The organism is Bacillus sp. SIMBA_074 (genome assembly GCF_046534555.1).
Taxonomy (GTDB): Bacteria; Bacillota; Bacilli; order Bacillales; family Bacillaceae_G; genus Bacillus_A; species Bacillus_A mycoides.
Genome location: NZ_JAWRYM010000039.1, coordinates 1 through 43,419 on the forward strand (window position 1 = coordinate 1; position 43,419 = coordinate 43,419).

A 43,419-nucleotide genomic window follows, 5' to 3' on the forward strand; every position below is an offset into this window, starting at 1 on the left:
CTGTTGGATACAGAAATCATCTCCTTGATGTTGCCTAACTTTTTTCAAAATGTCCTTTACAAAGGGTACAGATTAAAGGACGCCATGCTTTTTTCAGTTTATTAAAAATAAAGAACAATTTTTATTTAAAGGATGTTTTAAAGGATGAAGCATTAGGAATCATCTCAATCCGGAAAGCATATGACTTAATAGAATCTATTTCTATGTGCAAGGGGAATGCATATGTGGAAATTTCAAAAACCTTGAAAAAACGATTGCATAAGTATATTTAAATTTTATTTTCATACATAGTATAATTGAGCATTCAAGGAACAAGGAGTGATTGTAATGTCGACAGACCAATCTATTCCTGGACATTTTATTATGGACCCACAGTGAGCTATGCTGTTGCCACCGGAATTGAAAGCAGCTCCATCTGAATCATTAACAGAACAATTATTTATTGAACGATCTATAACTGAAAATAGATTTTGGTTACGTATTATGAAAGAGCATGCTTTGTTTCTTGGTGAGGGGTTTAATCGTAACGATAAAAATTTAATTCAGTAAGTAGAACAGTTTTATAATCAGTTTGATAGGCAGCGGCAAAAAGCATTTACTATTCCACAAACTGTTCAAGCGGTAAGGCAATTAAATGAAGAGAGTATTCAGTTAGTGTATGCTTTTCGTAATTATAAAAGAAACTTACTAATTTTAATCATCAGTTGTAAAGTGAAAGGGTTTAATTTTCCACTTTTAGTGGATCATGTTGCACGAGAAGCGGAATATTTTATGCGGACACTTCAAAAGTTTAATGAAGGTAAGATGGATCCTATTCAAGATGCGATTATTAGCGAGAATGTTTTCTGGTTACGAATTATGATGGAACACTCACGTTTTATTGCTTCATTACTGGATCAATCGGAGAGAAATCTTGTTCATACAGCGTTGAAATTTGGAGATGATTTTGAAATTCTTCTTAATCAAGCTAGAGATGTTGAATCGATGTTATATCAAAAAGAACCGACATATCCGATTATAGGAAAAATGAATAAAGATAGTGAAAATGCCACTGTTGAGTTAAGGAATTTCAAAAAAGCAGGATTAGAGTTAATTCAAACATGTCAAATCCGAAATGTCATAAATCAGTTGCTTGCTGATCATGTTACAAGAGAGGCAGAGCATTTCCTCTTTATGATTCATGTATTGGAGCAAAGGCTAAAGCAAAAGCAGGTGGAACAATCTCCGCAATAATAAATAAACAAGGAAAGCATGGCAAACTAATGTCATGCTTTTCTTGTTTATCCCGCTATTTGTCGGCAGTAAAACTCCCATCTCAAAATTTGGCTGGATCAAAGAAGTTATGAGGGAGAAAAACTGTCCGTAAACGCCCTATTGGTGAAGGCTAATAATCAGCGGGGGATGAACAAAACCCCCACTGATTAAAGTTTCACTTTATAAATTGTGATTTGATTGTTTCGGTTGTAATAAAAATAATGCTAATCCAATGAAAATAAGTAGAATTCCTAGTCCTTGCTGTAAAGAAATTGTTTCATCTAAAATGAAATAGGCTAAAATACAAGTTCCAATTGTCTCTCCTAAAATACTCATCGAGATAACAGTAGCGCTCATCCATTTTAATAACCAATTAAAAATTGTTTGTCCTAAAATCGTTGCAATGAATGCAAGACCTATAAAGGACCACCATGTTTGTGCAGTGTAATTGAAGAAAGATGACTGCTGTGTGTAAGCAAATATACCGAGAAAGAGTGAACTACTGCCATAACTAATTACCGAGTACGGTATTAGGGATAGGTCTTTACGAACATATTGACTAATGAAAAAGTAAGCTGTTATGACGCCAGCAGCAATAAAAGCTAAAATATCGCCGTATAAAGCCTCGCCACTAATTTGAAAATCTTGCCACCCAATCACGATACTTCCTGAAATTGCAATAAGGCAGCCTATAATCGCACCTTTCGTAAACCGTTCCTTAAATAAAAAATAACCACCGACCATTGAAAATAAAGGTTGCAACGTTACGATAACTGTAGAACTTGCTATGGAAGTATACTGTAATGATTCAAACCATAGTACATAATGAGCTGCTAGAAATAATCCAGATAAGAGTCCAAATCCCCATTGCTTTTTTGATAATGAGCGAAGTTCGCTTCGATTGTTTGTATTAAATATTAGAAACGGTAAAAGAATTACCGTAGCAAACAATAATCGATAAAAAGCAGTGATTGCTGCAGGGGCATCGGCTATTTTTACGAAGATAGCTGAAGTAGATAAGGCGAACACGCCGAAAAATAAGATGAAATATGAAAGAATAGGTGATTTCAAAGTTTGTCCCTCCGATTGGTTGTTTATTATAATGAACTGTATATAATATAATGTACAAAAGTTAGTATATAAGCCTAAGATGAAATAAGGAAGGATTAATTGCCACTGTTTAGTATGTCAGCACAAAAGGGACAAAAGATGTATTATGATGGACGAAAGGAAGTTGTAACAATGATTCATTATCGACTAGGTCAAACTGTTTTAAGTTATCGTAAGAAAAATAATATGACAATTCGTGAATTTGCTGATTATGCAGGAATCAGTACTTCACTTATTAGTCAAATTGAAAGAGGACATGCCAATCCTTCTTTAAATGTATTGGAATTAATAGCGAAAGCATTAAATGTACCGTTGTTTACTCTTTTTATTAATGATATCGATACAGACTCACTTATTTCTAAGAAGAAAGATAGGAAAAAAGTATATCGAGAAAATAATGATCATATTGTTTATGATGTGTTAACACCAGATTTTATGAAAGCTCGCATTGAAATGTTAATGATGGATTTAAACGGATATGCAAATACAACAGAAAGTCACTATTCCCACGAAGATAAGGAAGAAATTGCAGTTGTAATGAAAGGGGAAGTGTATGTGGAATTGGAAGGGAATGAATATTTTTTAGAAGAAGGAGATGTTGTGCGTATTCCACCGAACGTGAAACATAGATTTTTGAATAAGAGTGATGAAATGAATCACATCTTATTTGTATTAACACCTTCGTTAAGCTAAGGAAGTAGCTTAAGGATACATACTAAGTGGTAACATAATAGAAAGTATCAATTACATAAAGATTCGCGTGTATAATAAAACAACTATCTATAAATACATACACATTTGATTTTCACTTTGTATGTTTAAGAAGATGAGAGATTTGACAAAAAAATAAGATAGTTCCATGACTATCAAACCAAATAATTCAGATAAACAAAGAGTGGAAATTTTTAAGGCTTTGGCAGGAGTAAAACGAGAAATTGTTCGTTATTTATTTCATAATCAAAACAATCACAATTGTGGAAGATTGAGACTGCATTAGGGATGAATAAGTATCATCTCAAAATATTATTAGAAGCAAATTTAATTCTTGTTGAGCGACAGGGGCAATTTTAATTTATAACTGTAAAGGAGGAAACTTTTCAAGAGTTTTCACCTGGCTTTTTGCCGACTTTGTAGATGTTAAAAAACCATTTTTATTAGGGTTTAGAGGGGATAAGAGAGATGGAAAATATAAGTGTATTAAAAGATGGGCTTTCAATTATATCTCAATGTAAAAAAGAAACAAATGATATTTGGCATGCACATTTCGGAGCAGCTGCCATTGCTAGTTATTTTTTTACGAAAAACAATAACATTGATGAAAAAACTGCCTGTAACATTTATTCTCAAGCGAAAATGATGCTCCATAAGCAAAGGTTAGGCGAAACAATTGATAATAAACAAGGTGTCGATTATCAAAGTGCTGAAGAAACGATAATTAAATCTTTGGAACAAACGATTGATGAACTCCATTGGGTTGGTCATAATGTAATTTACGCTTCTTTAAGTTTACTAGCCATTAAGGAGTTAAGTCATTGGGGGAGTGAGCAAGATATTAATAATATAGCAAACCTTATATTATCGTTTCAAAAAACAATTCCCGGTAGATCTTGGATTGGTTTTACAACTAAAGTAGTAAAGCAACTAATTATAAATAATGAGGAGATTCAAAGCGAAATTAAAAACCCAAAGCAATTATCTGAATTTATTTTAAATGAATTATCTGAATTTAATGTTATATATAAGGCAGAATCACATCAAGATTTAATTGGTCATATGCTTACCTTCTCACATGCGATTAATATATTATATGACTTAGGGCATATAGAATTATTTCAACGAGGAATAAAACCACTATTAAAGCTAGTTTATGTACTTAGAAAAAGTCGTAATTTAATGCCGAATGCCCAAATAATATTGAATTCTCCTGTAGATCGTTTACCTCTTACAAAAGCAAAACAAGTTGATACACTTCCGCTAGATAATGCATTCTGGCTTAAAGACTACAGCGAATTTAATTGGGATTTTGGGCACATATTTAAATTTTCATATAGTTATTTTGATCACTTAACAAGGGTTCCAGAATATAAAGATAAAACATTTGAGAAATTCTGTTGTATTATTAATGAGTAAAAGTGTCTAACTTTAAATTAATAGTAAATGGTACACATTCATAAACTAACATATTTATAAAAAATGGTAGAAAATTATAATGACCTGTAATAATAGGCTTAGTTTAAGTCTCTTTTTTTGTTAGTAGTATATTGTTTTTTCAAATATGTAAGATTTTACATTAGCATGAGACTTTTACTTATTATGTAAGTAGGCTATACTAAAATACATATATTTTGAAATTGGAGCGAATAAAGACGACATGGAATTAGTGAAGTTAGAAAAAATAATTGAATTGAAAAAAGAAGAATTATTGAATCTAGTCTCAAATTATGGACTTCAACATGAAAAAGTAATAGCACACAGCCAAGAAATTGACAAATTAATAAACTGGTTTATGTTTTTAAAATAGAAAGAACTATGACGTGAGTTGAATATGTTATAGTTCTTTTTTATTCATATATATTGTCTAATTTCTTACAGAATGCGCAAGCTGCTAGTCGACTATGATAATTTTTGGTTATAATAATAAAGGAATTATTAATTGTATCGGTTAGGGGCGCAGCAAATATGAAAACAGTCGTTGTCATCGGTGGAGGTATTACTGGACTTTCTACTATGTTTTATTTAGAAAAATTAAAGAAGGATTATAATATAGATTTAAATTTAATCCTTATTGAGAAAGAAGAGTATTTAGGTGGTAAAATCCACAGTGTGGAAGAAAATGATTTTATTATGGAATCTGGAGCAGATTCTATTGTAGCTCGTAATGAACATGTTTTGCCGCTTGTAAAAGATTTAAATTTAGAAAATGAAATGGTATATAACGAAACAGGTATTTCTTACATATACTCTGATAACATATTACATCCAATTCCTGCTGACACTATATTTGGGATTCCTATGAGTATTGAATCATTATTTAGCAGTACGCTAGTCTCAAAAAAAGGGAAAATCGTTGCTTTAAAAGATTTTATTACGAAAAATAAGGAGTTTACAAAGGATACATCACTTGCTGTATTTTTAGAAAGCTTTTTAGGGAAAGAATTAGTGGAAAGACAAATTGCACCTGTGCTTTCAGGTGTATATTCTGGTAAATTGAAGGAGCTTACAATGGCATCTACGTTACCATATTTACTTGAGTATAAAAATAAATATGGAAGTATTATTAAAGGTTTTGAAGAGAATAAAAAACAATTTCAGTCAGCAGGAAATAAAAAGTTTGTATCATTTAAAAGTGGACTATCTACGATTATTAATCGCTTAGAAGAAGTGCTGACGGAGACTGTCATTAATAAAGGTGCTGTAACAACAGTGATAAGTAAAAAAGGGGATCGGTATGAGGTTTCTTTTGCAAATCATGAGACAATACAAGCTGATTATGTCGTTTTAGCAGCTCCACATGATATCGCACAAACGTTATTACAGTCTAATGAGTTAAATGAGCATTTTAATAAATTTAAAAATTCATCGCTTATAAGTATTTACTTAGGTTTTGACATACTAGATGAACAACTACCGGCTGACGGCACAGGTTTTATCGTAACGGAAAACAGTGATTTACATTGTGATGCTTGCACATGGACAAGCAGGAAGTGGAAACATACATCTGGTAAACAAAAGCTATTAGTAAGAATGTTTTATAAGAGCACTAATTCAGTATATGAAACGATCAAAAGTTATAGTGAAGAAGAATTAGTACGAGTTGCTTTATATGATATTGAAAAGAGCCTCGGAATTAAAGATGAACCGGAAGTAATTGAAGTTACAAATTGGAAAGATTTAATGCCGAAATATCATTTAGAACATAATCAAGCTGTTCAATCATTACAAGAAAAATTGGCCGTGCTTTATCCTAATGTATACTTAGCTGGTGCTTCATATTACGGTGTAGGAATTGGTGCTTGTATTGGAAACGGAAAGAATACTGCCAATGAAATAATTACGACATTGAATGAACAGTCAAAATAATAATATTGAATACATATGTAAATAAAATGTCCCTCCAACATAATGGAGGGATATTTTATTTGTAATTATTTAACATTAATTACAATATTTTTATGATTGGCTTTATTCTCTTTAATAGTTAATGTTATTTTTCCAGATTCTTCAAAGGAATACGGTGAGAGCCGATAAAGTTCTTTAATACTATGTTTTTCTTTTAATTTATTTGTAGGAATTAATGTTATATTAGGCTTCCATGTTTCCTGTTTGCCTGAAGGGTAGTCTACTATTATTTCTGGATTATTTAATTGTATTGTTTCCCAAGAGACAAAATACAGTTCAACTTCTGCATCTTTTTTTAGTAATTCTTCTGAGAAATAACCAAACTCACCAACATTACCAAAAACAGTGAAATTTTGATTTTGCAATTTAATATCTAAATATCTAGGTTGATATGTTGCTGCGTGATACATTCCGTATGAAAGAGAGAGTGTGGCAGCGATTAATATACCAACTGAAAATGTCTTAAAGCTATTTCCTTTAAAACTTGTCATCATAAATGAGTTTGGTGTGAATTTTTTTGCGAATAAAAAAATGAGTAAAATGAGCAAGAGGGATAAGCCAATGAAAATATACATAAAGTTTAAGCACCTCCGTAAGAAATATTTCCTGTTTTTTCTATATTTTAACATGAGAGGGTATAAATTAGGGGTAGTTTTTAGAGGGGAATTAATAAATACAACGAAGTTATATATTATTAATAGGATAAACATCGCTAGAAATATTTGATTTGTGGGACATTAAGGACTTTCCTAATTATAAATACTTTTTCTGCTATAATAAATGAGTAGAGAGAAAGGAGTGATCCTATGGTATTTCCTATGTTAGAAACAGAACGCTTGCGCTTAGTTGAAATAGAACAATCTTATTGTCAAAAAATATATGAAATATTCTCATTAGATGAGGTAACGTGTTATTACGGTATGAATTCTTTTACTGAGTTTGGACAAGCTTCACGTATGATTGAATCTTTTTCAAAAAATTACTTTGAGAAAAAGGCAATGCGTTGGGGGATTGTATTAAAAGACACAAATAATTTAGTAGGAACAATTGGATTAAATAATTTACAACTTTGGAGTAAACGCTCAGAGATTGGATATGATTTGCATCCTCGTTATTGGGGGAATGGTTATGCTTCTGAAGCAGCCAGGGAGATTATTACTTATGGATTTCGAGATTTAGGCTTATTTAGAATTGGAGCTATTACATATCCTGAAAATATAACTTCGTGTAATATGTTATCTAAATTAGGTTTTCAACAAGAAGGGCTGTTACGTGGATACATTCATCAAGGAAATAAACAACACGATGCATTAATGTATTCTATTGTACGAACAGATGTAGAGGATATTCATTATTAATAAAAAAGCCCCTCTTATTTAAAATAAGAGGGGCTTGTAAAAATCAACCTATTTTAGGTAATAAACGTTCTCCGCTTTTCATACTACTTTTACATAAAGGGCATTTAGGCTCTTCTTCAAATGAAAAGTTCTTTCTCATCCATCCTAAACAATCCTCTGATTCACATTCCCAAACAGGGGTTTGTTCTGGTGGTACTTCTGCTACATCGTTCTTTCGATTGCGATACATGTAACCACTCCTTTTATGTAAAAATTTTTAGTTATATATTAAAAAGGTTGTTAACCGAGCTGGTAACAACCTTTTTATTGATTGAATTATAGCTTTACAACGTTTTTAGCTTGAGGTCCACGGTTACCGTCTTCAACTTCGAAGCTAACTTCTTGACCTTCGTCAAGAGATTTGAAGCCGTCGCCAGTGATAGCTGAGAAGTGAACGAATACGTCGCTACCGTCTGCAACTTCGATGAAACCGAAACCTTTTTCGCTGTTAAACCATTTTACTTTACCTGTTAATGTCATGGTAATGCCTCCTAAAATTTAAAAAGATTACAATATGATCGGCCTTATTCGATTGAAAATAAAAGTTCACATATTATCAAAAATCCATAAGGAGTACAAAACATTCCTGATTGATACTTGATAATATGCAAAGAAAGTATAGTGCTAAATTGACCTTAATTACTATCTTACAACAAATGGTGGGAAATAGCAAGTGCTGGTAATACCAGTGAATGAATTGGGTGATACTGGTAAAAGGCACGAAGACATCTCTTTTATTTATATATTATTCCTAATCTGAATTTATTCCAAACAGAAATCATTTATTTTAAAAAATATGTTTAAGGGAAACGATATATATTTTAAGAATACAGATGATTACAATAATAAGGAGGATAGAATATTGCTAAATAAACAATTTAAAATAATTGAAGCAGCAAAAGAAGGAAGAAGAAAAGTTCATCCTATTTTCGCTGTTATACTTGCAATTGTATTTTTAACTTTAGGTGAATTTTTCATGTTGTTTATGCTGTTTTTACCGAAAGCAGATACATCATTTGTAAAGGCAATTTATAATAATATTGAGATGATATTAACGTTTGGTGGGGCTATATTTTTTATTTTTTTATGGATTAGGTTTGTAGAGAAAAGGTCATTTTCATCCATTGGTTTTTGGAAAGTGCAATGGATGAGAAAGTATTTGAGAGGTGCGTTAATAGGATTTGTCTTCATTTCAATACCAGTAATTGTACTTGTATTAACAGGTATTGTAAAACTACAAATGCAACAAATTACGGCAACCGCCATATTTGGTATTGTAGGATCTTTAATTGCTTTTTTAATACAAGGTGCAACGGAAGAAATTATTGTACGAGGCTGGTTGTTTCCAGTTATTTCTGTTAGAAGTCGTATATGGGTTGGGATTATAGTGACGTCCTTTTTATTTGGTTTTCTTCATTTACTTAATCCAGGTATTACAATTCTTTCAATATCGAATATAATATTAGTTGGTGTATTTGCAGCTTTTTACGTATTAAAGGACAGTAGTCTTTGGGGGATTTGTGCATGGCATTCCATTTGGAATTGGGCACAATATAATGTCTATGGTTTTGCAGTTAGTGGCATGACGATATATTCAACACCACTATTTAAACCTGTAACAAATGGGTCAGAAGTGCTTCATGGAGGCTCATTTGGTATTGAAGGTAGTATCATTACAACAATAATGCTTTCTATCGCTTCAATCGTTTTATGGAAACAGTTATGGGGGCGAAAAGTGAAACAACGAGATATTAGCTAATGAAAGAGGGAGAAAATATGGGGATTGTAGCGTTTGAGGGAGCGAGCGCTGTTGGGAAAAGTACAACATGTCGTGAATTAGAAAAAAATTACGGTGCATTTATTATACCTGAAGTTAATCTATTATTTGAAAGACCAGAAAATGAACATAGAACATGGTATTTTGAAAAACAAGTAGAGCGCTGGAATATAGCAGTGCAGAAGTCGCAGCAATATGAGTTAGTAATACTCGATGGTGATATTTATCAGCCACTTAGTTATAATTGGTGTTTCCATTTTGATATATTTAATCAGCCGTTATCTTTAATAGAAAACTTTTATAAAGAAAAGATGATAAATAGAGAAATTGGTTTTCCAGATCAATATTTTTATTTGTACACGAATGATGAAGAACTTAGAAAACGAAAAGAATTTGATGAGACGAGAAGCAGAAGAAATTTTGAAAAACATTTACATATATCAAAACCGTTGCAGCGTTATTATGAAAATTTAAATACCGTCACAGACGGGTACTGTAAATTGATTGAAGCAAAAAGTATAAAGTCGAATGAATTAGAAATTGTGAAAAGTTTAAACAGCTTAAACGTGTGTGAAGAAAGACGTTTTGATGTTTCGAGGCTAGATGCTATTACGAAGTGGTTAAAAGAGAATCGAGCATAAAAAAACACCGAGTGCCTTATAAGGTACTCGGTGTTTTTTTATACATATTGAATATGTGAGTTCGTATTCTAATTTGTTTGTTTTGTTCGATGGGGAAATAGAACCGTACAACTGCCATCCTTATTGGGAGATTGCTTACTATGATGATGAGGGTAATGTAGTTCATAGCTGTCAAAAGGGAAAGTATGCGATATAAGTAAAAAAGGACGAGCAGTCGTACCTGCCGTCCTTTTTAGGAGAAAAATTATTCTGGATTAGAACTACGAATAACCAGAAAATGCGCTTTTAACCAGTGTTGTCAAAGATGTAATAATCTATGCAACAAAAAAAGCTTAGTCGGAATTCAAAACACCCAAATGGCTTGCATTGGTAAACAGGCTCAAAAGTAGTATATGCAAAATAAAAAATCCCATACAAAAAGCAGACAACAATTTTGGTTGTCTGCCAGCAATTCGAATGAGTTAGTCAATTGTGATAAATTGCTGTCCCATTTTAAGAAGAGTGAAGCTGCTAGTTCAAACAGCTTGTAGGTAGTATTTTCGATATTTTAAAAAATATACAGAGAAAGCAGATAAGTGACGAACCTACCTGGTTACTACTGTAACAATAGAAAGAAGTACCAGCCGTGGATTAAGTGGCTTGGAAGTAGTATGTATTGATTTGGAAAAATTATTCAAGGGATGAAGAGAAGATTGGCATCGATAGTGAATAGTGTATGTGAAATAATTCGGTTAATGAGTGAAACGAAAGTAGAATGCATCCAAATCACATACGAAATTGGCGATATCATAGAGCAGAAATACAGACGTTGTTATTACAATCGTTCAGATAATGCTTGTTTTAGTATTAGTGTTTGTAAAAACTGCCCGACTGGTCAAGAATTACACCAACTGGGTAGATACCTTGATACACACCCGAAAGAGCGAGGTGGAAAACGAAAAAATATACCCAACGGTCTTACTCCGGAGCGTGTACGTGAAATGAATAAAAATAGGGAGCCTGTTTTTATTTTAAGTGAGTATATATAGTTTCTTAGTTATCCCATGTTTTTGCTGTTATTATATGGTTGAAATTTTTATAAAAGGGAGTTGTATAAATACTGCTAACTGGATATGAATGCTGTATATGAGGTGGTAGGAAGTAATCAGGGGTGGAGTACTTCGGAAAGTTTTGAATGTGTATAGGGTTTATATGGTAGATATATGAAATTGGAAAATGACCATAGACAGGGCGATAACTTAGATAAGGTGAATAGGTTCTGTTCGGTAACATATTTATCTTGGTCTCCTTTGATATTAAATTGGTAAGGAGAATATTTATTGACTAGTAAGTGCTTTTTGATATGAATTAAAAGCAACAATTATCGCAACTAATGATCCAATCAGAAAAAATACGGACTCAGTTAAAGTAATCAAACGACCAACTAAAGTGTTTCTTTCTTCGATTTATTTGAAAGAAACACTTTATAATGTATCAACAAATAATTAATTTAATTACATATGGATTTGGTTTTTATAGTATGAGAAACATATTAAAAGGTGTATTAAATTAATGTAAATAAAATAAATAATCATGGTGGTACTACGTCTTGCAGGATAAAGGTGTTGCTGGTTCTGTAGATGCAGGATTAATGTTTACAATTGATGCTAAAGTAAGCGTTAATGGATCGCCACAATATAAAATACACAACAACAAATGAAGCCGAAGTGATTTTTCACAAAAGAATAGTTTGGTGAACAAAAACACTATTTTAATTTCAAACAAAAGAGTAGCTAGCAAAAGCTATCTGCTCGGCTGGTTCTCCGTGGGGATCGGAGAAAGTTTAGGGACTTTAAATGAGTTTTGGCTAATGCCTATCTAAAGTATTGACGGAATGTTGAGTTTTATTCGGTTGAGCCTAAAAAAGAACTGTATATTAGTGCTCTTCAGACCTAGTCTCTTATAGTAACAGTTACTGGCGTTATGTGTAAGAACTACACGTTTATCTTGAAAATAATGATTATTTATTCACATGTAAATTCACAATTAGAGCACAATCGCATCAATACGCTCACAGTTAACTACAGTGATATCTCCGTTTTCATCTATAAACGTAGCCAGGCATGATCTATTATGGAAACCTACAAATATAGAAGCTTTTAATATTGTGCCGTTAACTAAAAGTTGTTTTATTTTTTTTCCTAAGTAAAATGTTTCTAAAAGATAGCAAATATCTTTAGAATGCTCTTTTTTGGTTGGGATAAAAGAAGATTGGTTATTCGGAAGAGACGTTAGATTAGGATTAAATACTTTGGGAGTAATAGCATAGTTTATGAAAACTGACATTTTTCCGGCTCCTCTATTTTATAATTTATATTGAAATATGCTTAGGGAATTACGAAATGGGGCTTTTTTCAAAGCCCCATCTTTACTCTACTCAGCTTCAATTCTCAGCGCTTGAATATCACGACAGTCCAAAACAATTATAGAGCCAGGTTCTGTTGTATTATCCACAAATGTTACACAAAAATTATCCGGATTAAAGTTAGTGAAAATAAGATCCTCTAGTGTTGTTCCTGTGAGGAAAACATCTACTTCTGTACCTAACTGTAATCTTTCTAATTGTTCGCAAACACATTTTGTATGCTCAGCCAAATAAAAACCTCCTTTTCTCGGTTTGCTATTAATATATGAATAAATTTAATAGAAGGATTGGATTAATAACTTAGTACACTAGTAAGTATTTTGCAAGTTTATATTTTTATAAAATAATCCTTTTATAAGTATGTAGAGTTGCTGGGTTGATTGGTGATATGAAATACATGCGTTACTTAGAAACGAATCTTGGTTACACTTATTCTGCCCGTATGATTGGCAGATTGAAACGGAAATACGATATAAAAAGAATGAAGAGAAAAAGAAGATTGTCCCAAATGTGAAGTTCCGTGATGAAGGAAATATACTTCATGCAGTTGAGGTAGATCGCTCGCAGAAAATGAAAGTGAATGAAGAGAAGTTAAAAAAGTATGAAGAGTTCACGCAAATTTATAAACGAAGCATAATGGGGAAATGCCAGTCATTCATTTTTTTACAGTAACCAAATATAGAGAAAAGAAATTAGAAGAGCTAGCAGTTAAGTATGATGTGTTTGTGAAGGTATATGTAATAGAAGAAATATAAAAAAGTGCTAACAAGTTTGCAAACCAGATTGCAAACAAAAATGCAAACTAAACGAATACTTCTTAGTAATGGTAAGAGGGAAATGGTCGCTGATATGTCCTCTAAAACCTTATATAATCAAAGTTTGAAAATGTTAAACCATCATACAATAAACTCATATTTATGCAGCTACTAAAAATATTAGGCTAGCACATATTTTTATAAATTTAAAACGAAATGCTTAGAGTGGGATTTGCATTTGAAAAAGATGGGGATTTTTGACGGAATAATCTTTCAATTTATAAAGAAAAGAAATACAATATAAGGAAATACATATATGATTCAGGAAATAGAAAATATGTAATAAATGAAAATGAGACTCAAAATTGAATTGAGACCAAAAGTAGGTAGAGATTAACTACCCGTAAAAGCTCATTTGATTCAACAAATAATCAATGTTTCGAGTTATTATTTGTGAAAGGAGAATAAATGTAAGTATGAAAAAGATTATTATTTCAGATCTTGATGGGACTTTATTAAGAAGTGATAAAACAATTTCAGAGAAATCTATTAATATTTTGAGGGAATGTAAAAATAATGGAGACGAATTGATTTTTGCTACGGCAAGGCCTCCAAGGGCTATAAAACAGTATATTCCCAACGTGTTAAAAAGTGAGATTATCATTTGTTATAACGGAGCTCTAGTTCTTAAAGGTAATGATATTTTATATGAAATGAAGATTTCTAAAAATGATATTTTAGAAATTATAGAAATAGCAAAAAAGTATAATCTTCATCAGATTTGTCTTGAAATAAATGATAAGCTGTACTCAAATTTTGATGTTACTGATTATTTTGGTGATGTGCCGTGTGAAGTCATGGATATAAGAAAATTAAACTTTGAAAAAGCTTCTAAATTAATTGTTTGTACTAATGGCTCAATAAATAAGGAGTTCACTAAGGAATTGCCTGATGAGTGTAAGGCAGTCATTACAGATAACGGAACATTATGTCAAATTATGCATACGGATGTTTCAAAATGGAATAGCATTCAGCATGTTCTACAGCACTTAAATCGAGATGTATCTGAAGTAATTGCATTTGGAGATGACTACAATGATATGGAAATGATAGAAAAGTGTGGGATTGGCGTAGCGATGAGCAATGCTGTTGAAGAATTAAAATCCGTCGCTAAATTTATTGCCAAAAGTAACGATGAGGATGGAGTTACTACATTTCTGGAAAGTAATAGTTATATTTATGTTAATTAATATGAAAAAATGAATTGCAGTAAGTTGCGAAAAAAGAGAAGCTACATCTGTTTTTGATAGATAGAAATTATGAAAAGGGCTATGTGGGAGGAAACAGGCGAGATGAAAACACTATTTAAAGTATTAGGAATTATCGCGGGGATGGTAGTAATTGGGGTAGGTTTAACATATGGGATATTGTATTATTTGAATCACAGTAAACCAGCTGCGAAAAAGGTATCACCAGCCGCTCCGGCAGTAGAAGTATTAGCTGATAGTAATTTAAAAGCCGAAGATGCGAAGATGTTAGAAAATGGAAATTATTCATTGCCGAATAGTGGCTTTAATAAAAATTTCAAATGGACAGATGAGAACATACAGACAGCATTACATGAAATGGCACATCAAAAAACAAAAGCTGATCAAAAGTGGGGCTATATTTTTATTACACAAGAACGTGTTGAAAGTTTACTTGAAATTATAAATAGTAATGATGTTGCACAAAAAAGTACATATGTGGATATTTTAGAACGATGGAAACAAGGAAAATATGAAAAGGTTGATGTGGACCACAACAAGATTTGGAAATTGCAAAGTGGAAATTTAGGAGAAGGGAAAGGAGTAATGTCAGAAAAGGAGCAAAAAGAATTAATTAATCAAGTTTTTATACAAAAAGGTACATATTCAGGTAGTAAATTAATTGCAGGTGAGGTACAAGCTAATAAATAATATACATATTGATTTTGAAACACCTTTACTGTTATGAACACAAATGTTTTAACAAAAATGAGTAATTGCTTTTTAGAGCAGTTACTCATTTTTGTTATTACTCGCTTACTTTTCTATTCTATTCTCTCTAATAATGTAAGAAACGATTGTAAAACGGGTGATATCCATCTAGATTTATGATAGATTACATGGCTTTGAATGGCTGCTGGAGTTTCGATGGGCTGAAAACAGAGTTGCTCTTTTTGACAACTTTCTTGTACAACGATGTAAGGGAGAATTGAAATTCCTAACTCACACATCACAGATTGTTTAATGACTTCAACATTGGAAGTTTCGAATGTTTTAGCGGGAATATTCCCACTTTGACGTAAAAAACGATCTACCATCGGTCTATAGCCGCAGCTTTGTTCAGTAAATATAAATTGAGTATTTTGTAATAAAAGGAGCGGATCAGTGTTTGAAGGGAAATGAGCAGGGAAAATCCATCCAAATGTTTCATTACATAAATTACACGTAATAAAATCATTATGTTCCATACTTTCTCCAATTATGAAAATAACATCTGTTTCTCCTTCACGCAGCTTATTCATTGCTTGTTCGTTTGTAGTTGTTTCCAGTACGATATTTACTTTCGGATTTTCCTGTTTGTAAGTACGTAATAATTGTGGTAAACGATACACTGCTAATGATTCGTTAGAGGTAATTGTTAATGTTCCCTCTAAATTATCACTATTTTGAGGGATTTCTTGCGCTTTTTCATAAATAGCAAGTAATTCTAGGGCATAAGGATGAAATTGACGACCTGCTTTTGTAAGAAGTACTTTTTTCCCTAATCGATCGAAAAGAGGGAGATGTAAATCGTTCTCTAATGCTTTCATATGCGCTGTCACAGTAGATTGAGCATAGCCTAACGCATGAGCAGCTTTAGAAAAACCACCATATTTAACAATCGCACAAAATGTTTTAACATGTCTCATTTCCATAAGCAATCCCTCTTTTATTATCATGATTTGTGAATGATCATATCATGTATTTCAATTTTCCAAATGATTAAATTCTTTATAAAATGAAATTGTAGCAATATTCATTTAAGTGATATTGGAGGAGAAAAGATGATCAAAAAAGGTTATCATGTAGCTGTTGTTGGAGCTACAGGTGCAGTTGGGCAGAAAATTATTGAACTGTTAGAGAAAGAAACTAAATTTAATATAGTTGAAGTTATATTGCTTTCATCAAAACGATCCGCTGGTAAGGTAGTGCAATTTAAAGGACGAGAGATAATTGTACAAGAGACAAAATCAACTAGTTTTGAAGGTGTAGACATTGCATTTTTTAGTGCTGGAGGAGAAGTTTCTAGACAATATGTAAATCATGCAGTTTCTAGTGGTGCAATTGTAATTGACAACACAAGTGAATACCGAATGGCACACGATGTACCACTCGTCGTTCCAGAAGTAAATGCACATACTTTAAGGAAACATAAAGGGATCATTGCAGTTCCGAATTGCTCAGCACTACAGATGGTAACAGCTCTTCAACCTATTCGGAAATCATTTGGTATAGAACGAATTATTGTTTCAACGTATCAAGCCGTATCAGGATCAGGAATTCATGCGATTCATGAATTAAAAGAACAGGCTAAGTCAATGCTTACAGGAGAAGAAGTGAAGAGTACTATATTACCAGCGAAAAAAGATAAAAAACATTATCCAATTGCATTTAATGTTTTGCCGCAAGTGGATATATTTACAGACAACGATTTCACATTCGAAGAAGTAAAGATGATTCAAGAGACGAAGAAAATTTTAGAAGATCCAAATCTGAAAATGGCAGCTACTTGCGTCAGAGTTCCAGTTGTATCGGGGCATTCTGAATCGGTTTATATTGAACTTGAAAAAGAAGCGACCGTTGCAGAAATTAAAGAAGTACTACTGAATGCACCAGGTGTTATTTTACAAGATAATCCTAGTGAACAAATTTATCCAACGCCATTATATGCAGAGGGTAAAAGAGATACATTTGTAGGTAGAATACGCAAAGATCCGGATACGCCAAAAGGATTCCATCTTTGGATTGTTTCTGATAATTTATTAAAAGGTGCGGCTTGGAACTCAGTTCAAATCGCAGAGACATTGGTGGAAAAGGGGATTATTTAGTATAAATTTATATAAACATTGAAAATAGGAGGATATATGGGAAACCGTTAATTATAATGGTTTCCCATTTTTTACTTAATGAGTATTCTCCTAACTTCAATTTGAATTTAATTTAAGTTAGTTTTTATAGTGTTTTTATAAATATCAATTTTATTTGCAGAGAATTTTAAAAATCTAGGCTCTCCATTAATTGTGAGATAAATATTAATTGAGATTGGCATCTCAACCTTTTTCACTACATCTTCTATAGCAAAATACTCATTTTCTTTTTCGTTATAAAAAACAATGGAACTAATTAATACCTCGTTATTTTCAATATCAATACTACACATCATAGGGGATTTCTCATCATTATGTATTATTAATTCGCCCAGTACTATTGAACCGTTTAATTCTTCTGTGAAATTTATAGTTTCCACTGGTTTTACCCACGTTTCATCGCACTCTTCATTTTCCTCTTCATCTATTGCCCATTCCCATATCGGGTTTTGTTTCAAGTCTTCAATAGTCAATTCATCAACTGGTTTGCTTTTATTCATATACAATTACTCCCTTTATCATAATAAATGGGTGATTAAAAAATTCTTTCTTTAACTGAACAATATGGCCATTTGCATCCCTTTGAAATACAAGTTTTCGCATTTTCATAATTAGTTGAACGCCAATAAACAGGTTCAATGTAGAGTTTATTCCAATTGATATTATTTTAACTGGTTTCGAAATACTGTGCTCATCCTAATAACCTCTCGAACACTTGCTCTTACGGTAATTTTAACAATGTTTTGAGTAGGTATCAAATAGTTATTAACTGACCTGATTGAAAAGAAAAAAGGATTGTTAATGTATGTGGAAAAGAGCGAAAAACATCAAGAATGAACAAGAAGAATTTGGTATAATATGGATATATTCAATGTGAGGGGGAATTTAATGTGTATCAAATAAAGGGGTATTTTTCGTCACTAAAAGGAAATCATTATGAAATTGGTAAGCAACAAGGAGAATTCGTAAAGAAACATCCGTATCTTATTCCACAATTTATACAGCAAGAAAATTTAATATGGGATAACCATTGGACAGAATCTAGAAATGTACTAAAACAATATTGTCCAGGAATTAATGAAGAAATTGAAGGCTTTTGCGAAGTATTGAAAATTCCTTCAAGGAATATGATGTATTATTATCAGACATTATTAAAAGCAGGTTGTAGTCATTGTGCAGTATTACCTAAAAAAACTGATTTAAAGCATACATATGTATTAAGAAATTTTGATTTATCACCCAAAATAGATGATATGCGTTTTTGTTCGACGCATGTTGAAGGTGCATATGCACATAGTGGCTTTTCTACTCAATATTTTGGCCGAACAGAAGGAGTTAATGAGCATGGGTTATCTATTACATTTTCAGCATGTGGTCAACCTGTAGGGAATATTGAAGGTTTAAGAAAACCGATGGTAAATGGTTTGCAATGTTTTGCGGTAATTCGAGTAATATTGGAGAAATGTAGAAATACGCATGAAGCTACATCTTTAATAAAAGAAATGCCTATAGCAAGTAATATTAATATAATTGTAGCGGATCCTTTAAACGCAGCACATATTGAAATATTTGACGGGCATAAATCAATAACAACAATTAATGAGGAAAGTCAAGCTTTTACCGTATCAACAAACCATGCAGTCAGTTCACCTATTCAGAAATTAAATAATAGGAAATTAGAACAATCTACAAAAAGATATCACATTTTACATGAGCATTTAAATCGAAATGAACAGGTGAGCATGGAATCTTTAAAAGGATTAGTAGAAGAAGAATATCCTATCGGGGTGACGGTGCATAATTATGAAGAGTGGTTTGGGACTTTGCATTCTGTATTAATTGATTTGCAGGATCGTACATTGAATATTTGCTTCGGATCGCCACTTTTAAACGAGTGGTACTCATTGAAAGTTGGAGAAAGCCTTCCGTTTTCCGAAGTGAATGTGAACTTTAAAAATAAAACTTATGCTGACTTTTGGAGAGAAGAGAAAAATGAAATGACTCCTAAAGATTAAAAAGGAATAAGATGGTGAAATGAAGGGGTGGGAATAGACAGGAGGGATTGCCATTGCTACAAGCTATGTTACCAATTGTTCTAATCCTTTTTCTAGTCGCTTTGATGTATATAACATATCAAAAAAGAAAAAAAGCGGGGATAAAAGGATTAAAAAGTTCATTAACTTCTATTTGTTGCTTTTTAATTGCAACCTTAAATTTGTTTGCATATTGGCTTCATTTTGGCGGTATTTTTACTTGGCTAGTCTCAATCGTATTGTTGCTAGTGGGGGCGTATTTTACAAAATATATTCCAATCTCAAAAAAGGTGCACTAAAATTACATGAGTTTATATGTAATGTTTTATTTCAATGTGTTATAGATGCCTTTAAATCAATGCTTTTGAGCATTTCGATATGTGTTTGCAAACATTTTGTAAACACATATCGAAATATACTCTTCGCGAATGTTTTCGCTGCATCTTCTTGCATATTGGGTAAGACATGAGAATATACCCTTAAAGTTAAAGAGATATCAAATGCCAATGACAGAATTCATGAAGTTTGTAAAGTGCGAGAACGAAGGTGTTTTTGACATCAAGCAGATGTACAGCGCTGAAAAAGCTTTCAAGAAAATGCAGAACCACCGAAATCTACATTTTGCTTACATGGGTATGCGAGTAAATGTAGCTGGCAAGTGGGGTACTATCGTTGGAAAATGAAAGGTGACGATAAGAATCATGAGATACGTTTTAAACAAATTGAACGGACATTGAAATATGCTCTTGATAATGATCAACGTCAGATAATTGAGTTGAAGTATTTTGGGAGTGAGAAAGTCAAAGATTCCTATGTTTATAATGAATTGATGATGAGGCGTGATAGTTTTTATGAGAATAAAAAAATAGCTATCCGTTTGATAGCTACTGCTTTAGGGATTATATGAACGTGCTTTTATTTTAGTGAAGATGAAATTATGATCTTTTGTGTTACTGATATAAATTGTTATATGATACGTGTAATCCATCTTACTCGCTCTGCCTTGTGGCAGGGCTTTTTTATATAATAATATAAATTAAGTAGTTAAAGAGGTGTGTTTAAATGAGCTGGGAAGAATCATATAGAAGAGAGCAACCATGTCCATGTGGTAAGGGGAAATATATTGAAATTATGAAGGTGTATGCAATAGAAGAAATATAAAAAAGTGCTAACACGTATGCGGAATAGACATAAAACATCGCTGATTTGCCATTCATAAAAATAGACTTTTCTTAGCAGAAAGCACTAATTATAAATACTTATAAAATTAGCTCTGATTTAGCAGTTATTGAAGCGAAGAAAAATAATGATGGGAGTGCATATTGGAAATACGAAGATGACCAAACAAAATTATGGAATATACGACTATAGAACTAGAAAATGATAACATAAATCTAAATGTTATTGTTTAAATTCATATTTTATAATTTCCATTTGTAAAAATGAGCCCATAGTAAAAACAACCTAAAAATAGGTATATGAACAAGGTACATCATCTAGTGATAGGTCATATTTTGTAGGTGTACGTATTGAACTTAGTTTAACCCGCTATTTGTGGGCAGTAAAACTCCCACCTCAAAATTCGACTGGAGCAAAGAAGTTAGATGGGAGTCGGGCTGCCCGTAAACGCCCCACTGATTAAAGTTTTACTTTATAGCGCTATTTCTACTTAGATTTAACGAGCAGAAATATAGGAAAGCATCGATGGGGTTGTAGTTTATAAACGGAGGTCATGAAAATGAATAAGTTTCAACAAGAACTACAAGCGTTAAGCCTTAATGATTATCAGTCTGGAAATATTGTGTATTGGGACCAGCAAAACCAATATCCATATTACTATATTACAGATGATGCTCGTCGCTGTGGCGGTTGTGGTCGTTGTGGTGGCGGTGGTCGTTGTGGTGGATTCCGTTGTTTTGGTTGCTTCGGTTGCTTTAGTTGTTTTGGTTGTGGTGGTTGCTCTAATTGTTCTAATTGCTCTAATTGTTTTGATGGTTTTAATGGTACTACTGTAACATTTGAATATTGATAAGAGACAAAAAGGAATCCATTTTGAAAAAAGATTGATCGAAACGGATTCCTACTTTGTGAAGCATTATATAATTTTTATAAAAATGTGCTAACAAGTTTGCAAACGGACTTGCTAACACCAATACGAAATAGACATAAAATATCGCCGATGTGTAGCTTAATAATACGATAATAATTTAGCACTTATAATGAATAATAGGTTATTAGAAAAGAAACCATAAAATGTAATGTTTTATATCATTATAAAAAGAGATTATTCTAATAGGGCGTTGTGTAACGGCTGCATAGGATAATCTCTTTTTATGTTTAATTTTGTAGAGAATGTACTGTTATTTTTAGTTGCTCAATAAATTCCCGGGTAGAAGCGCACATATATTTATCTTTTCTATAAATAAGTCCTATATCTATTGTTGGAGTGGGGTTTTCAATTTTAATAGCTTTTATGTGCTCACTTTGCAAAAAGTCTATATACGGTTTTGGTAACACTGTAATTCCCATTCCTTTTGAGACCATTTGAATTAAAGATTCCATTGTACTAATTTCTAAAATTGGTTTTGGTTTAAAGTTAAAGTTTTGACAATGGGATGTAATTAGTTCAGTTAAAAAGAAATTTTTAGGTAAAAGAATTAAAGGATAGTTCTGTAATTCTGCAATAGATACACGATCATGTTCAGTTAAAGTATGACCGGTTGGCACGACTAATGTAAGTTCACTTTTATATAGTGGGATAGAAACAATCTCTTTATCTTGCACTGGAAGAAATGTAATGCCAATATCTAATTCATTTTGTAATAATTTTTCACGAATTTCCCCTGTACGAAGACCTAATACAGAAAGTTCAATATTCGGATATAAATTATTGAAATTTAAAATGGCTGGTGGTAGTAAATAATTTACGACGGTTAACAATGAGCCGATTGTTAAGGATCCATGTTGTAATCCGTTTAAATCTTGAATGGCAGAGCGGGCTTGTTCGACTTCGTGAAAGATTGTTTTACTGTGCGATAATAAAACTTTTCCTGCTTCAGTTAAAGATATTTTTTTACCAATTCGATCAAAAAGTGGCATTCCTACTTCATGTTCTAATGCACGTATTTGTTGGCTTAGTGAAGGTTGTGAAATATTTAATTTCTCGGCTGCTCTTGTGAAATGTAATTCTTTCGAAACAGTTAAAAAGTATTCTAATTGTCGTAATTCGATTGAAATCACCTCAAGTTTAATCATAGGATATACCTATCATTATTATATAAATAATTGAATTGAACAATGGTTTTGTAGGATTTATAATTATTTTATCAGAAGTGGATTCTCAAGTTATCTATCAGTTTGAAAAGTTGTGCCGCAAGTAAGAGGAGGGATTTGAATGACTAAAGTATATGAAATCCTATCTTTAAATCTAGGATTGCCAAAAGAGGTTATGTATGGTGGGAAGTTAATTCAAACAGGGATAAATAAAAAGCAAGTAAAGGAACCTGTTTTTTTATCATTTTTAAAGTTTAATGGAGATGGACAGGCGGATTTAGTTCATCATGGAGGGGTAGATAAAGCGGTTTGTGTTTATACTGGTGACCACTATCCTTACTGGGAAAAAGAGTTGAATCAGGAACTTGTATATGGGGCTTTCGGTGAAAATATAACAGTAAGCGGAATGCGTGAAGAAGATGTTTGTATTGGTGACACGTTTCAACTCGGAGAAGCGATTGTACAAGTAACGCAGCCAAGACAACCTTGTTTTAAATTAGCGAAGAAATATAATATTCCAAAGTTGCCATTATATTTTCAAGATACAGGATACACAGGTTTTTATTTTCGAGTATTAAAAGAAGGGTGGATATTACCGGTAGATACTTTAAAATTGTTGAAGCCTGATCCAAAAGGTGTGTCAATTTTGTTTGCGAATCGCATAATGCATAAAGAAAAACAAAACTCTGAAGGATTAAAAAGGATTTTAGAAGTAAATGCACTGTCTACTAGTTGGAGAAAGACGTTTGAAAAGCGAGTGAAGGGAGAAGAAATTAGTACGAAGGAGCGACTTGAGGGAACCAAAGAATAGGTGAATTATATTTGCATAAAATGGTGTATTTCTATTATCGGAAAGATAAGTAGGAAGCACCATTTGTTATATAATAAACATGATATTATTCAAAAATCTTAATACTAGTTTATTCGACTTGTTTTTTAATAATCAAAACATAAAATAAATTAAACCATTTTTAAAAGTTTTATGATACTATATTGATTTGAAAGGCCTATTTTTTGAGAGTAGGTCATATAAGTATATCTAAATTAATGGAATCGACGTATGGAGGGACAACATGGGGAATGTTGAAAAAATGGCAAACTTTCTATTAGAAGAACCGAGAAGAGAACAGTTATTTCCTTTATTTGAAGAAGTGTTTGGGATTACGAGCCAAACATTGCAGGATTTTTCAGAGAAAGGGTATTGGGATTATACATATAAAGCATTATCATTTTTACAAGATGATAATGCGATTGCAAATGTTGCGGCATTTTCACTTCCGCTTTTAATTAATGGTGAAAAAATAAATGCAACGGGTATTCAATCAGTAATGACACATCCGAATTATCGTAGACGAGGATTAATGAAACAATTGTTTAGTAAGATGATAGAGGAAATTGATGAGCAATGCGAGTGTGCGGTCTTGTTTACTGAAAATCCGGAACTATATAAACCATTTGGTTTTCAAATTGTGCAAGAATATTTGATGACAGTATCATACGAAAATAAAGGTTACAAAGATTCTCAACTTAAAAAGTTAGATTTTTATAATGAAGAGGATAGACAATTAATACATGAGATTATTGAAAATGGCCAAAGGCTTTCTAATAAATTTTCAACGTTAAATTACCGCTCTTCGTTTTATTTAAATATGTATGATTCAACATGGAATGAAAACCTTTATTATTCAGAGAAATTAGATGCGCTGATTGTTTTTACAGTAGAAAATCAAAAACTAAAATTATTTGGAGTATTTGCGCCGGTAATTCCGATTTTAGATGAATTATGTGAGGAAATCTCTGGGGAATTTACGGAGATTGAATTTTATTTCTACCCAGATCAATTAGGAATTGATGATGTACAATATACAGAATTACAGACTAGTAAGTATTTAATGGTTCGAAGTAATAAAGAATTAGATTTTAAAGGTTATAAATTCCCGGTATTAACTGAGTTTTAAATATTAATTTAAATGCTTTTTTATGGAGGAATTATGAAAACATCATATATACCAAATCATATTGAGCAACTTACTGTAATGAACGCACCTAAATTTTACAAACTTGAAGACAATGATACATTCATTGTCCATTCGAAAGAAGAAACAGATTTTTGGCTGAAAACCCATTATGGTTTTGAAGTAATGAATGGCCATGTATTTTATGATGAGATAATGACAGATTTTCAGGCTGAGGTTCAATTGCGCATGAATCCAAATGCGACATACGATCAAGCGGGTTTATTTGTTATGATTTCTGAGAAGTGTTGGTTAAAAACATCTTTAGAATATATTCCTGAGGGCCCATCACATTTAGGTGCTGTCGTAACGAATAATGGCTATTCTGATTGGTCAACGCAAGACTATCCAAATGAGTTTGCTAAGCAACAATTACGTTTTCGAATTATTCGAAAACTTGGCGATTATACAATATATGTGAAAACGAGTCAGCGATGGGAACAAATAAGAATCGCTCATTTGATGGAGGACATAGGTAATGAGCCTGTTAAAATTGGTTTTTATACGTGTAGTCCTTCTGAAAATAATGGATTCGAGACCGAGGTTTTCGATTTTAAAATTGAACAAATATAGATGGGAAAACCGCATTCTTACTAAATGAGAATGCGGTTTTTATTAAGTTAAAGAGTATTCACATCAACTGGCAGTGAAAATGCCTGGTAGATTAAAGTTCCATTTTATTGACTAAAAATGATTTAAAACTTATCATTTAATAATGTTAAATATTAATTTACATAATATAATAGGACTAATGAAGAAATTACAGACTATATCGCTTAAATAAGGAGGAATATGAATTATTCAATGGTAATTTCATGAAAAAAGGAGATTATGTATGAAATCATTTCGCAAGTTGTTACAGTATTTAAAACCATACATGTTCTTCGCTATTATTGGACCGCTATTTATGGTACTTGAGGTTGCGATGGACTTAATTCAACCGACAATTATGCAACATATTATTGATGTTGGAATTGCAAACCGGGATTTGAATTATGTAATAAAAATGGGGCTTCTAATGATAGGAGCGGCGGCGCTTGGATTAATTGGTGGACTTGGCTGTATGATGTACTCTACAAAAGCAGCTATTAATTTCGCTACAGACATACGAAAAGATGTGTTTGCGAAAATAGAAACATTTTCTAGCAAAAATCGTGATTCATTTGGAACAGGTAAATTATTAACAATCGTGACAAATGATATTACATCTATTCAATCGGCAATGACGATGACGTTACGTGTACTTGTCCGTGGACCGTTATTATTTATTGGAAGTATCATTATAGTCTTTGTAACAGCGAGAGACCTATTTCCAATTTTACTTGTTGTGGTACCCGTATTATTAGTTGCAATTGTATTGATTGCAGGTCAATCGAGCGGTTCATTTAAGCGAGTACAAGAAGCATTAGATAAAGTAAACACAAAGCTAAAAGAAAATTTATCCGGTGTACGTGTTATAAAAGCATATGTAAGACAAAAATATGAAATCGCACAGTTTGAGAAAGTTAATACAAGTTTAACTGAAATAAATATTCGTGCAATACAAATTATTTCATTGATGATGCCAATTATTATGCTAGTTGTAAATAGCGGAATTGTAGCAACTTTATGGATTGGTGGCGAAAAAGTTTTTAACGGTACACTCCAAGTAGGGGCCATTTTAGCTTTTATTAACTATTTAAATATCATTTTAATGTCACTTATGTCTATTAGTATGGTATTTATTCAAATTGCCCGTGCTTTTCCATCAGCTGATCGTGTACAACAAGTCTTACATACTGAAGTTGATATTACAACTGAAGGCGACGTATATGAACCAAAACAAGTGGGTGGTAATGTAGAGTTTAAAAATGTTAGCTATAGTTATACGAAAAATAATGAATATGTTTTAAAAGATATTTCATTTACTGTACGTAAAGGTGAAAAAATAGGGATTATTGGATCGACCGGAAGTGGTAAATCTACATTGGCGAAACTATTGCCACGACTTTACGATGTTGATCAAGGTGAAATATGTATAGATGATGTTAATGTGAAAGCATACGATTTGCAAAAACTTCGTGCTTCCATTGGCTTCGTTCCACAAAAGGCACTTCTTTTTTCAGGCAGTATAGAAGAGAATTTACGTTATGGCAAAGAAGATGCAACTTATGATGAATTGGAATTAGCATCTTCATCTGCTTGTGCGACTGAGTTTATCAATAAGCTGGAAGACTCTTATGAATATAACTTAACACAAGGTGCAACCAATCTATCTGGTGGTCAAAAACAACGTATATCTATTGCAAGAGCCCTAGTGAGAAAGCCATCTATTCTTGTATTAGACGATTCTACATCGGCAGTTGATGCGAAGTCAGAAGCTGTAATACAGGAAGCGTTAAGGACAAGATATAGTGGCACAACGACATTTTTAATTGCATCAAAAATATCTTCTATTATAGATGCTGATAAAATCCTCGTTTTGAATAACGGTGAATTAGTTGGAAATGGTACGCATGAGGATTTATTGGCAACTTGTGAAGTGTATCAGGAAATTTATCTTTCCCAAGGTGGTAGCCTGCAGCAAGAAGGAGGGGAAGAGCGTGCGTAATTTTCAAGGACAATTTGGAAATAAAGGTGGACGTAACAATCCGAATTCGGGAAAAACTAAGAATACTAAAGGAACTATAATGCGAGTATGGAACTATATGGGGTATCAAAAAGCATCTCTTATGTTCGTTATTATTCTTGTATTTATCACGACATTACTAGGTTTACTTGGGCCATATTATATGGGGGTCATCATTGATGAATACATTGTACCGAAGGATTTAAGCGGGACAGCCAGAATGTGCATGCTACTCATTGCAATATATGGGATAACCGTATTATTAACATGGTTACAAACATTTGTAATGATTAATGTTGCATTAAAGACTATACAAAAAATACGACAAGATATTTTTGAAAAAATCCAAACACTTTCTCTACGATTCTTTGATGTACGTTCTCAAGGTGATTTAATGAGCCGTGTGACAAATGATATTGATAACTTAAATCAAGCTTTGACACAAAGTGTTGTGCAAATCATTTCATCAGCGTTAACGTTTATAGGTGTAACAATTGCGATGTTTTCATTAGATTGGATTTTAGCGATTGTAACTTTAATTACAGTACCTATTATGTTTTTCGTTACGAAAAAACTAGTTGCTTATAGTGGGAAAAACTTTGCGAAGCGTCAAAAGGATTTAGGAGAATTAAATGGATTTATTGAGGAAGCTATTACAGGCGCAGACGTAACTACGTTATACGGAAAAGAAAAAGAAACCGTACATAACTTTAATGAAATTAACGAACAGCTAAGAATTTCAGCAACGAAGGCTGAAACGTTTTCAGCATTTATTTTTCCAAGTATGAACTTTATTAATAACTTAGGAATGGGGCTTGTAATTGGAACTGGATCGGTAATGGTATTAAACGGAATGACAACAGTAGGTGTCATTGCAGCTTTTATTAATTATTCTCGACAATTTTCAAGACCACTTAGTCAATTTGCAACTTTAATGAATACGATTCAAGCGGCAGTTGCTGGAGGAGAACGTGTCTTTGAAATTATGGATGAAGTACCAGAAATTCAAAATAAAAAAGATGCAGTACTTGTACAAAATTTACAAGGACATGTTAGGCTTGAGAAAGTTTCATTTGGATACGCACAGGACAACATGATTTTAAAAGATGTGAGTCTCGAGGCGAATCCTGGGGAGACAATCGCTTTAGTCGGTCCAACTGGATCAGGAAAAACAACAATTATTAATTTGTTAACTCGCTTTTATGACATTCAAAAAGGGCAAATTAGCATTGATGAAAAAGATATAAAGGATTATGATATTAATTCTTTGCGGAGTAAAATAGGGGTTGTTTTACAGGATACGTATTTATTCGCAGGAACGATTATGGAAAATATTCGATATGGACGTTTAGATGCAAGTGATGAAGAAGTAGTTGCAGCAGCAAAAGCAGCATCAGCACATTCTTTTATAAAACATCTATCGAATCAATATGAAACGGAAATTGCTTCAGAAGGTTCGAATTTAAGTCAAGGACAAAAACAACTCCTTGCGATTGCACGAGCGATTTTAGCAGATGCAGATATATTAATTCTCGACGAAGCAACATCTAATATTGATACGAGAACAGAATTACAAATTCAATCTGGATTAAATAATTTAATGAGAGGGCGAACAAGTTTTGTAATCGCTCATCGACTCAAAACAATTGAAAAAGCAGATCAAATACTTGTAATTAAAGATGGTAGTATTTTTGAAAGAGGAAATCATGAATCTCTTATGGAAAAGAAAGGATTCTACTTTGATTTGTATACAAGTCAGTTTAAAATTTAACAAAATTATTGATGTAATGCGGTTTCTCGTGAAAAGAGAAACCGCATTTTTTGTATTTGCAAACATTTTGCAAACATTGCTATCCGAATAGTCTCTCACTAAATGTTTTAACAGCATCCTCTTGCATTCCGGTAAAACATGTGAATAGCGATTTAAAGTTATGAAAATGTCCTTATGGCCCAATCGTTCACTTACAATCTTTGGATGTACTCCTTGTATTAAAAGAAGCGTTGCATGGGTGTTTCGTAAATCATGAAATCTAATGTTTTTTAATCCGGATTTTTTCAAATAGGCTTTAAATGTATCATGAAAGCCATCGCGATAAACCAGTTTACCCATTTTGTTACATACAACTAAATCATAATCTAAATATGCTTGACCCAATCTTAATTTATCAGCATTTATTTTTATTTTATGTTTTTGTAATGCTTCAATAGTCTTTTCAACAATAGAGATTGATCGTCAAGAACTTGAAGTTTTTGTATCTAGTATCAATACGGAAGAATGTATTTAAGTAAAGAAGGCGCAAGTGAGTTACTGAGCCTCATCGAAAAGAGTTCGATGGTAAATGCCTAAACAATTAAATATTTTCGATGTAGAGCCAGCAATTTGTCAATTCGATGTAATGAAAGTTAATGTAAAGAAAGGAACTGGACGCGTTACATATGCTGATGTACGTGTCCAAGTTCCAAAGAGTGCAAAGGGTACGGATGAATTACCATGCACAACCAAACAAGATGATCGTTATGATATCTTTGAACAATATGTAATAGCGAGCAAGTTGCAATTTGGGTTAACGGTAAAGTTGATCGCGTGCATACTAACTTTACTGAAAAGATAAAATAATGATTTTTAGAAGGTAGGTTCGCTTATGAGCGTAGTAAGAAATCATGAAGCGATGAAGGAATCACGTTTGAAAATATACATCGCTTTAGAAGAAGCTAACTTCATTTGGGATGAAAGGGACATTATACGATTTCGTGAAATGTGGAAACAAGATATGAGTTTACCAGAAATGGCAAAAGCATTAAGGAGACACCAATCAGAGGTGGCACTTCTTATTATAGATCAAGCTGATAAATATATGATTGAAAACCGTCCAATGGGATTAGGAGTTTGTTAAAGAGAGGGGAAAACAAAATGAAAGCAATGGAAAACGGTGTATATGCAGCAACTAAATTAGTTAGTGAATCAAAGGGAGGACAAGCTGTAATGAATATCAATCAAATTTGTGAATTAGATCAATATCAAGAAGCAACATTACGTACATGGAATGCAAATAACGACTTCGGTGGACGCATATTAAATGCAGCATTAGGACTTACGGGAGAAGCTGGTGAGGTTGCGGATATTGTAAAAAAAGCTATTTTTCATGGTCATGGATTCGATCCAGCTCATTGTCCAGGAGAAGAAGAAGGGAATACTTATAAATTGGCTTTAGAGTTAGGAGATATCTTGTATTACATTTCCATCATGTCTCACGAAATGGGATATACCTTAGAAGATATTGCGCAAATGAACATTTCTAAGCTAGCAAAAAGGTATCCAGACGGGTTTAGCAGGGAAGCTAGTCAAAAACGTTTTGACATATAGTGATACTAAATTTGAATTTTATTAAAAAAGAGCACACTAATAAGTATGCTCTTAGAAAGGTAGATTTCTATGCGTGGAGAATCTCCATACAATAACATATGCTTGTCCGGTTTAAATATGAAAAAAATTAAACAAAATAGTTATTCTAATTAAAAAGAGGGAGCAAGAAGATAAAAATAAGACCGTTCCTTGTATAGGAACGGTTGTAAAATTATCATGTGCTAGAGGTCGATCCAAATGGCATAAGATGTCTTCTCTAAACAGTATGGACAAGAAATTTTACGAGTATACGTAAAAATGGCAGGCAACAAATTAAGTTGTCTGCCTGTTCTTAACCGACACGGAGGAGGGAGCTCCGTTTAGAAAGAGTACAGCCGGTGGGAAGTCGGCTCAAATGTATTATGTGTAATACAAAAAAGATTATTCGAAAAGAGATTGAAGCAGGATTCTTTAGAAAAATATATTGTAAAAAAATCGTGGAATGAAGAATGAAACAACAAAGCAGCTAGCTCAATTAGCTAACTGCTCTATTGCGATTTGTTAAGAAAGAAGCCCATACATACAAGCAAAGATATGTAAATTGAAGTTACAGTTATAGTATAAACGGAATTAGAGATTTTATACGGTAGCGAAAGTAATAAAAAGGCCCTCTTTCAATGTGAGGGCATATGAGTGAAGATACCTTATATCCATAGTGTATGTTTGACTCATCAAATGGTGACAGGCTAATGAAAATGAAAGAGCAGTTAACAAAAGCTAACTGCAATGAGAAAATTACATCCATGAATTTAAGGAGTACAAAATTACATGGTTAAGTAAAGTATGGGCAGAAATCTCAAGGTTATGTAATAAATTTTAAAAAAGAGCAGTAAGTTGTATCAACTGCCCTTTTGGATACAACCTGGTTAAGAAGCAGATTGTAATGTGATTAGTATTAGCAAAATATCGAATGTTATTAATTAAAAGTCTTATTTAATTAATAAGAGCGCTTTTTAAGGCGCTTTATGACCAAGGCATATATAGAAAAAAGATTCACATGATAGTGTATGCATGTATTTTTATGGTTGTGCAACTTTTAAACAAAATCGTTATTTCATTGTAAGTAAAAAGAGCACACATATAAGCATGATCTTCGATAAGAAAGGCGGATCTCTATGAATGGAGAGTCTCCATACAATAGTATATGCTTGTCCAGCTTAAGTGTGAAAAGTTTTTAACAAAACGCTATTTGGTTTAATCTCCGAAAATTAGAAGCACTTTTGCATTGTGCTCCTAATCAAAAAGGTGTTATGTGTAAATATGTACTAGATTTTAGGTGAATTGCTTTTTTTACGGTGATCTTTTTCTTCAATATCAGTTTCAGGCATTCCGTATAACCCGTTCATAGCCTGTTCATCTAAATCAAGACCAAGCACAGTATTATTTGTCACATCATTTTTTTCTTTTTTAGAGTTATTCATATATATCACCTCCTATTTTTAGGATGTCTAATAGTGTTATAAACATTCAAGGTTTGTTTCATGATAAAAACTTCATTTTGCACAACAAAGCAGCCAGCATAATTAGCTAACTACTTGCTGTACAAAAGAAAATTAGGCCCTACAAGTAAATGATATGTAACTTTAGGTTACAGCTATAGTATAAGCAGAATTAAACATGTTATGCGGTAGAGAAAAAGAGCTTAATAAAAATTTCATTTTAATATAAAGCAGAATAATCAAATTGATTAGACAGACAATTTATTAAATAAACTGTCTGCCTAGTGAATGAACAATTGATTGAGCTATATAAGCCCAAGTTTAGTATGGATAGGGTTTTAAAAATTATTTTATAGAAAACCTGCACACACAAAAGAGCAGCTAGCAAAAGCTAACTGCTCATCTCCAGGGAAATTGGAGACTGGTGTATCTATAGTATTGACAGGAAATTGAGATCTATTCAAGGGAATTGTTTTTTGAATGTAATTTAGGGTTGTTTCCAAAAAAGTGACATGTCAACAAAATATAAAATTATTAAAAGGAAAATTGCTATGAAAATAACTAAAAAAGTCTTTTCCATCAGTAGACCTCCTTTGTTAAGAATATTAACACTTTTCTAGAATCTGAACAAAATAATTCTTTTAAAGCGAGGTTGGGAGAATGAAAGGTTTAAAGAAAAGAAAAACTAGGAAAGCTATTGCTCGTCGTAAAAAAGCAGTGGAGAAACATCAAGTCAATAACGCTTGGAAAAACATTTTTGTACAAGCTGGTATTTTAAAGTAAACGAATAATAAATATCGTCCGGCTAGAAAACTAGAGGACACCAATTCATTAAAGCAGCAATGAGAGCTGTTTTAGGAATAGGTGTCCTTTTTATTTTGAAAAGGGAGATGGGGAAATGAAGGAACTAAAAGATCAATTACGTGAATGGAATAGACAATCAAAACAAGCAAAGAAGAAAAACAAGCAAAAACAAAAAGAGAATTTAAGCACTCGTGACATTGAAGATTTAATGGGAATCCGTGGGCCACGCTATGAACGTAGACGTGGAGCCAAACTATATGAATTGGACTTAGGAGTTGCTAAAAGACGCATTTGTGCAGATGATTATTTTGAATTTACTGATAAAACTCCTCCACAAGAACCACCAACTAATGAAAATACAATACAAAAAGAGCAGCAATAGCTGGTCTTTTTTATTTTTAGAAAAGGAGAGGAAAAGATGGATCGTATTGATGTATTACTGAAAGCATTTATAGCTACATTTGGTGGCTTCTGTGGGTATTTCTTGGGAGGATGGAATGCAACATTAAAAATCTTAGTGACGATGGCAGTTATTGATTATTTAACTGGCATGATTGCAGCAGGTTATAACGGAGAAATAAAAAGTAAAGTTGGTTTCAAAGGCATCGCCAAAAAGGTGTTGCTTTTTCTTTTGGTTGGGGTTGCAGCTCAATTAGATGCAGCGTTTGGAAGTAACAGTGCTATTCGTGAAGCGACTATTTTCTTCTTCATGGGTAATGAGTTACTTTCACTTTTTGGAAAATGCTGGTCGTATGGGGATTCCACTCCCACAAACTTTAACAAATGCAGTTGAGATTTTGGATGGTAAGAGCAATAAGACAAGCTCTGAATATACTAATAAAAAAGGAGATGTTGAGTAATGGCACGTTATAGTTTACATGGAGGACACAACGGTATTGTACAAGGGGCTAATTATGGAAATCGAAAAGAGCATATTATGGATCGTCAGGTGAAAGATGCGGTTGCAGCTAAGTTAAGAGCTTTAGGACACACAGTCTATGATGATACAGACGAAGTAGGAAGCACTCAAGCGCAAAATTTAAATAATATCGTTCGTAATAGTAATTCTCATAATGTGGATTTGGTTATTTCTTTTCATCTTAATGCAAGTGACGGAAATGGACAAGGTGTGGAAGTTCTGTATTATGATCAGAAAGATCTGGCGGCTAAAATTTCGTCTCAATTAGCAAAAGATATTGGATGGCGTGATCGTGGTGCAAAGCAACGTACAGATCTAGCGGTACTGAACGGAACTAAAGCACCAGCTATTCTTATCGAATTAGGATTCATTGATAACGAATCCGACATGGCTAAATGGAATGTTGATAACATCGCTAACTCAATTGTGTATGCTCTTACAGGACAAACTGGAGGCGGGGCAGTTCAATTGCTCAAAGTACAAACTGGAGGCGTAGGATTCAGTAATTTACAAGCCTTATCCCAAGCAATGGTTGACGCGGGTATTGACGGACAAATTGTTATTCAGAAAGACGGTATTGGATATGCTGTAACAAATGGATACGCATCCGGAAATATCGATAAGTTCACGGCTTGGTTGGACGAGCGGAAGTGGTATTATTCTTATGTGAAATAAAACAAAAGAATAGTTTGGTAAAAAACAAAGGGGGTCCTTAATTGGGGGGCCTTTTTTGTCAATGGATCACCACAGTACAAAGTACACAACAGTAAGTGAAAAACATACTATATAACAGAAAAAGAAGCCTATGTGTATGTGAATTAACAAAAAGAAGTAGAAGTAAAAATAGAAAATTAAGTTACTTGTCCAAACAATTCTTTTTAAAAAAACATAAAATGCTAGTAGTTAGCCAATATTTTCATATTGCTACTTTTTTAGATTAAAAGGGGTGATTTTATGTGTGAATGTGAAGTTTGTAGAAGAAAGAAAAACCGGGATCCATTAAACCGGGATTCTGAACCAAAAAAACGGGATTCTGAACCGAAAAATCAGGATTCTGAACCAAAAAACCGGGATTCTGAACCGAAAAATCAGGATTTTGAACCAAAAAAACGGGATTCTGAACCGAAAAATCAGGATTCTGAACCAAAAAAACGGGATTCTGAACCGAAAAATCAGGATTTTGAACCAAAAAAACGGGATTCTGAACCGGAAAATCAGGATTTTGAACCAAAAAATCAGGATTCTGAAACATTAAACTCTTATTCATTTATTAAAAATGCTAATTTTTTAGAAGAAGCTATACAAAAAGATGAAATTGATCAAGTTTCTGAGGAGTATATTGAAATAATTGATTCAGCAGATGTACAAGTTACTACTACAGATACAAAAGCTGCGCTATCTATCCAAGCAGCATTACAAGCAGCTATTGTGGTTGTAGTAAGTATTTCTATAGCAGATAGTGAAAAAGCAGATAAAATAACACAAGAATTATTTCAAAAATCATCTATTAAACAAATTAATAGACAAAAATTGCTTATTAAAAATTCCAGAAACGTATCCGTAACAACTACTGATACAGATATTGCAGTGAATATTCAAATTCTTCTTCAAGTTTTATTAGCTTTACTAGTTAAATTAAACATTTTATAAAGTGTTTATCCCGTTTATATTTAGCTATAAGGGTTCACTCTAGGTAAATATTACGTTGTTGTAGTAAGTGGTACAAGCTTGGACTCCTTATAATGACTGGATTAATATTCAAGATTAATGCGAAAGTAAGTGTAGATAACTACACAATAGCAAAGGGAAAACATATTATTTAACAGTAAATGAAACTTATGTATATGTGAAGTATAGGAAAGCTGCCTTCTTATTAGAAGCCAGCTTTTTAATTTTATTGGTAAAAAGAAGTGAAAATAGAAGATTAAGTTACTTGTCCAAGCAATTCTTATTAAAATACATATAATGCTGGTAGTTATTCGAAATTTTTATAGTAAATTTGATTGGAGTGAATATTGTAAATGGATAATTTAAACAAATTTTCTTCCTTTAAATTTGATAAGGACCAAAAGAATATAATCATAGACCTTTTACTCTCAGATGTTTTTAATAGGCATGGGATAAATGAAGAAAAGTTAAAAAATTTATCGCCAGAAAAAAAGCAGCAAATTAAAAGTATTGTTTCTGAAATACAATCACAGGTTAATAATTATTTGGATTGAAAGGGGGTGAACTTATGGACAAAGCATGCCATTCAGATGAAAATAAAAAGTGGAGTGCATTAGATTCTTCAAATCCGCATCCGTCTTTTAAAAATGCTAACGTTTCAGAAGTGGCTACACAAGAAAGTAAAACTTACCAAATCTCTGAAGAATCTATTACAATTGTTGATTCAGCAGATGTAGAAGTTACTACTACAGATACAAAAGCTGCGTTATCTATCCAAGCAGCATTACAAGCAGCTATTGTGGTTGTAATAAGTATTTCTATAGCAGACAGTGAAAAAGCTGACCGTGTAGCACAAGAATTATTTCAAAAATCATCTGTTAAACAAGTTAATAAGCAAGAAACTGTTATTCGAAATTCTAGAAATGTAACCGTAACAACAACTGATACAGATATAGCAGTAAATGTTCAAATCCTTCTCCAAATCTTATTAGCTTTACTAGTTAAATTGAACATTTTATAAAATGTTTATCCTGCTCTTTAAATGTAGTGGTTCTTTATAGGTGAATATCCACTGTTTTAATTGTAGTACAAGCTATGGGTATTTATCATGATTGGATTAAAGATTCACCATTGCCGAAGTATTAAAGTGAATTTATTTTTAATAAAGATAAATCGCCTTTAGAAAGACCATTTATCTTTTATACTTATTTTAATAAAGAGATTATTGTTTGTGAAAAAATGTTCTACATTAGCGTGTTTCCTTGTCTCTTCTTCTAAGACCAAATAAACCTGCTAGTCCTAATAAACCAAGCCAAGCCCAATTATTATTTCTATCACGATTATCATTTAAATCATTTGTCGTATTTACATTTCGAGTTCTTACATCATTATTAACTCTATCATATTATTTCCATCGTATTCAGCATGGGAATTTGTACCTAAAAACATAATAGCTAATGCTAAAACGCTTAAAATAGATGATAATTTCTTCTTCATATTTTTCCCCTCCTTTCTTATGCATTAATTTCTCCAGCTCTTTTGTACATTCTTCGTTTAATAGTTTCTAAACCATAACCATAAGGCTAAAATTATGAGGAATATCTTTAATCTCCAGTATTAAAAGTACAGGTAAATACAACAAAGCGGTTAACAAAAGTTAACCGCTTACTTCATGTTATGCTTGATCAGATTGAAGAACATGTAGAGGAGGGGGAATAATCCAACCTTTTTTCTTATTTAATCGTAGTAAAGTAGCACCTGCTTGTGCTTTCTTCATATGGAATTGTCCAAACATCATTCCTACATCTTCTCGAAGAGATTGTCCCATAGCTTGGCTACATGCTACCAAACCTGCTGCAAGACCTGCAGAAACCGTTGCTGCAATTTCTGCATCATTTATACGAGCACCAGGAGGAATCGTTTCAATAGATGCAACTGGTCTTTCTGGAGGTGCTGGTGGTAATGCAACACCATTTAATTTTAATAAATTTTTCAATTCTTCAACTTCTGATTGGATATCATTCTCTACAAGGTTTTCTAAAAATTTCTTTAAGTCCTCATCCCCTGTATGGTTAATAAGAACTTGATAACCAGCAATTGCACCTTGTGCCGCTGCAAGATAACTCCAAATTCCAAAGACTTCTCCGTAATGCATTGGCTCATTTTGGGGATTGCCACTTAAAACTCCCATTTTAATATGCCTCCTTAAAATGAATAAATTTTTTGAAAGACTTTTTATCAATGAAAAAATGGTTTTAAAAATGTTCCGTAATAAAGAAAATAGGTTTCTAAAATTCATTTGGAACACCCTAACTACAAGTAATACTTTCTTTTTTTATAATGTACAAATTTAAATAATATATTCTACGTAACTTGGGATAGAAATTTGAATTAAAAACTGAAGAGGAAAGAAAATGTAACAATGGTAGTAAATATAATTGGATTTATGAGGAAATATATTTGTAGAAGAAATAAAAAAGTGTTAACAAGTTTGCAAACTAACTTGCTAACACCTATACAAAATAGACATAAAATATCGCTGATATATACATTTTAAACATGTGATATTCTAATAAAATAGTACAAAAATCAAGCATTTAAAAATGCGAGTCTACAACTTTGATTTGTATACAATTCAGTTTAAAATTCAACAAAATTATTGATGTAATGCGGTTTCTCGTGAAAAGAGAAACCGCATTTTTTGTATTTGCAAACATTTCTATCTGAATAGTCTTTCGCTAATTGTTTTAACTGCAGCCCTTGTATTACTGACAAAATGTATAAGTAGAGATATAAATTTATGAACCCTACTTAATGATTCTATCGTTAAAATAAGCTTGTAATTACGTAAACGACTAGATGTTGAAACCCTCCTCCTTATATAGTAAATTTCTTATTTAGTATAATACGGTGGAAATCTTATCACTAGAAGGTTCCCCCATCTTAAAACTAAAAAAAGATGATAGGTGGAAGGATAATTATTTATATCAAATTGACTGTTAAATTAAGAATTAGGATGGTTATGGAGCTAGTTGATAACAATTGAAATAGCGCTAAAAACTAATAATACTGCCATAATGATGTTAAAGAATTGGTTATGTTTTAATAAAAGTTTTTGGAACATTGAACCGAATAGGCTCCAACTAAACGTACTCATTAAACCGACTACTCCTAAAAATAATGAAAAAAGAAGGTAACTAGAATATGAATTGTAATAAGGGAGAATAAAAGTTGATACTACAGTCAGTCCGAATAATATTCCCTTTGGATTAACGAATTGAAGCATAATTCCTACTAAAAATAAGTTTTTATTGCTTTTATCATTTGTGTTTGCACTATTTTTACTAGTGAGTATTTTAAAAGCTAAATACAGCATATAAGCTACACCTAAAATTTTTAAAGGAAATTCAATTATTGGCAGAATGTTTATAAGTATAATATTAAAGAAACTACACAATGAAGTGATGATGAAAAAGCCGAAAGCCACTCCTAAGCAAAATTTAATGCTTTTTTTTAACCCATGTTGGTTGGCGTATGTCATGGATAAAAAATTGTTAGGGCCTGGTGTGAAGCTACTAATAAAGACGAATAATAAAAAAGAAAATATAGGCATTTCAAAACCTCCTTTGATTTTGTATGTTATAATGACCGAAAAGAACAATATAACGTGTGCTTTTTATTATACATAATGGTCGTTATATTGTATAGGAGTGTTTTTTTATGGAGGAAATTCAACTTATCCTTGCAAAAAATTTAAAAGCTATTCGAGAAAAAGAAAAGCTGAGCTTAGAAAAAGTTTCTCAATTAAGTGGTGTAAGTAAAACGATGATCGGACAAATTGAAAGGGGAGAATCTAGCCCGACACTAACTACGATTTGGAAAATTGCTAATGGCTTGAAAGTGTCTTTTACTTCTTTAATCAATAATCCACAGCCAGATACGAAAGTTATTTTACGAAACGATGTTCAAGTATTATCTGAAGACAACGGGAGATATAAAGTGTATCCTTCGTTTCCTTTCCAAGATGATAGACATTTTGAAATCTATACTGTTGAAATTGAAACAGAAGGAAAGTTATATGCTGAAGCGCATAAAGAAGGAACAGAGGAATTTATAACTGTGTTTGATGGTGAACTGACAATTGAGGTAAATAATTGTCAATATAGATTAAATAGTGGAGACTCAATCAGGTTTAAGGCGGATAGACCTCACGCTTATTATAATTCAGGAAGTACGTTAACTCGGTTGAGTATGACAATTTATTATCCAGCTTCATAAGTTTTTATATACATAAAAAATATAAGGGAAGCGTAATTATAAAACCATCTATACAAGGTGGTTTTTATTATGTGAAAAATTACAAAAAAAGACACTCATTTGAGTGTCAACACAGTATTTCTCTCGCGTATAGGATTGGAGAATGTTTCTCAAATACATATTGAGATGATTAGTAAAGGAGAAACTGTCTTCATAAATAACTTAACATTGATAGCGTATAGAGTAAATTGATAATGTTTATCCGGAATATTTAGTATAGATAGTTTCTACTATCTATATAGGGGAATGGCATTTAAAGCTAAGAAGAAAAAATGAATCATTTATTAATCAACTCGTATAATTGTTAGAGAGGCGCCAGTTGATCCACCACCGACTAAATTGACAATTGATAAGAGACCGAATAATTGAAGAGAAATAGTATTACCTGCATTTAATATTGTAATTAAATTATTATTATAACTTGAAGTAGATAAGGCAGGAGATAGAATTGAGCCCAGAAGTGATGTAGATCCGTTTAAAATTAGTCTTGAACCCGCAAGAAGTACAGTTGTAGTATTAATTTGATAAGAAAGATAATAACGTCCCGTTACAGGGACTGTAAATAAATCATTCGCACTATTGACTGCAAAGCTATCAAGGCTTTGATTGTTTGAGAGTAGTATGTTAGTACCACTGAAACTGTTCCACCCACTGTATTATTTGCAAACATAGAATTTGTTGTAACGTTTATGCCGGTACTACCCGTGGGTCCGGTATTACTCATGGGTCCAGTACTACCAGTAGGACTAGTTAGTCTATAAGGAAGGATAATTGTACGTCATTATTTTGGGGATTTTCTCTATCTTTATTTTTAATTAAAATCACCTCATTTTTATGATAAAGGAGATACTTTTCATATATTCTATTAATAATATTTTTTATAGTAACGGCATGCTGTTTAAAATACATTCATTTTTAGTAAGTTACATTAAATTTGATTTTGTACAAAGATTTTAATCGAGAGATTAATAGTATTTTTTAGATAATTCTTTTAACATTTCGGAACATCTAACATTTAATAAATACTATAGAAGGGAGATGCAAATTTGAATCGATATGACAAATTACCAATGTCTAAGGAAGTTATGGATTCTAAAAATATTGGTCCTACATTTCCACCTCTTCCGTCTATTAATTTTCCAACCGGAGCGACAGGAGAAACAGGAGCAACCGGAGAAACAGGAGCGACAGGAGAAACCGGAGCAACCGGAGAAACAGGAGTAACAGGAGAAACAGGAGCAACCGGAGAAACAGGGGCAGCAGGAGAAACAGGAGAAACAGGAATAACAGGAGTAACCGGCCCAACAGGAGAAACAGGAATAACGGGAGAAACCGGAGCGACAGGAGAAACAGGAGCAACCGGAGAAACCGGAGTAACAGGAGAAACAGGAGAAACAGGAGTAACCGGCCCAACAGGAGAAACAGGAGAAACAGGAGCAACAGGAGAAACAGGAATAACGGGAGTAACAGGAGAAACAGGGGCAGCAGGAGAAACAGGCCCAACAGGAGCAACCGGAGAAACGGGAGAAACAGGAATAACAGGAATAACAGGAATAACAGGAGAAACCGGAGTAACCGGCCCAACAGGAGAAACAGGGGCAACAGGAATAACCGGCCCAACGGGAATACCGGGAATAATCCCAACAACAAACCTATTATATTTTACTTTTTCAGATGGGGAAAAACTTATATATACTAATGCAGATGGTATAGCACAATACGGTACAACACAAATCTTATCACCAAGTGAAGTTTCTTATATTAATCTATTTATAAATGGAATTCTTCAACCACAACCTTTTTATGAAGTTACAGCTGGTCAGTTAACTTTATTAGATGCTGAACCACCCTCACAAGGATCTTCAATTATCCTACAATTTATTATTATCAATTAAAAAGGACAGATTTCCTATAAAGAGAAATCTGCCCTTTTTGTTCTAAATTTGGTTAGTTAAAATTAAGTGACGATAAATTCAATTGTAATTGGAATTCCACCGTCTAATACATCTCCGCCAGGAATTGTAATAGCACCAGTAGGACCTGTGGTCACACTGGAGTTCACGCTAGGTTGAATTATGCCATTTACATAGAGGTTGTAATACGTAAAAGTCGGAAAGGCAGTTGCAGTAGTACCGGCATCGTTTAAACAAGCTGTTGCAGCAATTGCAAAAGCTGCACCTGTTCCTGTTCCAGCTCCTAGTGTAGATGTAAATCTTCTAGAAGCGATAAATGGTTGAATAATTGGCAATTAAATTTCACTCCTTTAATTATTTTTTGAACGAAGTATAGAATAACTTGTCCACTATATTGTATGAAAGTTTTTTATAATAGAAACGGCTTCATGATTATAGAAGGAACACAATATTAGTAAAGGTATCATTTTTAATTATTTGAAAGAATGATGTTGTTACTTGTGGAATATATGCTAATGATTTATTTATGTTTTAATTTTTAAATGAAAATGTGCTTTTGGACCTAATAGATAAACGTGGAAAAATAAAATAAACTCTTAAGTTTAGGTGTTTAATCTAAGCAGTCAATTATTAAAAACATATAATTAATATGTGAGTCATGAACATAATTAAATTACGTTTTCAAGTTTGATTATTATTCATGTTTCCTATTTTAGGAGAAACATATAACTCAACTACTTTTTACAATCGCATCTTTTATAGTTCTTAGAATAGGAAAACACTCAACTATAAGAAAAGTAAGGAGGAAATAAATGTCAAATAATAATTGTTTTGGTCATAATAACTGCAATCCGATTGTTTTTTCAGCAGATTGTTGTAAAAATCCACAGTCAGTTCCTATTACTAGGGAACAATTAAGTCAATTAATTACTTTACTAAACTCATTAGTATCAGCTATTTCAGCATTTTTTGCAAATCCAAGTAATGCAAACAGATTAGCGTTACTCGATTTATTTAATCAATTTTTAATTTTCTTAAATTCCTTATTACCTTCTCCAGAAGTTAATTTTTTGAAACAATTAACTCAAAGTATTATAGTTTTATTACAATCTCCAGCACCTAATTTAGGACAATTGTCAACATTATTGCAACAATTTTATAGCGCCCTTGCACAATTCTTCTTCGCTTTAGATCTTATCCCTATATCCTGCAACTCAAATGTTGATTCTGCAACTTTACAACTTCTTTTTAATTTATTAATTCAATTAATCAATGCTACTCCAGGGGCGACAGGTCCAACAGGTCCAACAGGTCCAACAGGAGCAACAGGAGGCGGAGCGACAGGAGCAACAGGAGCAACAGGAGCAACAGGAGCAACAGGAGCAACAGGAGCAACAGGAGCAACAGGAGCAACAGG

General features: G+C 32.6%; 43 protein-coding genes and 12 pseudogenes. 38 read left to right on the plus strand and 17 right to left on the minus strand.

The window, feature by feature from the left end:
- Window positions 1-381: 381 nt before the first annotated feature.
- A pseudogene (locus SB773_RS26720) lies at window positions 382-1,233 on the plus strand (DUF2935 domain-containing protein).
- A 201-nt stretch (window positions 1,234-1,434) separates the two neighbouring features.
- Here SB773_RS26720 and SB773_RS26725 read toward each other — a convergent pair.
- A complete protein-coding gene (locus SB773_RS26725; RefSeq protein WP_002168408.1) occupies window positions 1,435-2,325 on the minus strand; it encodes a DMT family transporter in 891 nt (296 codons plus the stop codon).
- Window positions 2,326-2,439: 114 nt separating this feature from the next.
- Here SB773_RS26725 and SB773_RS26730 point away from each other — a divergent pair, with 114 nt between their 5' ends.
- The 4 genes from SB773_RS26730 (at window position 2,440) to SB773_RS26745 (ending at window position 6,444) form a co-directional block, all read left to right on the plus strand.
- Entirely contained in the window at window positions 2,440-3,057 is a 618-nt protein-coding gene (locus SB773_RS26730; RefSeq protein ID WP_002031957.1) for a helix-turn-helix domain-containing protein, read from the plus strand.
- 486 nt (window positions 3,058-3,543) lie between these two features.
- Window positions 3,544-4,494: a hypothetical protein gene (locus tag SB773_RS26735; RefSeq protein WP_410593183.1), complete on the plus strand. Its 951-nt coding sequence runs from the start codon at window positions 3,544-3,546 to the stop codon at window positions 4,492-4,494.
- A 241-nt stretch (window positions 4,495-4,735) separates the two neighbouring features.
- On the plus strand, window positions 4,736-4,885 hold the full coding sequence (locus SB773_RS26740) for an aspartyl-phosphate phosphatase Spo0E family protein (RefSeq protein WP_199627496.1): 150 nt from the start codon (window positions 4,736-4,738) through the stop codon (window positions 4,883-4,885).
- A gap of 158 nt (window positions 4,886-5,043) precedes the next feature.
- Window positions 5,044-6,444, plus strand: coding sequence for a protoporphyrinogen oxidase (locus tag SB773_RS26745; protein ID WP_410593185.1), 1,401 nt, complete (start codon window positions 5,044-5,046; stop codon window positions 6,442-6,444).
- Window positions 6,445-6,509: 65 nt separating this feature from the next.
- On the opposite strand, the gene SB773_RS26750 is transcribed toward SB773_RS26745, so the two are convergent.
- Complete coding sequence (locus SB773_RS26750; protein ID WP_410593187.1) at window positions 6,510-7,058, minus strand: hypothetical protein; 549 nt, start codon at window positions 7,056-7,058, stop codon at window positions 6,510-6,512.
- Between the two features lie 231 nt (window positions 7,059-7,289).
- Here SB773_RS26750 and SB773_RS26755 point away from each other — a divergent pair, with 231 nt between their 5' ends.
- Window positions 7,290-7,841, plus strand: a complete 552-nt coding sequence (locus SB773_RS26755) for a GNAT family N-acetyltransferase (RefSeq protein WP_002031946.1) — start codon at window positions 7,290-7,292, stop codon at window positions 7,839-7,841.
- A 43-nt stretch (window positions 7,842-7,884) separates the two neighbouring features.
- On the opposite strand, the gene SB773_RS26760 is transcribed toward SB773_RS26755, so the two are convergent.
- Both SB773_RS26760 and cspD read right to left on the minus strand, forming a co-directional pair.
- Window positions 7,885-8,070: a cold-shock protein gene (locus SB773_RS26760; protein WP_000286202.1), complete on the minus strand. Its 186-nt coding sequence runs from the start codon at window positions 8,068-8,070 to the stop codon at window positions 7,885-7,887.
- A gap of 86 nt (window positions 8,071-8,156) precedes the next feature.
- Window positions 8,157-8,360: a cold-shock protein CspD gene (cspD, locus tag SB773_RS26765; RefSeq protein WP_002012849.1), complete on the minus strand. Its 204-nt coding sequence runs from the start codon at window positions 8,358-8,360 to the stop codon at window positions 8,157-8,159.
- 382 nt (window positions 8,361-8,742) lie between these two features.
- Here cspD and SB773_RS26770 point away from each other — a divergent pair, with 382 nt between their 5' ends.
- The 4 genes and pseudogenes from SB773_RS26770 to SB773_RS26785 all read left to right on the plus strand — a co-directional run.
- Window positions 8,743-9,639 carry a CPBP family intramembrane glutamic endopeptidase gene (locus SB773_RS26770; RefSeq protein WP_060751773.1) on the plus strand — a complete coding sequence of 299 codons (897 nt, stop codon included), beginning with the start codon at window positions 8,743-8,745 and terminating at the stop codon, window positions 9,637-9,639.
- Window positions 9,639-10,298, plus strand: a complete 660-nt coding sequence (locus SB773_RS26775; protein WP_410593191.1) for a chloramphenicol acetyltransferase — start codon at window positions 9,639-9,641, stop codon at window positions 10,296-10,298. The genes SB773_RS26770 and SB773_RS26775 overlap by 1 nt, the downstream gene beginning before the upstream one ends.
- 734 nt (window positions 10,299-11,032) lie before the next feature.
- Window positions 11,033-11,299, plus strand: a pseudogene (locus SB773_RS26780) (hypothetical protein); the annotation flags it as partial.
- A 590-nt stretch (window positions 11,300-11,889) separates the two neighbouring features.
- Window positions 11,890-11,997: pseudogene (locus SB773_RS26785) on the plus strand (N-acetylmuramoyl-L-alanine amidase); the annotation flags it as partial.
- A gap of 326 nt (window positions 11,998-12,323) precedes the next feature.
- Here the strand turns inward: SB773_RS26785 and SB773_RS26790 are convergent.
- Both SB773_RS26790 and SB773_RS26795 read right to left on the minus strand, forming a co-directional pair.
- Window positions 12,324-12,623 (minus strand): hypothetical protein, encoded by a 300-nt coding sequence (locus SB773_RS26790; RefSeq protein ID WP_088032963.1) that lies wholly within the window; start codon window positions 12,621-12,623, stop codon window positions 12,324-12,326.
- Between the two features lie 87 nt (window positions 12,624-12,710).
- On the minus strand, window positions 12,711-12,932 hold the full coding sequence (locus SB773_RS26795; protein WP_000807684.1) for a hypothetical protein: 222 nt from the start codon (window positions 12,930-12,932) through the stop codon (window positions 12,711-12,713).
- A 166-nt stretch (window positions 12,933-13,098) separates the two neighbouring features.
- Here SB773_RS26795 and SB773_RS26800 point away from each other — a divergent pair.
- The 3 genes and pseudogenes from SB773_RS26800 to SB773_RS26810 all read left to right on the plus strand — a co-directional run.
- Window positions 13,099-13,457: pseudogene (locus SB773_RS26800) on the plus strand (replication-relaxation family protein); the annotation flags it as partial.
- 476 nt (window positions 13,458-13,933) lie between these two features.
- Window positions 13,934-14,707, plus strand: coding sequence for an HAD family hydrolase (locus SB773_RS26805; RefSeq protein ID WP_113734466.1), 774 nt, complete (start codon window positions 13,934-13,936; stop codon window positions 14,705-14,707).
- Between the two features lie 102 nt (window positions 14,708-14,809).
- Window positions 14,810-15,415 (plus strand): PRK06770 family protein, encoded by a 606-nt coding sequence (locus tag SB773_RS26810; RefSeq protein WP_113734465.1) that lies wholly within the window; start codon window positions 14,810-14,812, stop codon window positions 15,413-15,415.
- Between the two features lie 113 nt (window positions 15,416-15,528).
- Here SB773_RS26810 and SB773_RS26815 read toward each other — a convergent pair whose 3' ends face one another.
- Window positions 15,529-16,398 carry a LysR family transcriptional regulator gene (locus tag SB773_RS26815; protein ID WP_410593195.1) on the minus strand — a complete coding sequence of 290 codons (870 nt, stop codon included), beginning with the start codon at window positions 16,396-16,398 and terminating at the stop codon, window positions 15,529-15,531.
- A gap of 129 nt (window positions 16,399-16,527) precedes the next feature.
- On the opposite strand from SB773_RS26815, the gene SB773_RS26820 reads away from it, so the two are divergent.
- Entirely contained in the window at window positions 16,528-17,571 is a 1,044-nt protein-coding gene (locus tag SB773_RS26820) for an aspartate-semialdehyde dehydrogenase (protein WP_088032971.1), read from the plus strand.
- 107 nt (window positions 17,572-17,678) lie between these two features.
- Here SB773_RS26820 and SB773_RS26825 read toward each other — a convergent pair whose 3' ends face one another.
- A complete protein-coding gene (locus tag SB773_RS26825) occupies window positions 17,679-18,110 on the minus strand; it encodes a hypothetical protein (RefSeq protein WP_131247167.1) in 432 nt (143 codons plus the stop codon).
- Window positions 18,111-18,500: 390 nt separating this feature from the next.
- Here SB773_RS26825 and SB773_RS26830 point away from each other — a divergent pair, with 390 nt between their 5' ends.
- A complete protein-coding gene (locus tag SB773_RS26830) occupies window positions 18,501-19,625 on the plus strand; it encodes a C45 family autoproteolytic acyltransferase/hydrolase (protein WP_088032974.1) in 1,125 nt (374 codons plus the stop codon).
- 53 nt (window positions 19,626-19,678) lie between these two features.
- Complete coding sequence (locus tag SB773_RS26835; protein ID WP_131247165.1) at window positions 19,679-19,942, plus strand: hypothetical protein; 264 nt, start codon at window positions 19,679-19,681, stop codon at window positions 19,940-19,942.
- Between the two features lie 112 nt (window positions 19,943-20,054).
- Here SB773_RS26835 and SB773_RS26840 read toward each other — a convergent pair.
- A pseudogene (locus tag SB773_RS26840) lies at window positions 20,055-20,141 on the minus strand (tyrosine-type recombinase/integrase); the annotation flags it as partial.
- A 181-nt stretch (window positions 20,142-20,322) separates the two neighbouring features.
- On the opposite strand from SB773_RS26840, the gene SB773_RS26845 reads away from it, so the two are divergent.
- Entirely contained in the window at window positions 20,323-20,550 is a 228-nt protein-coding gene (locus SB773_RS26845; protein ID WP_002085632.1) for an ArpU family phage packaging/lysis transcriptional regulator, read from the plus strand.
- 831 nt (window positions 20,551-21,381) lie between these two features.
- Window positions 21,382-21,672: a heterocycloanthracin/sonorensin family bacteriocin gene (locus SB773_RS26850; RefSeq protein ID WP_410593199.1), complete on the plus strand. Its 291-nt coding sequence runs from the start codon at window positions 21,382-21,384 to the stop codon at window positions 21,670-21,672.
- A 308-nt stretch (window positions 21,673-21,980) separates the two neighbouring features.
- Here SB773_RS26850 and SB773_RS26855 read toward each other — a convergent pair whose 3' ends face one another.
- Complete coding sequence (locus SB773_RS26855; RefSeq protein ID WP_410593218.1) at window positions 21,981-22,883, minus strand: LysR family transcriptional regulator; 903 nt, start codon at window positions 22,881-22,883, stop codon at window positions 21,981-21,983.
- Window positions 22,884-23,037: 154 nt separating this feature from the next.
- Here SB773_RS26855 and SB773_RS26860 point away from each other — a divergent pair, with 154 nt between their 5' ends.
- The 5 genes from SB773_RS26860 to SB773_RS26880 all read left to right on the plus strand — a co-directional run bounded on the left by SB773_RS26860 (window position 23,038) and on the right by SB773_RS26880 (window position 29,310).
- Window positions 23,038-23,727, plus strand: a complete 690-nt coding sequence (locus SB773_RS26860; RefSeq protein ID WP_002085626.1) for an MOSC domain-containing protein — start codon at window positions 23,038-23,040, stop codon at window positions 23,725-23,727.
- A gap of 262 nt (window positions 23,728-23,989) precedes the next feature.
- Complete coding sequence (locus tag SB773_RS26865; RefSeq protein WP_002031966.1) at window positions 23,990-24,874, plus strand: GNAT family N-acetyltransferase; 885 nt, start codon at window positions 23,990-23,992, stop codon at window positions 24,872-24,874.
- A gap of 33 nt (window positions 24,875-24,907) precedes the next feature.
- Window positions 24,908-25,504: a DUF1349 domain-containing protein gene (locus SB773_RS26870; RefSeq protein ID WP_002127357.1), complete on the plus strand. Its 597-nt coding sequence runs from the start codon at window positions 24,908-24,910 to the stop codon at window positions 25,502-25,504.
- A 262-nt stretch (window positions 25,505-25,766) separates the two neighbouring features.
- On the plus strand, window positions 25,767-27,521 hold the full coding sequence (locus SB773_RS26875) for an ABC transporter ATP-binding protein (protein WP_088032988.1): 1,755 nt from the start codon (window positions 25,767-25,769) through the stop codon (window positions 27,519-27,521).
- The gene (locus SB773_RS26880) at window positions 27,514-29,310 is read left to right on the plus strand and encodes an ABC transporter ATP-binding protein (RefSeq protein ID WP_410593203.1); all 1,797 of its coding nucleotides are present in this window, start codon (window positions 27,514-27,516) and stop codon (window positions 29,308-29,310) included. Before SB773_RS26875 ends, SB773_RS26880 begins: the two co-directional genes overlap by 8 nt.
- Window positions 29,311-29,502: 192 nt before the next feature.
- Here SB773_RS26880 and SB773_RS26885 read toward each other — a convergent pair.
- Window positions 29,503-29,649 (minus strand): annotated as a pseudogene (locus tag SB773_RS26885) (site-specific integrase); the annotation flags it as partial.
- A gap of 229 nt (window positions 29,650-29,878) precedes the next feature.
- On the opposite strand from SB773_RS26885, the pseudogene SB773_RS26890 reads away from it, so the two are divergent.
- From SB773_RS26890 to SB773_RS26905, 4 genes and pseudogenes are all read left to right on the plus strand, one after another.
- Window positions 29,879-30,085 (plus strand): annotated as a pseudogene (locus SB773_RS26890) (cell division protein SepF); the annotation flags it as partial.
- Window positions 30,085-30,156: pseudogene (locus SB773_RS26895) on the plus strand (DUF3954 domain-containing protein); the annotation flags it as partial. The pseudogenes SB773_RS26890 and SB773_RS26895, both read left to right, overlap by 1 nt.
- Before the next feature lie 25 nt (window positions 30,157-30,181).
- The gene (locus SB773_RS26900; protein WP_088032996.1) at window positions 30,182-30,433 is read left to right on the plus strand and encodes a helix-turn-helix domain containing protein; all 252 of its coding nucleotides are present in this window, start codon (window positions 30,182-30,184) and stop codon (window positions 30,431-30,433) included.
- A gap of 17 nt (window positions 30,434-30,450) precedes the next feature.
- Complete coding sequence (locus SB773_RS26905) at window positions 30,451-30,903, plus strand: nucleoside triphosphate pyrophosphohydrolase family protein (RefSeq protein ID WP_088032998.1); 453 nt, start codon at window positions 30,451-30,453, stop codon at window positions 30,901-30,903.
- A 1,304-nt stretch (window positions 30,904-32,207) separates the two neighbouring features.
- Here the strand turns inward: SB773_RS26905 and SB773_RS26910 are convergent.
- Window positions 32,208-32,363: a DUF4021 domain-containing protein gene (locus SB773_RS26910; RefSeq protein WP_088033000.1), complete on the minus strand. Its 156-nt coding sequence runs from the start codon at window positions 32,361-32,363 to the stop codon at window positions 32,208-32,210.
- Window positions 32,364-33,041: 678 nt separating this feature from the next.
- Here SB773_RS26910 and SB773_RS26915 point away from each other — a divergent pair.
- From SB773_RS26915 to SB773_RS26950, 8 genes and pseudogenes are all read left to right on the plus strand, one after another.
- Window positions 33,042-33,164, plus strand: a complete 123-nt coding sequence (locus SB773_RS26915) for a DUF3983 domain-containing protein (protein ID WP_088033006.1) — start codon at window positions 33,042-33,044, stop codon at window positions 33,162-33,164.
- Window positions 33,165-33,279: 115 nt separating this feature from the next.
- A complete protein-coding gene (locus SB773_RS26920) occupies window positions 33,280-33,567 on the plus strand; it encodes a hypothetical protein (RefSeq protein WP_088033008.1) in 288 nt (95 codons plus the stop codon).
- Window positions 33,568-33,603: 36 nt separating this feature from the next.
- Window positions 33,604-34,045: pseudogene (locus tag SB773_RS26925) on the plus strand (phage holin family protein).
- Window positions 34,045-34,779 carry an N-acetylmuramoyl-L-alanine amidase gene (locus SB773_RS26930; RefSeq protein WP_410593207.1) on the plus strand — a complete coding sequence of 245 codons (735 nt, stop codon included), beginning with the start codon at window positions 34,045-34,047 and terminating at the stop codon, window positions 34,777-34,779. The pseudogene SB773_RS26925 and the gene SB773_RS26930 overlap by 1 nt, the downstream one beginning before the upstream one ends.
- A gap of 57 nt (window positions 34,780-34,836) precedes the next feature.
- Window positions 34,837-34,926, plus strand: a pseudogene (locus SB773_RS26935) (N-acetylmuramoyl-L-alanine amidase); the annotation flags it as partial.
- A 132-nt stretch (window positions 34,927-35,058) separates the two neighbouring features.
- Complete coding sequence (locus SB773_RS26940) at window positions 35,059-35,754, plus strand: spore coat protein (protein WP_410593209.1); 696 nt, start codon at window positions 35,059-35,061, stop codon at window positions 35,752-35,754.
- A gap of 371 nt (window positions 35,755-36,125) precedes the next feature.
- The gene (locus tag SB773_RS26945; RefSeq protein WP_088033014.1) at window positions 36,126-36,326 is read left to right on the plus strand and encodes a spore coat protein; all 201 of its coding nucleotides are present in this window, start codon (window positions 36,126-36,128) and stop codon (window positions 36,324-36,326) included.
- A 14-nt stretch (window positions 36,327-36,340) separates the two neighbouring features.
- Window positions 36,341-36,793 (plus strand): spore coat protein, encoded by a 453-nt coding sequence (locus SB773_RS26950; protein WP_088033016.1) that lies wholly within the window; start codon window positions 36,341-36,343, stop codon window positions 36,791-36,793.
- 228 nt (window positions 36,794-37,021) lie between these two features.
- Here SB773_RS26950 and SB773_RS26955 read toward each other — a convergent pair.
- The 3 genes and pseudogenes from SB773_RS26955 to SB773_RS26965 all read right to left on the minus strand — a co-directional run bounded on the left by SB773_RS26955 (window position 37,022) and on the right by SB773_RS26965 (window position 39,385).
- A pseudogene (locus tag SB773_RS26955) lies at window positions 37,022-37,269 on the minus strand (WGxxGxxG family protein).
- 178 nt (window positions 37,270-37,447) lie between these two features.
- Window positions 37,448-37,963, minus strand: a complete 516-nt coding sequence (locus tag SB773_RS26960) for a DUF3231 family protein (RefSeq protein WP_088033020.1) — start codon at window positions 37,961-37,963, stop codon at window positions 37,448-37,450.
- A gap of 837 nt (window positions 37,964-38,800) precedes the next feature.
- Window positions 38,801-39,385, minus strand: coding sequence for a LysE family translocator (locus tag SB773_RS26965; protein ID WP_241875554.1), 585 nt, complete (start codon window positions 39,383-39,385; stop codon window positions 38,801-38,803).
- A gap of 107 nt (window positions 39,386-39,492) precedes the next feature.
- Between SB773_RS26965 and SB773_RS26970 the strand changes: the two genes are divergently transcribed.
- Window positions 39,493-40,050, plus strand: coding sequence for a helix-turn-helix domain-containing protein (locus SB773_RS26970; protein WP_002069930.1), 558 nt, complete (start codon window positions 39,493-39,495; stop codon window positions 40,048-40,050).
- A gap of 323 nt (window positions 40,051-40,373) precedes the next feature.
- Here the strand turns inward: SB773_RS26970 and SB773_RS26975 are convergent.
- Window positions 40,374-40,813 (minus strand): annotated as a pseudogene (locus SB773_RS26975) (BclA C-terminal domain-containing protein).
- 322 nt (window positions 40,814-41,135) lie between these two features.
- Between SB773_RS26975 and SB773_RS26980 the strand changes: the two are divergent.
- On the plus strand, window positions 41,136-41,984 hold the full coding sequence (locus SB773_RS26980) for a DUF4183 domain-containing protein (protein WP_410593213.1): 849 nt from the start codon (window positions 41,136-41,138) through the stop codon (window positions 41,982-41,984).
- A gap of 62 nt (window positions 41,985-42,046) precedes the next feature.
- On the opposite strand, the gene SB773_RS26985 is transcribed toward SB773_RS26980, so the two are convergent.
- Entirely contained in the window at window positions 42,047-42,337 is a 291-nt protein-coding gene (locus SB773_RS26985) for a DUF4183 domain-containing protein (RefSeq protein WP_002031992.1), read from the minus strand.
- Between the two features lie 477 nt (window positions 42,338-42,814).
- Between SB773_RS26985 and SB773_RS26990 the strand changes: the two genes are divergently transcribed.
- Window positions 42,815-43,419: collagen-like repeat preface domain-containing protein (locus tag SB773_RS26990; protein WP_410593216.1), on the plus strand; the 605-nt coding region annotated here is incomplete at its 3' end.

What these genes read in the sequence shown, in the direction of transcription:
- SB773_RS26865 (WP_002031966.1), top strand. Translation starts at nt 23,990, where the DNA reads ATGGGGAATGTTGAAAAAATGGCAAACTTTCTATTAGAAGAACCGAGA.
- SB773_RS26775 (WP_410593191.1), top strand. Translation starts at nt 9,639, where the DNA reads ATGAAAGAGGGAGAAAATATGGGGATTGTAGCGTTTGAGGGAGCGAGC.
- SB773_RS26815 (WP_410593195.1), bottom strand. Translation starts at nt 16,398, where the DNA reads ATGGAAATGAGACATGTTAAAACATTTTGTGCGATTGTTAAATATGGT.
- SB773_RS26940 (WP_410593209.1), top strand. Translation starts at nt 35,059, where the DNA reads ATGTGTGAATGTGAAGTTTGTAGAAGAAAGAAAAACCGGGATCCATTA.
- SB773_RS26850 (WP_410593199.1), top strand. Translation starts at nt 21,382, where the DNA reads ATGAATAAGTTTCAACAAGAACTACAAGCGTTAAGCCTTAATGATTAT.
- SB773_RS26900 (WP_088032996.1), top strand. Translation starts at nt 30,182, where the DNA reads ATGAGCGTAGTAAGAAATCATGAAGCGATGAAGGAATCACGTTTGAAA.
- SB773_RS26790 (WP_088032963.1), bottom strand. Translation starts at nt 12,623, where the DNA reads ATGTCAGTTTTCATAAACTATGCTATTACTCCCAAAGTATTTAATCCT.
- SB773_RS26920 (WP_088033008.1), top strand. Translation starts at nt 33,280, where the DNA reads ATGAAGGAACTAAAAGATCAATTACGTGAATGGAATAGACAATCAAAA.
- SB773_RS26810 (WP_113734465.1), top strand. Translation starts at nt 14,810, where the DNA reads ATGAAAACACTATTTAAAGTATTAGGAATTATCGCGGGGATGGTAGTA.
- SB773_RS26750 (WP_410593187.1), bottom strand. Translation starts at nt 7,058, where the DNA reads ATGTATATTTTCATTGGCTTATCCCTCTTGCTCATTTTACTCATTTTT.
- SB773_RS26965 (WP_241875554.1), bottom strand. Translation starts at nt 39,385, where the DNA reads ATGCCTATATTTTCTTTTTTATTATTCGTCTTTATTAGTAGCTTCACA.
- SB773_RS26910 (WP_088033000.1), bottom strand. Translation starts at nt 32,363, where the DNA reads ATGAATAACTCTAAAAAAGAAAAAAATGATGTGACAAATAATACTGTG.
- SB773_RS26735 (WP_410593183.1), top strand. Translation starts at nt 3,544, where the DNA reads ATGGAAAATATAAGTGTATTAAAAGATGGGCTTTCAATTATATCTCAA.
- SB773_RS26960 (WP_088033020.1), bottom strand. Translation starts at nt 37,963, where the DNA reads ATGGGAGTTTTAAGTGGCAATCCCCAAAATGAGCCAATGCATTACGGA.
- SB773_RS26905 (WP_088032998.1), top strand. Translation starts at nt 30,451, where the DNA reads ATGAAAGCAATGGAAAACGGTGTATATGCAGCAACTAAATTAGTTAGT.
- SB773_RS26950 (WP_088033016.1), top strand. Translation starts at nt 36,341, where the DNA reads ATGGACAAAGCATGCCATTCAGATGAAAATAAAAAGTGGAGTGCATTA.
- cspD (WP_002012849.1), bottom strand. Translation starts at nt 8,360, where the DNA reads ATGACATTAACAGGTAAAGTAAAATGGTTTAACAGCGAAAAAGGTTTC.
- SB773_RS26870 (WP_002127357.1), top strand. Translation starts at nt 24,908, where the DNA reads ATGAAAACATCATATATACCAAATCATATTGAGCAACTTACTGTAATG.
- SB773_RS26970 (WP_002069930.1), top strand. Translation starts at nt 39,493, where the DNA reads ATGGAGGAAATTCAACTTATCCTTGCAAAAAATTTAAAAGCTATTCGA.
- SB773_RS26760 (WP_000286202.1), bottom strand. Translation starts at nt 8,070, where the DNA reads ATGTATCGCAATCGAAAGAACGATGTAGCAGAAGTACCACCAGAACAA.
- SB773_RS26945 (WP_088033014.1), top strand. Translation starts at nt 36,126, where the DNA reads ATGGATAATTTAAACAAATTTTCTTCCTTTAAATTTGATAAGGACCAA.
- SB773_RS26820 (WP_088032971.1), top strand. Translation starts at nt 16,528, where the DNA reads ATGATCAAAAAAGGTTATCATGTAGCTGTTGTTGGAGCTACAGGTGCA.
- SB773_RS26745 (WP_410593185.1), top strand. Translation starts at nt 5,044, where the DNA reads ATGAAAACAGTCGTTGTCATCGGTGGAGGTATTACTGGACTTTCTACT.
- SB773_RS26860 (WP_002085626.1), top strand. Translation starts at nt 23,038, where the DNA reads ATGACTAAAGTATATGAAATCCTATCTTTAAATCTAGGATTGCCAAAA.
- SB773_RS26845 (WP_002085632.1), top strand. Translation starts at nt 20,323, where the DNA reads ATGAAAGGTGACGATAAGAATCATGAGATACGTTTTAAACAAATTGAA.
- SB773_RS26755 (WP_002031946.1), top strand. Translation starts at nt 7,290, where the DNA reads ATGGTATTTCCTATGTTAGAAACAGAACGCTTGCGCTTAGTTGAAATA.
- SB773_RS26805 (WP_113734466.1), top strand. Translation starts at nt 13,934, where the DNA reads ATGAAAAAGATTATTATTTCAGATCTTGATGGGACTTTATTAAGAAGT.
- SB773_RS26875 (WP_088032988.1), top strand. Translation starts at nt 25,767, where the DNA reads ATGAAATCATTTCGCAAGTTGTTACAGTATTTAAAACCATACATGTTC.
- SB773_RS26740 (WP_199627496.1), top strand. Translation starts at nt 4,736, where the DNA reads ATGGAATTAGTGAAGTTAGAAAAAATAATTGAATTGAAAAAAGAAGAA.
- SB773_RS26915 (WP_088033006.1), top strand. Translation starts at nt 33,042, where the DNA reads ATGAAAGGTTTAAAGAAAAGAAAAACTAGGAAAGCTATTGCTCGTCGT.
- SB773_RS26930 (WP_410593207.1), top strand. Translation starts at nt 34,045, where the DNA reads ATGGCACGTTATAGTTTACATGGAGGACACAACGGTATTGTACAAGGG.
- SB773_RS26730 (WP_002031957.1), top strand. Translation starts at nt 2,440, where the DNA reads ATGTCAGCACAAAAGGGACAAAAGATGTATTATGATGGACGAAAGGAA.
- SB773_RS26825 (WP_131247167.1), bottom strand. Translation starts at nt 18,110, where the DNA reads ATGAATAAAAGCAAACCAGTTGATGAATTGACTATTGAAGACTTGAAA.